Source organism: Thioalkalivibrio sp. ALJ21 (assembly GCF_000378605.1).
In the GTDB taxonomy this organism is placed as follows: Bacteria; Pseudomonadota; Gammaproteobacteria; order Ectothiorhodospirales; family Ectothiorhodospiraceae; genus Thioalkalivibrio.
This window is the reverse complement of the sequence record NZ_KB905156.1, coordinates 229,209-284,272: the sequence shown is the minus strand read 5'-3', so window position 1 is coordinate 284,272 and position 55,064 is coordinate 229,209. Positions and strand designations below refer to the sequence as shown.

Below are 55,064 nucleotides of genomic sequence, written 5' to 3'. Positions count from 1 at the left end.
TGCTGGCTGCTCAAGCCCATGAGCTTCATGAACAAGAGTGGTCTCCCGGTGCGCAAGTGCGCGGATTTCTATCGTATGGCGCCCGAAGAGATTCTCGTGGTGCATGACGAGCTCGACCTGGACCCCGGTGTCGCGCGCTTGAAGATGGGCGGCGGGCACGGCGGTCACAACGGTCTGCGCGACCTGCATCGCCATATGGGCGGACCAAACTATGCGCGTCTGCGTCTGGGTATCGGTCACCCCGGGCACCGCGACGAAGTCGTCCCGTTCGTGCTGGACCGTCCCGGTCGGGACGATGCGCGTGCGATCGAGGATGCCATCGATGCCGCGCTGGACCAGGTGCCGGCGCTGGTTGCCGGGCGCTGGGACGAGGCTGTACGCAATCTGCATGGCGGCGGGTCGAAGGCGACCCGCGCAACATCCGAGGAAACCCGATGAGTCTGAAGTGCGGGATCGTCGGCCTGCCGAACGTCGGCAAGTCGACCCTGTTCAACGCCCTGACCCGCGCCGAGATCGCCGCGGAGAACTACCCGTTCTGCACCATCGACCCGAACGTGGGAGTGGTGGAGGTGCCGGATCCGCGCCTGGCGCGGCTCACCGAGATCGTGAAGCCCGAGCGTACGCTGGCCACGACGGTGGAGTTCGTCGACATCGCCGGTCTGGTGGCCGGTGCCGCGCAGGGGGAGGGGCTGGGTAACCAGTTCCTGGCCCATATCCGCGAGACGGATGCGATCGCCCAGGTGGTGCGCTGTTTCGAGGACGACGACATCGTGCATGTGGCAGGCAAGGTTGATCCGCTGGCCGATATCGAGACCATCAGTACCGAATTGATGCTGGCGGATCTCGAGACTACCAACAAGGCGCTGACCCGCCTGGCGCGTGCGGCGAAGTCGCAGGACAAGACGGCCATTGCGCAGTTGAAGGCAGCCGAGAAAGTTGCGGCTGGCCTGGATCAGGGGATCCCCGCGCGGGCCCAGGATCTGGACGAGGACGAGCGGCGTCTGCTCTATGATCTGCACCTGCTGACGATCAAGCCCCTGATGTATATCGCCAATGTCGACGAGGCCTCGCTGGCCGGTGGCAACGCGATGGTCGAGGCTGTACAGGCCAGGGTGGCCGAGGAGGGCGCCGAGGTGGTTAGCGTCTGTGCGGCCATCGAGGCGGAGATCGCCGTGCTGGACCCGGAGGAACGGGCCGAATTCCTGGCGGATCTCGGGCTCGAGGAGCCAGGGCTGGATCGCGTGATCCGTACCGCCTACCGGCTGCTGGATCTGCAGACCTTCTTCACCGCCGGCGAGAAAGAGGTCCGCGCCTGGACCGTGCGTCGGGGTTCCACCGCGCCACAGGCCGCGGGCGTCATCCACACCGATTTCGAGCGCGGCTTCATCCGAGCCGAAGTGGTGGGCTATGACGACTTTGTCGCGAACAATGGCGAGCAGGGTGCGAAGGACGCCGGGAAATGGCGCCTGGAGGGCAAGGAATACCTAATGCACGAAGGTGACGTGGTACATTTCCGCTTCAATGTCTGAGCGTTACACTGCGAATTGACGATCGGGCGAGGCGCCGGTATCGCCTCGCCCTGTTTTGCACCGAATCTTTGGGAGTACTTCGATGGACGTAATGGACCGTATCCGCCAGCAGGTGGAAGACAATCCGGTGGTGATCTTCATGAAGGGCACCCCCCAGTTCCCGATGTGCGGGTTTTCCAGCCGCGCGGTCGAGGCGCTCAAGCGCTGCGAGCAGGAGTTCGCCTACGTGAACGTGATCGCCGATCAGGAGGTCATGCAGAACCTGCCGCGCTTCGCCGACTGGCCGACCTTCCCGCAGGTCTATGTGGATGGCGAGCTGATCGGGGGCTGTGATATCACCCTCGAGATGTTCGAAAGCGGCGAACTGAAAAAGGCGGTCGACGAGGCCCACGCCAAGCGCGCCGCGAGTTAGAGATACCGTGCCGCGGCCCTGCGGGCGGTGGCATACCCCAACTCCGTCATCGCGAGGTCCCGCCCGGGGCCGTGGCGATCTCCTGAGGTGACCACCTGATCGCCCTTCGCGCCTGGGCTGGGAGATTGCTTCACGCCTGCGGGGTTCGCAATGACGGGGTTGCGATTGTGTCATCGCGAGCCCCGCAGGGGCGTGGCGATCTGCGGGTGTTACCCCGGGTCGGGGTCAGCTCCCTGGCGGCAGCTCTTCCGGGTCGGGCAGGCGCAGGGCGTTCTGCGGGACCCCGACCCCGTCCTGCCAGCGGTTCGCGATCTGGCAGAAGATATCCGCCGTCTTTTCCGCATCGAAGGCCGCGCTGTGAGCGGCCTCCGTATCCCATCCCAGCCCCGCGGCATCGGCGGCCCGTGCCAGCACCGTCTGGCCGAACGCCAGTGCGGCCAGGGACACAGTATCCAGGCTGGAAAACGGGTGGAACGGGTTGCGCTTGATCCCGCAGCGCTCGGCGGCGGTATGCACGAAGCCGAGATCGAAGTGGGCGTTGTGCCCCACCAGGATCGCCCGCTTGCAGTGGTTGATCTTCACCTCCCGTCTGACCTCGCTGAACAGCCGGCCCATGGCCTGATCTTCGGGATAGGCCGCGCGCAGCGGGTGGTAGGGGTCGATTCCATTCACCTCCAGCGACTTCGGGTCCATCTCCGATCCTTCATAGGGGCGCACGTGCAGGCTGACGGTGCGGTCGCGCACCAGGTGGTCGTTTTCGTCGCGGCGCAGGAATACGGCCGCCACCTGCAACAGGGCATGGCGGCGGCAATCAAAGCCCCCGGTCTCGACATCCACGACGACCGGCAGAAAGCCGCGAAATCGGTTTGCCATGGGGCGGTGCTGCGGGTCCAGCTGGACGGGTTCGGCCATCGGTGTACTCGGTCCTGAATGGGGGCGGCGGGCGGTATTTGCGGGTGTTGGCGGCACGAGGGCGGGCTTTCGTGATGTTTGCGGCTTTTCCCGCAGATTTCCCCGAAGATCGGCGCCATAGGCGGCTTTCGCTTGACCTGTTGGCGGCACAGTCGGGATACTTGCGCCTTTTATGCCCGCCCAACACCGGCGCATGGTAGCAAATGCCCGCCCGCCCGGTGGCCTGGAGCCGTGATGGCATCCTGATTCCCAACCCGTTTTCAGGGGTAGACGCATGGACCCGAACGCGACCGAACACGATATCGACCCGCAGGAGACCCAGGAGTGGATTGACGCCCTGGCCTCCGTGCTGGAGACCGACGGCCCCGAACGGGCGCACGCCCTGCTGGAACGTCTGGTCGACAAGGCACGCCGCAGCGGGGCCTATCTCCCGTATTCGGCCAACACCGCCTACGTGAACACCATCCCCACGCACCTGGAGCCGGAGTATCCGGGCGACGGCGCGGTGGAGCATCGCATCCGTTCCTATATCCGCTGGAACGCGATGGCGATGGTGGTGAAGGCCAACCGCGTCTCCGCCGAGCTGGGCGGGCATATCGCCACCTTTGCATCCGCCGCGACGCTCTACGACGTCGGCTTCAACCACTTCTGGCATGCCCCGTCGCACGATCATGGCGGCGACCTGCTGTTTGCTCAGGGGCATTCCTCGCCGGGCATTTACGCCCGCGCGTTCATGGAAGGCCGCCTGACCGAGGAGCAGCTGGACCACTTCCGCCGCGAGGTCGACGGCAAGGGCCTGTCCTCCTACCCGCATCCGTGGCTGATGCCGGACTTCTGGCAGTTCCCGACCGTGTCCATGGGCCTGGGCCCGATCATGAGCATCTACCAGGCGCGCTTCATGCGTTATCTGCAGGATCGCGGCCTGGCCCAGACCGAGAACCGTCGCGTCTGGAGCTTTGTCGGTGACGGCGAGGTGGACGAGCCGGAGACCCTGGGCGCGATCACGCTGGCCTCGCGCGAGAAGCTGGACAACCTGACCTGGGTGGTGAACTGCAACCTGCAGCGCCTGGACGGCCCGGTGCGCGGCAATGGCAAGATCGTGCAGGAGCTGGAGGCGATCTTCCGCGGCGCCGGCTGGAATGTGGTCAAGGTGCTGTGGGGGCGCTACTGGGACCCGCTGCTGGCCAAGGATACCGACGGGTTGCTGCAGAAACGCATGATGGAGGCGGTCGACGGCGACTACCAGAACTACAAGTCGCGCGACGGTGCCTACGTGCGCGAGCACTTCTTCGGCAAGTACCCCGAGCTCAAGCGCATGGTGGCCAACATGTCCGACGAGGACATCTGGCGTCTGAATCGCGGCGGCCATGACCCTGTCAAGGTCTATGCGGCCTACAAGGCGGCGGCCGAGCACAAGGGCCAGCCGACCGTGATCCTCGCGCACACGGTGAAGGGCTACGGCATGGGGTCGGCGGGCGAGGCGCAGAACCGCACCCACAGCCAGAAGAAGATGGACGCGGACGACATGAAGCAGTTCCGCGACCGCTTCAACATCCCGCTGTCGGACGAGCAGGTGGAGAAGGCCGAGTACATCAAGCCGGACCCCGACTCCGAAGAGATGAAGTACATGCACGAGCGGCGCAAGGACCTCGGCGGCTACCTGCCGGTGCGCCGCCCGCTGGCCACCCCGCTGGAGATCCCGGGGCTGGATGCCTTCAACGGTCTGCTGGAGTCCTCCGGCGAGCGCGAGATGTCCACCACCATGGCCTTCGTGCGTCTGCTGACCCTGCTCGCGCGCGACAAGAAGATCGGCAAGAACATCGTCCCGATCGTGCCCGACGAGGCGCGTACCTTCGGCATGGAAGGGCTGTTCCGCCAGCTGGGGATCTACTCCTCGGTCGGCCAGCTCTACGAGCCGCAGGACAAGGACCAGGTGATGTATTACAAGGAGGACAAGAAGGGCCAGATCCTGGAAGAGGGGATCAACGAGGCCGGCTCCATGTCCTCCTGGATCGCTGCGGCCACGTCCTATTCCACGCATGGCGTGGCGATGGTGCCGTTCTACATCTTCTATTCGATGTTCGGCTTCCAGCGTATCGGCGACCTGATCTGGGCCGCCGGCGACATGCGTGCCCGCGGCTTCCTGATGGGGGCGACTGCCGGGCGCACCACGCTGGCCGGCGAGGGCCTGCAGCACGACGACGGCCACAGCCTGATGATGGCCGCCAACGTGCCCAACTGCATCGCCTACGACCCGACCTTCGCCTATGAGCTGGCGGTGATCGTGCAGGACGGCATGCGCCGCATGTACGCGGAGCAGCAGAGCGTCTTCTACTACATCACCGTGATGAACGAGAACTACCCGCAGCCGGCCATGCCGAAGGGTGCCGAGGAAGGCATCCGCCGCGGCCTGTACCGGCTGCAGGCGGGCGGGCGCAAGAAAAAGAAGGTGCGCCTGCTGGGTTCCGGCACCATCCTGCGCGAGGCCATTGCCGCCGCCGAACTGCTGGACAAGGACTTCGGCGTGGCCGCCGAGGTCTGGAGCGCGACCAGCTTCAACGAGCTGGCCCGCGACGGCCGCGATGCCGAGCGCCATGCGCGCCTGCACCCGGACGCCAAACCGCGCAAATCCTGGGTGGAGGAGTGCCTGGGTGGCTCGGAGGATCCGGTGATCGCCGCGACCGACTACGTGCAGGCCTATGCCGATCAGATCCGAGCCTTTGTGCCGGCCGAGTACCGCGTGCTGGGGACTGACGGCTTCGGTCGCTCGGATACCCGCGCCGCGCTGCGCCGGCACTTCGAGGTGGATCGCTACCACATCGCGGTCACGGCGCTGAAGGCCCTGGCTGATAACGGGACCGTCGAGGTCAAGACCGTCTCCGACGCGATCAAGAAGTACAAGATCGACGTTGAACGGCCCAACCCCTTGCAGGCCTGAGGCCGCCGGACCCGAGGCAGGAGCAGACATGAGCAACACGACTACTGTGCACGTCCCGGATATCGGCGACTTCAAGGACGTCGAGATCATCGAAGTGATCGTCAGCCCGGGGGATACCGTCTCCCCCGAGGACCCACTGATCACGCTGGAATCGGACAAGGCCTCCATCGAGATCCCGGCCCCGCAGGGCGGCACCGTGAAGGCCCTGAAGGTGAAGGCCGGCGACCGCGTCAACGAGGGCGACCCAATCCTGGAGCTGGAGCCCTCCGACGAGGGCGCGGTCGAGGACGCCTCTACCAAGGACGAGGCGCCGAAGCAGGAAGCGCCGTCTTCCGCGGATGCCCCGGCCGAGCCGGCTTCCGACGCCGAGAAGCCGAAGCAGACCACAGCACCGAAAGCCGCTGACCGGGCCGATCCGCGCCCGTCGCCGACCGAGCACATCCGTGACGAATCGGCCTTCCGCAAGGCCCATGCCTCGCCGGTGGTGCGCAAGTTCGCGCGCGAGCTGGGCGTGGACCTGAGCAAGGTCGAGGGTTCCGGGCGCAAGGGGCGCATCCTGCGCGAGGACGTGCAGGGCTTCGTCAAGCGCGCGCTGAGCCAGGGCGCCGGCGGCGGCCTGGGGGTCGAGCCGATGCCGGAGATCGACTTCTCCGAGTTCGGCCCGATCGAGACCCAGGCGCTGTCGAAGATCAACAAGCTCACCGGCAAGAACCTGCACCGCAACTGGGTCACCGTCCCGCACGTGACCCAGTTCGACGAGGCCGACATCACCGAGCTCGAGGACTTCCGCAAGTCGCTGAAGGCCGAGTACGAGAAGAAGGGCGTGAAGGTAACCTTCCTGCCGTTCCTGATGAAGGCGGTGGTCTCCGCGCTCAAGCAGTACCCGCGCTTCAATGCCTCGCTGGATGCGACCGGCGAGAACCTGATCCTGAAGCAGTACTACAACCTCGGCATCGCGGTGGACACGCCGGACGGCCTGGTCGTCCCGGTGGTGCGCGATGTGGATCGCAAGAGCCTGGTCGACATCGCCGCCGAGCTGATGGACCTGTCCCAGCGCGCCCGCGACAAGAAGCTCAAGCCCGCGGACATGCAGGGCGGCTGCCTGACCATCTCCAGCCTCGGCGGGATCGGTGGCACCCAGTTCACCCCGATCGTGAATGCGCCCGAGGTCGCGATCCTCGGCGTGTCGCGCTCCAGTATGAAGCCGGTCTGGAATGGCAAGGAGTTCGAGCCGCGCCTGATCCTGCCGCTGGCGCTGTCGTACGATCACCGGGTGATCGACGGTGCCCTGGGCGCCCGTTTCGCCACCACGCTGAGCGCATTGCTGTCCGACATGCGCCGCATGCTTCTGTAATCGCAACCGGAGTGACTGGATGAGCCAGACGAAGACCATCGAGGTCCCGGATATCGGGGATTTCAAGGACGTCGAGATCATCGAGGTCCTGGTGCAGCCGGGCAGCGAGATCGCACCGGAGGACCCGCTGATCACGCTGGAGTCCGACAAGGCGACCATCGATGTGCCCGCCCCCGAGGCCGGCACGGTGAAGAAGCTGCATGTGAAGGTCGGCGACAAGGTCTCCCAGGGCAGCAAGCTCCTGGATCTTGAAGCCAGCAGTGCGGCCGCGGGTAGCGATGACGCCTCTGCAGCCGGCGGCGACAAGGCCGAGTCCGCCAAGGCGGAATCCAGCGCCGCGAGCGAGTCGAAAAAGGCCGCGCCCCAGGCGGCCGCTGATCCGAACACCGACAGCCAGTGCCAGGTGCTGGTGCTGGGCTCCGGCCCGGGTGGCTACACCGCCGCCTTCCGTGCTGCGGATCTGGGGCTGGACGTGGTGATGGTCGAACGCTACCCGCAGATCGGCGGGGTCTGCCTGAACGTTGGCTGCATCCCGTCCAAGGCCCTGCTGCATGCCGGCGAGGTCCTGCACGAGGCCGAGCGCTTTGCCGCGCTGGGCATCAAGTTCGGCGAACCGGAGATCGATCTCGACGGCCTGCGTGGCTACAAGGACAAGACGGTCAAGAAGCTGACCGGCGGGCTCAAGCAGCTGTGCAAGCAGCGCAAGGTGCGTGTGGTGCAGGGCGTGGGCGAGTTTGTCGGCGCCAACAGCATCGCGGTCGCGGGCGATGACGGCCGCGAGGTGATCGGCTTCGAGCACGCGATCATCGCGGTCGGCTCGCAGGCGATCAAGCTGCCCGGCTTCCCCTGGGACGACGAACGGGTGATGGATTCCACCGGCGCCCTCGACCTGGCCGACATCCCCGAGCGCATGCTGGTGGTCGGCGGCGGCATCATCGGCCTGGAGATGGCCTGTGTGTACGAGTCGCTGGGTGCGAAGGTCACGGTGGTCGAGCTGTCCGACACCCTGATGCCGGGCGCAGACCGCGACATCGTGCGCCCGTTCGAGAAGCGCGCGAAGAAGCGCTTCGAGAACATCTTCCTCAAGAGCAAGGTGAACGGGGCCAAGGCCACCAAGGGCGGCATCGTCTGCCAGTTCGAGGGCGAGGCCAAGGGCCTGCCGGAAGAGGACACCTTCGACCGCGTGCTGGTCGCCGTGGGGCGCAGCCCGAACGGCGCGAAGATCAACGCCGAGGCGGCGGGCGTGCAGGTAACCGACCGCGGCTTCATCGAGGTCGACAGCCAGCAGCGCACCAACGTCGAGCACATCTTCGCCATCGGTGACGTGGTCGGCCAGCCGATGCTGGCGCACAAGGCCACCCACGAGGGCAAGGTGGCGGCCGAGGTGATCGCCGGGCACAAGGTGCACTTCGACGCCCGCGCGATCCCGTCGGTGGCCTATACCCACCCCGAGGTCGCCTGGATGGGCGTGACCGAGGAACAGGCCAAGGCCGACGGCATCGAGTACACCAAGGGCGTGTTCCCCTGGGCCGCCTCCGGCCGCGCGATCGCGCTGGGCGCCGAGGACGGCATGACCAAGCTGCTGTTCGACGCCGACGGCCGGGTGATCGGTGCGGGCTTGGTCGGGCCCTCCGCCGGCGACCTGATCGGCGAGGCGATGCTGGCGCTGGAGATGGGGGCGGAGATGGAAGACATCGGCCTGACCGTGCATCCGCACCCGACCCTCAGCGAGACGGTCGCCTTCGCCGCCGAGGTCGCGCACGGCTCGATCACCGATATCCTGCCTCCAAAGAAGCGCTAGTACCGCATGTCCGTGCTGCGCCATGTTCTTCCCCTGTTCGTCGGGGGGCTGTGGCTGACGCACGGAGTGGCCCAGGCGGGGGTGGTCCCCCACCGGGAATCGCTGGAGCGCAGCGACTGGCAGGTAATCGAGCTGGACGATGCCTGCCGCATCGAGCAGGGCGTTCGCCACGGCGGTACGCTGCGCTTCGAGACTCAGCCAGGCCTGGCCCTTCGCGCCTTCTGGCATGCACCCTACGCAATGCCCGAGGGCGCCACGGCGCGATTGCGCACCGGGGCCCCGGAGTGGCTTGGGGCGAGTCCGAAGTCGCCCCTGGATCTCGAGCTGCGGGCCGAACGGCCGGATCGCTTCCGGGTGCCGGACACGCATGTTCAGGCGTTCCAGGCCCGCCTTCTGGTGGGCCACGACGTGCGGATCGATTTCCCCGGTGCCGAGGACGCGGTGCATTTTCGCGGCATCCGTTTTGCCCAGCGCGCCGAGGCCTTCGAGGCCTGCTACACAGGGGCCGAGGGCCCGGATGTCGGGGCACTGGATCGCTGGTCGGTGTACTTCGCAACCGGGAGCCGCGAACTGGATTCCAGGGGGCGCGAGACGGTCGCCCGTGCGGCCGAGACCCTGCGCACCGTAGAACGCCCGCGGGTGCGCCTGGTCGGGCTGACCGACGCCGAGGGCCCGCGCGAGCTGAACGAGCGTCTGAGCCGCCAGCGCGCAGAGGCCGTGCGCGCGGCGCTGGTGGAGGCGGGTGTGCCGGACGATGGATTGACAGTCGAGGCCGGTGGCGTCGACTCGGAGGCAGATGGCGAGCGCGAGGGCTCGCGCCGGGTGGATATCTGGTGGCTGGGTGGGGCGGATGCCGCCGCCGAGCCGTCCTCCGGTTCTAAAGCCGCTGCCGAGACGGGCCACGAGTTGCCTCCGGCCGAGCCGCTGGCGGTGCCGGAGTCGGCCCCTGGCGTGCCAGGCTCCGCGGGCTGGTAGTGAAGCCCGTCACAAAACCGACTATAACTCTCAAGAAGAAAGAAGGATTGGTATTCCCATGAGTTCGAAGATTTCCCGTGTCGTGCTGGCCTATTCCGGTGGCCTGGATACCTCCGTGATTCTCAAATGGCTGGAGGATCAGTACGGCTGCGAGGTAATCACCTTCACCGCCGATCTGGGCCAGGGCGAGGAGGTCGAGCCGGCCCGCGCCAAGGCCGAGGCCCTGGGGGTCAAGCAGATCTACATCGAGGACCTGCGCGAGACCTTCGTGCGCGACTACGTGTTCCCGATGTTCCGCGCGAACACGATCTACGAGGGCGAATACCTGCTGGGTACCTCGATCGCGCGGCCGCTGATCGCGCGCCGGATGGTGGAGATCGCCGAGGAGACCGGCGCCGACGCCATTGCCCACGGCGCGACCGGCAAGGGCAACGACCAGGTGCGCTTCGAACTCGGCGCCTATGCGCTGAAGCCGGGGATCCGGGTGATCGCGCCCTGGCGCGAATGGGACCTGAACTCGCGCGAGCGCCTGATGGCCTACGCCGAGCAGCACAACATCCCGGTGGACTACAAGAAGCAGGGCACCAAGTCGCCGTACTCGATGGATGCCAACCTGCTGCACATCTCCTACGAGGGCGGCCCGCTGGAAGACCCGTGGACCGAGGCCGAGGAGGACATGTGGCGCTGGTCGGTCTCCCCGGAGGCCGCACCGGACGAGTCGGAGACGCTGACCATCGGTTTCGAGAAGGGCGACCCGGTCTCGATCAACGGCAAGCGCCTGAGCGCCGCGGAACTGCTCGCGAAGCTGAACGAGCGCGGCGGGGCCCACGGCGTCGGCCGTCTCGATATCGTCGAGAACCGCTATGTCGGCATGAAGTCGCGCGGCTGCTACGAGACCCCGGGCGGCACCATCCTGCTCAAGGCGCGCCGCGCGCTGGAGTCGATCACCCTGGACCGCGAGGCCGCGCACCTGAAGGACGAGCTGATGCCGCGCTACGCCAGTCTGATCTACAACGGCTACTGGTGGAGCCCGGAGCGGCGCATGCTGCAGGCCGCGATCGATGACACCCAGGGCGTGGTCAACGGCGAGGTGCGCCTGCGCCTGTACAAGGGGAACGTGATCGTCGCCGGCCGCCGCTCCGAGGACACCCTGTTCGACGACGCGATCGCCACCTTCGAGGACGATGCCGGCGCCTACGACCAGAAGGATGCCGAGGGCTTCATTCGCCTGAACGCACTGCGCCTGCGCATCGCCGCCAGCCGCAATCGGAAGCCGACATGAGATGAGCCCGCGTACGTACTTCCGGCGATCGCCTGGTTGCCTGTCCTGGTTCGGCAGGGGCGGTCTCGGGGGTGTCGTTCTGCTGTGGGGGCTGGTCCTTGGCGCGCTGCTGGCAACGCCTGCGGGTGCGAAGGCCGAGGCGGCCGAGCGCGAGTTGATCCTCGCGGTGCTCGCGCACCGGGGCGAGGATGCCGCGCGCGAGCAGTGGACGCCTTTCGCCGAGTACCTGGAACAGACGCTGGAGGGCATTCACGTCCGCCTGTTGCCGGTCGACAACGATGCCCTGCAGGCGGGGGCGGCCGAGGACCGCTTCGATCTGGTGCTGACCAACCCCGGTTCCTACGTGATGCTGGAGCAGCGTCATGGCATCTCCCGTATCGCGACCATGCTCCCGGCCGAAGTTGGACGCGAGGAAGACCGCTTTGGCGCCGTGATCGTCGCGCGCGAGGGCCGCACGGACCTGGTCGAGCTCGGCGACCTGGCCGGGCAGCGGATCTCCGCGGTCCACCCCGACGCCTTCGGCGGTTGGTGGATGGCCTGGCGCGAACTGCAGGCGGCCGGGCTGGATGTCGAGGACGATCTGGATCGCGTGGTATTCACGGGCTTCCCGGTCTCACGGGGACTGGATCTGCTGCTGGCGGGCGAGGTGGATGCCGCGACCTTTCGCACCGGGATCCTCGAAGACCTGCGTGAGCAGGGCGACCCACGGGTCGAGCAAGTGCGCCTGATCGGCGAGCGGGCCGTGCCCCGCTTCCCTTACCGAACCTCCACCCGCCTGTACCCGGAGTGGCCGCTGGCAATGCGCGGCGATCTCGATGCCGAGATCGCGCAGGCGGTGCTGCGCGCCATTCTGGCGCTGGATGCCGAGCACCCGGTGAGCCAGGCGGCCGGGATTGCGGGCTGGTCTGCGCCGCGTTCCTACGAGGACGTGCAGGGCCTGATGTACGACCTGGGCGTGGGGCTTTACGCCCCCGAGCCGTTCGCCGTGCTGCGATGGGCGCGCGACAACCTGGCGGTGCTGCTCGCTGTCCTGGCGGCAGGCATCGCGGCGATCCTCCTGTATGTGCTGCGGGTGCACGCCCGCATGCGCATCGCCGGGCACAACCTGCGCCGGGCGATGTGCGCGATCCCGAACGCGGTGATCACGCTGGACGCCCGTGGCGGGATCGTCTACATGAACCCCGCGGCCGAGCAGATGGCGGGGCTGGTCCGCCTGCAGGCACTGGGTTGTACCCTGGAGCAGGTCCTGGACCTGCGCGAGATGGGGACGGATCGGCCGCTGGGTGCAGACCGATCCGAGCCACTCGCCACAAATCTGGGGGAGCATACCGAGGCCCGTCTGGTAACCCCGAGCGGCCAGGAGCGGATCGTGCGTATCGACCGCACAGCGTTGGACCCGGTGGCGGGCAGTTCGGTGCGCACCCTGCTGGTGCTGGCCGATATCTCCGAGGAGCGCGAGCTGGTGGACCGGCTGGTGCATGAAGCGAGTCACGATCCGCTCACCGGTTTGTTGAACCGGCGCGCATTCGAGCGCGAGATGCAGCGCGCGATGGACAACGCGCGGGAATACTCGTCGGTGGCGAGCCTGCTGCTGGTGGATCTGGACTACTTCAAGGCCGTGAACGATCGCCATGGCCACCGGGTGGGCGACGAGCTTCTGCGCCGGGTGGCGACGATCCTGCGGCAGCTGACGCGATCGCGCGACGCCGTTTCCCGGATCGGGGGCGACGAGTTCGCGGTGATCGCGTACGAGACCGATGCCGAGCAGGCCCGGGTCCTGGGCCAGCGGATCTGCAGTGCCCTGGGCGACCGGCCGTTGCAGGTCGAGGCGCGGGACGTCACCATTGGGGCCTCGGTGGGTGTGGTGCAACTGGGCGAGACGCTGCCGAGCGTGGATGCGGCCTTTGTGGCTGCTGATCGCGCCTGTTACACCGCCAAGAGCGAGGGGCGGGGCCAGGTTGGTGTGGCCCGCAAGGCGGATATTCACCCGATTGCCGGATCCTGAGGGCGATCCGGTCCCGGGCTTCGCGTAACGGCTTCGTTCCGGCGCGGTCCCTGCGACGCCGGTGCGGCGCCGGTTCGAAAGAAAGGAATTACATGTCCATTGTCTCCCGCTTGCGACCGGGCCTGCTGGCCCTGATGTTTCTTGGCCTGACCGGCTGTGCGACCGTGCCCAGCGAAGATCGTCATCCGGACGACCCCTGGGAGTCTTACAATCGGGTGGTGTTCGAGATCAACGACGACTTCGACCAGGCGCTCTTGCGCCCGGCCGCGGTCCAGTACCGGCGGCTACCGCAGCCCGTTCAGACCGGGGTGGGCAATTTCTTCTCCAACCTCAATGATTTCACGGTCCTGTTCAACAACCTGTTGCAGGGCAACCTGGATAACGCCGCCTCGGATACCGGGCGCATCATGTTCAACACGACCTTCGGCCTGCTCGGCCTGATCGATGTCGCGACGCCCATGGGTCTTGAGAAGAATAACGAGGACTTCGGCCAGACGCTGGGGACCTGGGGCGTGGCGCGCGGCCCGTACCTGCAGCTGCCGCTGCTCGGACCCAGTACCGCCCGGGATGCCCCGGCGCGTCTGGTGGATGGCTACACCAGTCCCCTCTATCACACGAACCTGCGCACCGATCACACCGGCTGGTGGGTGGGCCTGATCGCGCTGGACGTGGTCGATATGCGCGCCGGGCTGATCCCGACCGAGCGCATGCTGGCGCAGATCTCCGATGATCGTTACATCGCCATGCGCGAGGCCTATCTGCAGCGACGTGATTTCATGGTGCGCGGGGCAACGGACGAGCGCGCAACCGAGATGCTGGACGAACTCGACGAGCTCGAGGCCCTGGAGGCGATGGAAGCCGAGGAGGGCATGGATTGAACAGCCTCTGGACGATGCTGGACATCCTGCGTCTGCGCAGTGGCCCGCAGGACCTGCCCCCCGATAACGCTACGCTGATCTTCTGGCTCGGGATTGCCCTGGTCACGGGTATGGCGGTCGGGATCCCGATGTACGGCACGGGTCAGGCCCTGGTCCTGAATGTGCTCGATCTGGTCGTGCTGTACATGTTTATCGTCGTGGTGCTGCGTATGGGGGGGGTGCCGGACCGCTGGTTGCAGACCTTTACCGCAATGGCCGGCACTGGGGCCCTGCTGGGCCTGCTGATGGCCCTGTTGATGCTGATCGATGCCCCCACCGACCCGGAGGAGGTCTCCACCGGGGCCCTGCTGGCCCTGCTGACGCTGGTCGGCTGGCTGCTGCTGGTCTTCGGACACATCCTGCAGCAGGCCCTGGAGCTGGGCAGCCGCTTCATCGGCATGCTCATCGCGCTGGGGTACGTGGTGGTCTCCAGCGTGATTACTCAGGTGGCCCTGGGGGCTATGTAGTGAACACGGGCCATCTGCACATCCTTGGTATTGGCGGGACCTTTATGGGCGGGCTGGCCCAGCTCGCCCGGGCGCGCGGCTACCAGGTCACCGGTTCCGATCAGAAGCTGTATCCGCCGATGAGCGAGCAGCTGGAGCAGGCCGGCATCCCCTATCACGAGGGGTATGACCCGGCGACGTTGCCGGATACGGGGCCGGTCGTGGTCGGCAACGTGATGACCCGTGGCATGCCGGTCATCGAGGCCCTGCTGGATCGCGGCCTGTCCTACACCTCCGGCCCGCAGTGGCTGGCCGAGCATGTGCTGCATGACCGCTGGGTGCTGGCGGTGGCCGGTACCCATGGCAAGACGACGACCGCCAGCCTGCTCGCCTGGATTCTGGAACATGCTGGGCTGAACCCGGGATTCCTGATTGGGGGCGTGCCCGGCAACTTCGGCGTCAGCGCGCGGATGGGCGAGGCCCCGTTCTTCGTGATCGAGGCGGACGAATACGACTCCGCCTTCTTCGACAAGCGTGCCAAGTTCGTCCACTACCGGCCGCGTACCCTGGTGCTGAATAACCTCGAGTTCGACCACGCGGACATCTATCCGGACCTGGCCGCGATCGAGCGTCAGTTCCATCACTTGGTCCGTACTGTTCCCGGGCAGGGTCTGATCCTTGCGCCCGCGGGCGATGCCGCGCTGGAGCGCGTGCTGGAAATGGGCTGCTGGACGCCGGTGGAGCGCATCACGACCGACCCGGACACCGGAGATACGGTGGCCCTGGCGGCACGGCCTTTGAATGAAGATGCCTCGGAGTTCGAGGTGTTGGTCAACGGGGTGGTCCAGGGCCGCGTGGCCTGGGAGATGACGGGGCAGCACAATCTTTCCAATGCACTGGCCGCGCTCGGGGCGGCCCGCCATGCCGGGGTACCGCTGGCCGCGGGGATCGCGGCCCTGCCGGCCTTCCGCGGTGTGCGCCGGCGCCAGGAGTTGCGCGCCGAGATCGACGGGATCCGCGTGATCGACGACTTCGCCCATCACCCGACCGCGATTCGCCTGACCCTGGAAGGCCTGCGGGGCCGCGTCACCCCTGGCGGACGCCTGATCGCGGTGCTGGAACCGCGTTCCAACACCATGCGCATGGGGGTGCATGCCGACGCACTGGGGGCCGCCCTGGAGCGCGCGGACGCAGTGCATCTTTATCATGCCCCGGAGATCGACTGGTCCACCGAGGTCCTGCAACGTCAGCTCGGCGGGCGGCTCTCGGTGGCGCGCGAGATCGAATCCCTGTTGCAGGGGATTCTTGCCACGGCACGCCCCGGCGATACGCTGGTCATCATGAGCAATGGTGGTTTCGATGGCTTGCATCAGCGCCTGATCGCCGGGCTGCAGCGCCGTGAATCCTCGGGGACCCCCGCATGAGTGGAAAGCCGCGTTCGATCGCCCTGGCCCTGACCGGTGCCTCCGGCGCGCCCTATGGGCTGCGCCTGCTGGAGTGCATGGTGCAGGCGGGGGTGCAGGTGCATCTGATGCTGTCGAAGCCCGCGCAGGTGGTGCTGGGGCTGGAGACCGATCTCGAGGTGCCCGGGCGTCCGGCCGAGATCGCGCGCTTTTTCGCCGAGCGTCACGGGGCCGCCGATGGACAGATCCGCTGTTACGGCCCGGAGCAGTGGACCGCACCGGTGGCCAGCGGCTCGGCCGTCCCGGAGGCGATGGTGGTCTGCCCCTGCACCACGGCGACCGTCTCGGCGATCGCGACCGGGGCCTCGCGCGGGCTGATCGAACGCGCGGCGGATGTGGTGCTCAAGGAGCGGCGCAGGCTGGTACTGGTGGTGCGCGAGACGCCGTTCTCCGAGATCCACCTGGAGAACATGCTGCGCCTGGCGCGCATGGGTGCGGTGGTCATGCCGGCCAACCCGGCCTTTTATCATCGGCCGCAATCCATCGACGATCTGGTTGATTTCATGGTAGCGCGAGTGCTGGACCATCTGGACATCGAGCATGCCCTGGGCCCTCGCTGGGGCGAGGCGTCGTTGCCGCCGGAGGACCCGGCATGACGACCCTGCCACTGTTCCCGCTGAATACGGTGCTGTTCCCGGAGGGGCTGCTGCCGCTGCGGATCTTCGAGACGCGCTATCTCGACATGGTGCGCCGCTGCCTGCGCGAGGATGGTCGCTTCGTGATCGTCGCCATCGAACCCGATACCGAGTCCGGGGCGCCCCGCCCGGACGCCGAGACGGACCCTTCGGTCGGCTTCCACCCGATCGGGACCGAGGTCGCGATCGTCGACTGGGACCAGCGGCCGGACGGCCTGCTCGGGATCCTGGTCAAGGGCGAGCGCCGCCACCAGCTCCACAATCCGCGCCGGGCCGAGGACGGGCTCTGGCTGGCGGAGGTCGAGCCGTTGCAGGAGCGCCCCGATGTCAGCCTGCCGGTGGATTATGCATCGCTGGCGGATCTGCTCGAGCGGCTGCTGGACCAGCTCGGCACGCCCTGGTCACACCTGGAGCGGCGGTTCGACGATTCCTCCTGGGTGGTCGGGCGGCTGACGGAGCTGCTACCGATCGATCTCGAGGTCAAGCAGCAGTTGCTGGAGGCGGACGACCCGATCGAGCGCCTGGAGCGCCTGCGAGCGGCCATGCTCGCGGCATCGAAATCCTGAAACCCTGCGGCGGGGCTGTTAAGGTTTCGCCACACACTTTGACTGGAGCTCGCCATCATGGCCGTTCAGGAACTCACGCAGGATACGTTCGAATCCACGATCACCGGCAACAACATCGTCATTCTGGACTTCTGGGCCCCCTGGTGCGGCCCGTGCCAGCAGTTCGCCCCGACCTTCGAGGCGGCCTCCGAGCAGCATGCCGACGTCGTCTTCGCCAAGGTGAACACCGACGAGGAGCAGGGGATCGCCGGGGCGTTCCAGATCCGTTCCATCCCGACGCTGATGATCTTCCGCGAGCAAATCATCGTCTTCTCCCAGCCGGGCGTGCTGTCCGCCGGGCAACTGGACGAGGTGCTGGGCAAGGTGCGCGAGCTGGACATGGACCAGGTGCGTGCCGACATCGAACGCCAGCAGCAGGAGCAGCAGGCTGGCCAGGCCTGATTACTTTCTGACGCGAAACCTATAGTCCTAAACGAGCGCCCCCATGCTGACGGTCATGACCCAGATGGGGGCGCTCATCGTTGCGGGCGTCGTCTGGCGCCTGCTGCGCCCCGGCGGGCTGGACGCCGACACCGCCCGCCGGGTGCTCACCACCCTGGTCTACTACCTGCTGCTGCCCGCGCTGGTGTTGCAGGTGCTGTGGACCGCCCCCCTGGGGCTCGATTCGCTGCGCATCGCCCTGGTGGCCGGCACGACCGTGCTGGCGATGGTGGCCGTGACCCTGCTCGCCTGCCGGCTCTGCCTGGCGGAACGCGCGGCGGTCGGCGCGATGCTGCTGGCGGCGGCCTGGCCGAATGCCACCTACCTGGGGCTCCCTGTCCTCGATAGCCTGTTCGGTGATGCCGGCCGGGCGGTGGCGATCCAGTACGACCTGTTCGCCTGCCTGCCCCTGGTGCTGACGCTGGGTATCCTGCTGGCCAGGCGTTACGGGGACCCGGAGGCGGTCCGGCTGCATGGCGGCGGCGGGGCCATTCGCGGGCTGGTCGCCGTCCCCTCAATCTGGGCGGCGGTCCTGGGCGTGGCGCTGAACCTGGCTGGCCTGCCGCTGGTGACCTGGCTGGATACCTGGCTCGGCTTCCTGGCCGACTCGGTCGCCCCACTGATGCTGTTCTCGCTGGGGCTGGCGCTGGTGTTCGACCGTTTCCGCGGCCGCGATCTGCGCCCCCTGGTGATGGTGTCCGTCATCCAGTTGCTGATCGCACCGTTGTTCGCGCTGGGTCTGGTCTGGTGGGTCGGGCTGGAGGGTGTGCCCGGGGTTGGTTCGGTGCTCGAGGCGGCGATGCCGGCGATGGTCCTGGGGCTCGTGTTCTGTGATCGCTTCCGGCTCGATACCGGCCTGTATGCGGCCGCGGTCACGCTGACGACGGCGCTGTCGCTGGTGACACTCCCGCTGTGGTTCGCCATCGCCGGGTATCTGATCCCTGGGGGGTGACGGTGCGCGCGGGTCGGGCTCGGCGATCGGTTACAGCGATCGGCTACAATTGGCGGGTGAAGAGACACCCCGCTCTACCCACCTCCGGTCCTGGCACTCGCTGATGGTCCTTCCCGTTATTGCGGTCATCGCCGGTCTGGTACTGCTGACCTGGAGTGCCGACCGCTTCGTGTTCGGTGCCTCGGCGTTCGCGCGCAGCGTGGGCGTGAGTGCGCTTCTGGTCGGGCTGACCATTGTCGCCTTCGGGACCTCGGCACCGGAGATCGTCGTGTCCGTTCTGGCGACGCTGCAGGGCAACCCGGGGCTCGCGGTGGGCAACGCGATCGGCTCGAATATCGCGAACATCGGACTGGTGCTGGCGATGGCGGCGCTGGTAGCGCCGCTCGTGATCGGGCACGGCCTGGTGCGCCGCGAGCTGCCAATCCTGATGGTGGTCAGCCTGGCGGTCCTGTTTCTGCTGCTGGACGGCGAGCTGGGCCGCCTAGAAGGCGGGCTTCTGATTGCGGGGTTGCTGCTGGTGACCGCCTGGGTGATCCATATCGCGCGGCGTGCGCAGGCGCTGGACCCGGCCGAGGCGCCTGAAGAGGTGCGCGGCATGGTCGAGGCTATCCCGGCGACCACCTCTACCGGTCGCGCCCTGGCCTGGCTGGGCCTTGGTCTGGCGCTGCTGATTGCCAGCAGCCAGCTGGTGGTCTGGGGCGCGGTGGGGATTGCGGAGCAGCTGGGCATCAGTGACCTGGTGATCGGCCTGACCATCGTGGCGATCGGGACCAGCCTGCCGGAACTGGCGACCTCCCTGGTGGCGGCCTTTCGCCGCGAGGCGGGATTGGCGATCGGCAACGTGATCGGTTCCAATCTGTTCAACCTGCTGGCCGTGCTGGCAGTCCCCGCGCTGATTGCACCGCTGGCGATCGAGCCCGAGGTGCTGGTACGCGACTACCCGATCATGCTCGGCATGACCGCCGCGCTGTTCATCTTTGCCCTGGCGCGTGGCAGCCGGCTGCGGCGCTGGCAGGGGGGGCTTCTGCTCGCGGTGTTCGCGGGCTACCTTGTCCATCTCGCAATGACGGCAACCGCATGAATTTCAATCCTGATACCACCCGCAAGCTGGCCCTGGCGGTCCTCAACAACGAGGCCGAGGCCGTGCGCCGGCTGGCCGACCGCGTGGACGATGCGTTCCTGGAGGCCTGTCGCCACATCCTCGAGTGCCGCGGCCGGGTCGTGGTGACCGGTATGGGCAAGTCCGGCCATATCGGCTCCAAGCTGGCGGCCACCCTGGCCTCCACCGGGACCCCGGCGTTTTTCGTCCACCCCGGCGAGGCCAGCCACGGCGACCTTGGCATGATCACCCGTGACGACGTGGTGATCGCCCTGTCCAATTCCGGCGAGACCGACGAGCTGCTGACCATCCTGCCGCTGATCCGGCGGCTGGACGTACCGCTGATCGCGCTGACCGGCAACCCCGGGTCGCGGCTGGGGCAGGATGCCACTGTGCACCTGGATGTCTCGGTCGAGCGCGAGGCCTGCCCGCTGGGCCTGGCCCCGACCTCCAGCACCACGGCCGCGCTGGCGATGAGCGATGCCCTGGCGGTCGCGGTGCTGGATGCGCGCGGCTTTACCGCGGACGATTTTGCCCGCTCGCATCCCGGCGGCCGACTGGGGCGGCGGTTGCTGGTCCATGTCGCGGACATCATGCATACCGGTGACGCGATCCCGCGCGTGGGTCCCGAGGCCCCGCTGAAGGACGCCCTGTTCGAGATTACGCGCAAGGGGCTGGGGCTGGTGATCGTCGCCGATCCCGAGGCGCATATCCTCGGTGTGTTTACCGATGGCGACCTCCGGCGCACGCTGGATCGTGGCGAAAGCCTGGAGGCGCTGACCATCGGCCAGGTGATGACGCGGGGCGGGCATGCCGCCCGTCCGCAGTGGCTGGCCGTAGAGGCGCTGGAGACCATGGAGAGCAAGCGCATCAATGCCCTGCCGGTGGTGGATGACGACCAGCGGCTGGTCGGGGTGCTGAACATGCACGACCTGCTGCGCGCGGGGGTGGCCTGATGGACCGTCACGACGAGGCCCTGCACAGCCGCCAGGCGGCGGTGCGTCTGCTGATCCTGGATGTCGACGGCGTGCTGACCGATGGCAGCCTGTTCATGGGAGATGCCGGCGAGCAGTACAAGGCCTTTCATTCGCGCGACGGGCACGGCATCCGCCTGGCGCTGGACGGGGGGCTGGAGGTCGCGATCCTGACCGGGCGCACCTCCGGAGTCGTCGAGCACCGCATGCGGGATCTGGGTGTGCAGCATCTGGTGCAGGGGCGGCGCGACAAGGGGGCCGCGCTGGGCGAGTTGCTGGAGCAGACCGGGCATGCGCCCGAGGACGCCGCTTTTATGGGCGACGACATCGTCGATCTGCCGGCGATGCGCCGTGTGGGGCTGGGCATCGCCGTGGCGGATTCCCACCCGCTGGTATTGCAGCATGCCCACTGGGTCACGCAGGCCCCTGGCGGGCGCGGCGCGGTGCGCGAGGTCTGCGAGGGCCTGCTGGCGGCCCAGGGGCGCCTGGAGGCCCTGTTCGCGGAGTATGTCGACGGATGAAGTGGGTGGCCGGACTGACGGCGCTGCTCCTGGTGCCAATGGCGGCGCTGGTGGCCGGCGCTGTGGCCAGCGAGCACGAGCCGGAGGGCGAGGTGACGCTGGAGATCGAGGGCTTCACGCTGCACGCGACCGGCGAGGACGGCGAACTGAGCCACCGCCTGCGCGGGACACGGCTGCGCGAGTTTGGTCGCGACGGGCCGCAGCTGATCGACGACCCCGACCTGGATATCTTTGACGCCGGCGGTATCGAATGGCACTGGACCGCGCCCGAGGCGCTGCACCGGCCGATGGACGAGATCCTGGACCTGATCGGCCCCACGCGGGGGGTGCAGCCCGAGCGTGACGAGCGCGTACGCACGGTGATTGAATCCGCCGATGTGACGGTGGCGACCGACACCATGATCGCCACCTCCGATGCCCTGTCGACGCTGGAGCAGCCCGGCCTTTTCCAGCGGGGTACGGGTCTGCGCGTCGACTCGCGAGGGGATACCATAGAGCTGTTCCATGACGTGTACACGCTCTACAGCGAGTCGGGCGAGGAGGAAGCCGCAAATGACTGAACGTGGTGGGTCGTCGCTCGCCCGGGCCGGATGGCCCGTGCTGCTGGGCAGTGCCTTGTTGCTGCTGGCCGCGCCGGTCATTGCCCAGCAGCAGCCCCTGCCGGTGGAGATTACCGCCGATCGTGCGGAGATGGACGACCGGCGGGGCGTAAGCACTTATACCGGTGATGTGGTGGTGATTCGCGGGGACATGACACTGGAGGCCGACAAGGTCTATGTGCGCAGCCGCGATCGACGCCCTTACGAGATGGAGGCCCACGGCGAGCCCGCGCGGCTGGAGTCCCCGGACCCGGAGACGGGCGAGATGCGCATCGCCACCGCGCTGCGCATCGACTACCTGCTGAACGAGGACCGGGTGATCCTGACCGACCAGGCGCATGTGGTCACGGCAGCCGAGGAGGCGCGCGGCAAGCGCATCGTCTACGACCTGGAGACGGATGTGATCGAGGCCGAGCGTGGCGAGACGGATGACGAGCGTGTACGTATCACGATACAGCCCCGCGAAGACGACGAATGACCGAGCTTGACACCAGCGCGCCCGCAGCGGCCGGTGGCGAATCTGCGCTGATGGCCGGATATCTGACCGGACGCGAGCTGACCAAGCGCTATGGCAAGCGTACGGTGCTGGATCGTGTCGACGTCGATCTGGCACCGGGCGAGGTCGTGGGCCTGCTGGGCCCGAACGGGGCGGGCAAGACCACCTGCTTCTACAGCCTGGTCGGCCTGATCCGGCCCAACCGCGGCCGCATCACGCTGGGTGACCGGGACATCACCCGGGCCCCGATTCATTCACGCGCCCGGGCCGGGCTGGGCTACCTGCCACAGGAGGCCTCGATCTTCCGGCGGCTGAGTGTGTGGGACAACCTGCAGGCGGTGCTGGAGTTGCGGCGGGAGCTCGATCGCCACGAGCGTCGCCGCATCGGCGATGCCCTGATTGAAGAGTTCCAGCTGGAGACCGTGCGCCACAGCCCGGGGATTGCCCTGTCCGGGGGCGAGCGCCGCCGTGCCGAGATCGCGCGGGCGCTGGCCGGTGACCCGCGCTTTATCTGCCTGGACGAGCCGTTCGCCGGCGTGGACCCGATTTCCGTGGGCGATATCCAGGCGGTGATTGGGCATCTGGCCCAGCGCGGGATCGGTGTGCTGATTTCCGACCACAACGTGCGCGAGACTCTCGGAATCTGCGACAGGGCCTATATTCTTAGTGAGGGCCGCATCCTGAGCGCGGGTACTCCCCAGGAGCTGCTGGACGACCCCCAGGTACGCCGCGTGTATCTCGGCGAAAACTTTCGGCTGTGAGTACTTCCTTTGGGCATGTCTCGACGAGTCCTTTTAAGATGATCTTAATGGTCACGATGGACCTCAAACCGCGATGCTGAAGCCCGGGCTCAATCTGCAGCTGGGGCAGACGCTGACGATGACCCCGCAGCTGCAGCAGGCGATCCGTCTGCTGCAGCTTTCCACGCTGGAGTTGCAGGCGGAGATCCAGCAGGCGCTGGAAAGCAACCCCATGCTCGAGCAGGTGGAGGACGAGGGCGAGGAGGCCCCGCTCGAGCGTCCGGAGGAAGGGGGTGAACGGGTCGACGGGGATCGCATGCAATCCGACACGGCTGGCGATGACGTGATCCCCGAGGAGTTGAGTACCGATAGCCGCTGGGACGACATCTACGAGCCCGCCCCGAGCCCGCGCGGCCTGGATGATCGCGATCCGCTCGAGAATACCTCCGACGGCGAGGACGAGGGCCTGCAGGACCACCTGCTCTGGCAGCTGCATCTGAGCCACCTGACTCCACGCGACCAGCGCATCGGCGCGGCGCTGATCGACGCGATCAGCCCGGACGGCTACCTGGACGGCGACCTCGAGGCGCTGGCAGAGATGATCAGCCAGGGCGAGGACGAGCCTGTGGGGGTCGACGAGGTCGAGGCGGTGCTGCACTGGATTCAGCAGTGCGACCCGCTGGGCGTCGGTGCGCGGGACCTGCGCGAGTGCCTGGAGATCCAGCTGCGCCATCTGGCGCCGGATGCCCCGGCGCGCGATGCGGCCCGAGCCATCCTGGAGAACGGCATGGAGAGCCTGGCCAAGCGGGACTACCGGGCCCTGCAGCGCCAGACCGGGGTGCGCGACCCGGACGAGCTGGCGCGGGCGCTGGACCTGATCCGCACCCTGAACCCGCGGCCCGGTGCCCAGATCAGCGAGTCCACTTCGGAATACGTCGTGCCGGATGTCTATGTCCGCCATGACCGCGATGGCTGGCGCGTGGACCTGAATCCGGAGATTGCCCCGCGCATTCGCATCAACGATCTCTATGCGGGCATGGTGCGGCAGGTCTCCGATGCGCGCGACAGCGCGTTCATGCGCGATCAGCTGCAGGAGGCGCGCTGGTTTCTGAAGAGCCTGCACAGCCGGAACGACACCCTCCTGCGGGTGGCCCAGGCCATCGTCGAACGCCAGCAGGGGTTTCTGGAACATGGCGAGGTCGCGATGCAGCCGTTGATCCTGCGCGATATCGCCGAGGCCCTGGAGATGCACGAATCGACCATCTCGCGGGTGACTACTCAGAAATACATGCACACCCCGCGTGGGGTATTCGAGTTCAAGTACTTCTTTTCCAGTCATGTAGGGACGGCCGACGGCGGCGAATGCTCGGCGACCGCGATCCGTGCCATGATTCGGGAATTGATTGGTGGCGAGACCCCGAACAAGCCACTGAGTGATGCAAAACTGGCCCAGATCCTGTCGGATCGGGGCATTAATGTGGCCCGACGCACCGTGGCCAAGTACCGCGAGGCCATGCACATACCGTCTTCCAGCGAACGCCGGCAGATGGCGAGCATGCCCAGCGGAACCAAGCAGAAAGGAGCCTGACCATGCAGATCAACCTGACCGGCCATCACGTCGATATCACCGATGCCCTGCGCGACTACGTGAACGAAAAGTTCGCCAAGCTGGAGCGCCACTTTGACAAAGTGATCGACGTGCATGTGGTGCTGACCCACGAGAAAAACCAGAACCTGAACAACAAGGCGGAGGCCAATCTCCAGGTCAGCGGCAATCACATCCACGCTGAAGCCAGTCATGAGGATATGTATGCGGCGATCGATGGGCTGATCGACAAGGTGGATCGCCAGCTGATCAAGCACAAGGAAAAGGTCAAGGACCATCACCGCGCCGAGGGTGCCCAGCGCAACCGCGAACAGGCCCTGTAACGCAATGACCATTGCCGAGCTGATCACCCGCGACCGTATCCGGCTGGAGCCCGAGTGTTCCAGCCAGAAACGGGCGCTCGAGACCCTGGCCGAGTTGCTGGCCGTCGGCGGCGAGGAGTCCGCCGGCCCGGCCAGCGGGGCCATCTTCGAGGCCCTGTCTGCCCGCGAGAAGCTTGGCTCCACCGGTCTGGGGCATGGCGTGGCCATCCCGCATGGGCGTCTGGCCGAGCTCGATTTCCCCCGGGTCGCGGTCCTGCGGCTGGACCAGGGCGTCGACTTCGATGCCATGGACCACGAACCCGTGGATATCCTGATCGCACTGCTGGTGCCCGAAGCGGCCACCAGTGCGCACCTGGACCTGCTGGCGCAGCTGGCTCGCGGTCTCTCGCAGCCCGACAACATTGCCTCGCTGCGCCGTGCCGACGACGCGGATGCCCTGGAACGCGAACTGACCCGGGCTTTCGGCGACGCCTGAACATGGCTCTTCCGGCAGTGCTTTCTCTAATCCGACACCCCGCGCCAGCGCTGGCGGAGATTCGTGCATGAACGAGGCACTGGGGGAGGGCGGCATCGCTCGCGACATCACTGTCGAGGCCCTGATCCAGGCGATGGGCAACCGCCTGGATCTGCGCTACGTCCACGGCGAGCAGGTCGCACCGGATCGCAACCTGGTCGGCGGTGACGGCGACGACCTGCCCCTGGCCGGGCACCTCAACCTGATCCGGCCGAACCGCATCCAGGTCATCGGCGATTTCGAGGCGCGCTATATCGCGCGGCTGAGCGATGACCAGCGCGAGCAGCTGATCCTGGAGATGGCCCGCACCGGGACCACCGCGGTGATCTTCGCCGAGGACACCTGTCCCTTCTCGGAGATGCCGGATGTCCCCGAGGAGCAGCTGCCGCTGATCCTGTGCTCCTCGACCAGCAGCCACGAGATCATCTCCCTGCTGCGCTACTTCCTGCAGCAGCGGCTGGCCCATTTCGAGGTGCGCCATGGCGTGTTCATGGAGATCCTCGGCATTGGCGTGCTGATCAGCGGGGCGTCCAGCGTGGGCAAGAGCGAGGTGGCGCTGGAGCTGATCTCGCGCGGTCACCGGCTGATCGCCGACGACGCACCGGAGTTTGCCCGCATCGCCCCGGATATCGTGCGCGGACACTGCCCGGCCCTGTTGCAGGATCTGCTCGAGGTTCGCGGGCTGGGGGTGCTGAACGTCCGCGCCATGTACGGGGACTCCGCGATCAAGGGTGGCAAGTATCTGCGGCTGATCATTGACCTGCGCGATCACAACGAGCCCTCGCCGGTGCCGGACGATCGTCTGACCGGCCGCCGCGGGGAAATCGACATCCTCGGGCTGCGCATCCCGCTGATCAGCCTGCCGGTCGCGCCGGGGCGCAACATCGCGGTGATGATCGAGGCGGCGGTGCGTAACCACATGCTGCATATGCAGGGCTATGTCGCCGGTGACGACCTGCGCGCGCGCCAGCGCCGACAGATGAGCGGCGAGCCCGAGGAGCCGCCGTACCACCGTGCGATCCCCGCAACCACCGTCCCCAACCCGGACCCGGAGGGCTGAATGCGACTCCTGCTGGTCAGTGGTCTGTCGGGTTCCGGCAAGACGGTCGCCCTGCATACGCTGGAGGACGCCGGCTATTTCTGTGTCGATAACCTGCCGCTGCCGTTGCTGCCCGGGCTGATCGAACAGGTCCGAAGCGGCGATTACGACGCGGACGAAGACCGCCACCTGGCGGTCGGGGTGGATGTCCGCAGCGGGCTGACGGCGCTCGAGGGCTTCGCCGACCTGCTGCGCGAGCTCAGGGGCAAGGGGATGCAGGTCGAGGTGATGTTCCTGCAGGCCTCCAGCGAGGTCCTGCTGCGCCGCTATCACCTGACGCGGCGCCGACACCCACTGGCGCGCGACGGCGTGCCACTGGTGGACGCGATCGAGCGCGAACGTGACTGGCTCGGCCATGTTGCGGCCGAGGCGGATCTGACCGTGGACACCTCCCGGTTGTCGATGCATGACCTCGCGCGCACCCTGCGCGACCGTGTCGGGCTGCTGGGCGAAGAGCGCCTGTCCCTCCTTTTTCAGTCGTTCGGGTTCAAGCACGGGGCGCCGCTGGACTCCGACTTCGTGTTCGATGTGCGCTGCCTGCCCAACCCGCACTACGAGCGTGATCTGGCGCCGCTGACTGGGCGCGACGCGCCCGTTTGCGAGTTTCTTGCACGTCATGGCGAGGTCGAGGAGATGTATGACGGGATCCAGGGCTTTCTCGAACAGTGGGTCCCGCGCATCCGGCAGGATCACCGCAGCTATGTGACCGTTTCGATCGGATGCACCGGCGGCCGTCACCGCTCGGTTTATCTCGTGGAGCGGCTGGCGGCTGCCTGGCGGGGGCGCGAACATGTTACTGTTAGCACCCGTCACCGCGAGCTATCCCTGCCCCTCGAATCGGAGTGAGTCCATGGGCGTTGGTCTGATCCTGATCACGCATCAAAACCTCGGCGACACCCTGCTGCAGACGGCCAGCAGCATGCTGGGCGACCTGCCCGAGGATTGCGAGTCCATGGCGATGTCGCAGAATGACGACCCCGACGAGGTGCTGGCGCGCGCGAGGGCACGTCTGGGCGAGCTGGATTCCGGCTCCGGTGTGCTGATCCTGACCGACATGTTCGGCTCCACCCCCTCCAATGTGGCCAGCCGCGTGGCCCGGGGTGCGAACGCCCGCGTCATTGCCGGGATCAACCTGCCGATGCTCATCCGTGTGCTGAACTACCGCCATCTGCCGCTGACGGAGCTGGTCAACAAGGCCCTGTCGGGCGGCCACGATGGCATCCTTCTTTGTGACCAGGAGTGTTCGGATGCCGCAGCGCGAAGTCCCCATCGTTAATCGTCTGGGGATGCATGCGCGTGCGGCGGCCAAGTTCGTGAGCCTGGCCAGCCAGTACGCGTCCGATGTGACCGTCTCCCGGAACGCCCAGGAGGTGAACGGCAAGAGCATCATGGGGGTGATGATGCTGGCGGCGGCGCAGGGCTCCGAGGTCACCATCACCACCGACGGCGAGGACGCCGAAGAGGCCCTCGACGCCCTCACCGAACTCGTCGCCAACCGCTTCGGCGAGGACGCCTAGCCCCCTCCAGCCGCCATGCCTTTACGAGGCTGTGTCTAGTTTGACCTCGGGTGTTTACGGTGGTTTCGGCCAGCCGCCTGCCAAGCGCTGTCTCGCCAGCGCATGGCAGGCGGCTGGCCGAAACCACCGTAAACTCAAGAGGACGAACTAGGCCCAGCCTCGGGAGTCAGGGTTCAGCCGGCGAGGGCGTCGCGCAGGGCCACGAGGAACGCGTCGTTCTCGTCGGGGCGGCCGACGGTGACGCGCAGGCAGTCCGCCAGTAGCGGATGCGCGCGGCCAACATCCTTGATCAGGATGCCGGCGTCGCGCAGGGCCGCGAAGCTCGCATGCCCCTGTCCTTCGCGCACCCGAAAGAGGATGAAGTTCGCCTGACTCGGGAACACGTGTTCGACGCCGTCGATCGCCGCGAGTGCATCGGACAGCCGGCCGCGTTCCTCGATGATGCCGTGCGCCTGCTCATCCAGGGCCTCGCGGTGATCCAGGGCGAAGGCGACCGAGCGCTGGGTCAGGGTATTGATGTTGTACGGCAGGCGCAGCCGGTCCAGGGCATCGATCCAGCCCGCGGAGGCGGCCAGATAGCCCAGCCGCGCACCGGCCAGCCCCAGCTTCGAGACCGTACGCATCACCATCAGCCCGTCGTACTGGCCGACCTCCGGCAGGAAGCTGTGGGAGGCGAACGGGGCATAGGCCTCGTCGACCACCGTGACGCCGGGGTTGGCCTCGATGATCGCCTGCACGGCGGCCGGGTCGTCCAGGGTCCCGGTCGGGTTGTTCGGGTAGGCCAGGAACACGACCGCGGGGTTGTGCTCGGCCAGAGCGGCGTGCATCGCGTCGAGGTCGAGGCTGAAATCTCGGTTCAGCGGGACGCCGACGAACGGCACGCCCATCGCCCGGGCCAGGACACCGTACATCACGAAGGTCGGTTCCGGCGCCAGGATCGGGCGGCCGGAGGCGGCGACCGCCATGATCAGGATCTGGATCAGTTCGTCGGAGCCGTTGCCGAACAGCAATCCGGCCGCTTCGGGCACGCCGTGGGCGGCGCGCACCTTTTTCTCCAGCGCACGTGCCCCGGCATCAGGATAGCGATTCAGTCGCGGGTTACGCAGGGCCTCCAGCCAGGCGTCTTCCAGTGCGCCGGGCCAGGGGTGCGGGTTCTCCATCGCGTCCAGCTTGATCAGGCCGGTCGCGTCCGCCACCTGATAGGCCGGCTGCGCCAGCACCTCCGGACGCATCAGGGCATCCGGGCTGCGGCTTTCGTGCGGCAGGCTCATTGCCCGCCGCGCAGTTCGGCGGAGCGGGCGTGGGCGGTCAGGCCCTCGCCGTGCGCGAGGGCGGCGGCGGTCTTGCCGAGCTTCGCGGCGCCCGCGGCCGAGCAGTGGATGATGCTCGAGCGCTTCTGGAAGTCGTATACGCCCAGCGGCGAGGAGAAGCGCGCGGTGCGCGAGGTGGGCAGCACGTGGTTGGGCCCGGCGCAGTAGTCGCCCAGGGCCTCGGAGGTGTAGCGCCCCATGAAGATCGCGCCGGCGTGGCGCAGCCCGGCGTCCAGCATCGCTTGCGGGTCGGCCACCGACAGCTCCAGGTGTTCCGGGGCGATGCGGTTGGCGACCGCAACGGCCTCGGCGGAGTCGCGTACCTTCACCAGCGCCCCGCGCTTGTCGAGGCTGGTGCGGATGATCTCGGCACGCGGCATTTCGGCCAGCAGGCGGTCCATGGCCTCGGCCACGCGGTCGAGAAAGGCCTCGTCCCAGGACAGCAGGATGGACTGGGCCTGTTCGTCATGTTCGGCCTGCGAGAACAAATCGGCCGCGATCCAGTCCGGGTCCGTTTCGCCGTCGCAGACCACTAGGATCTCCGACGGGCCGGCGATCATGTCAATGCCGACCGTGCCGAACACCTCGCGCTTGGCTGCGGCCACAAAGATGTTGCCGGGACCGACAATCTTGTCCACCGCCGGGATGGTCTGGGTGCCGTAGGCCAGCGCGGCCACCGCCTGGGCGCCGCCGATGGTATAGACGCGATCGACCCCCGCCACCGCGGCGGCGGCCAGCACCAGATCGTTTAGTTCGCCGCCCGGGGCGGGCACGACCATTACCAGCAGTTCCACGCCGGCGACCTTTGCCGGTACCGCGTTCATCAGCACGGAGGAGGGGTAGGCCGCTTTGCCTCCGGGCACATACAGGCCAACGGAATCCAGCGCGGTAACGCGCTGGCCGAGCACCGTTCCGTCTTCGTCGGTGAAGTCCCAGTCCTGCATCTTCTGGTGTTCGGCGTACTGGCGGATGCGCGTGGCGGCGGTCTCCAGCGCCTGGCGCTGCTCCGCCGGGATGGATTCCAGTGCGGCCTGCAGGCGCTCCCGCGCGATCTCCAGGTCGGCGACCGCGCTGCGATCGAGGCGATCGAACTTGGCGGTGTAGCGCAGCACGGCCGCGTCCCCCTCCGTACGCACCGCGGCGAGGATCTCGTCCACCGCATCACGTACGCCGGTGTCGGCGACGGACTCCCAGGACAGCAGGTGCTCCAGGGCCTGATCGAAGTCGGGCTGCTGGGTATCGAGTCGGGCAATGGAGGGCATGGTCGGGGTCCTCTCTAGGCAGGCACGGCAGCTTTACGGCGCGCACGCACGGCGTCCGCCAGCAGTTTCAGGCTGGTCTCGGTCTCGTCCCAGCCCATGCAGGCATCGGTGATGCTCTGGCCGTAGGTCAGCGGCTTGCCGGGCAGGATGTCCTGGCGACCGCCGACCAGGTGGCTCTCGAGCATCGCGCCCATGATGCGGCGATCCCCGCCAGCGATCTGTTCGGCCAGCGAGCGGGCCACGTCCACCTGACGCTTCGGATCCTTGCGACTGTTGGCATGGCTGCAGTCGACCATCACCAGTTCCGGCAGCTCGGCCATGCGCAGCTCCTTGCAGGCCTGTTCGATGCTCTCGGCATCGTAGTTCGGCTGCTTGCCGCCGCGCAGGATGATGTGGCAGTCGTCGTTGCCGGTGGTCGAGAAGATCGCCGAGCGCCCAGCCTTGGTCACCGAGAGGAAGTGGTGCGGTCGCGAGGCGGAGCGGATTGCGTCGATCGCCACCCGCAGGCTGCCATCGGTGGAGTTCTTGAAGCCCACTGGGCACGACAGGCCGGAGGCCAGTTCGCGGTGCACCTGGCTCTCGGTGGTGCGCGCGCCGATGGCCCCCCAGGCGACCAGGTCCGCGATGTACTGCGGGCTGATCAGGTCGAGGTATTCGGTGGCGGCCGGCATGCCCTTGATCGCCAGATCACGCAGCAGCCCGCGCGCGACGCGCAGGCCCTTGTTGATATGGAAGCTGCCGTCCAGGTCCGGGTCGTTGATCAGGCCCTTCCAGCCGACCGTGGTGCGCGGCTTTTCGAAGTACACCCGCATCACGATATGCAGGGCGTCGGATAGCTCCTCGCGCAGGTCCTTCAGGCGCTCGGCGTACTCCAGCGCGGCGTCCACGTCGTGAATCGAGCAGGGCCCGACGATCACCTGCATGCGGTCGTCCTCGCCGTGCAGGATGCGGTGGCAGGCCTGGCGTGCCGCGAACACGGTCTCGGAGGCCGCGTCGGTGATGGGCAGTTCTTCGCGCAGGGTGTCCGGGGCGGACACCTCCTGGATATCGCGGATTCTCAGGTCGTCGGTATCGGCGGTCATGATGCTCTCGTTACGTCGTCGCGGGCGTGACGGCCTCGCGCAGGCCCTCGATCAAATTTTGAATGGTTCTATGTCGCATCTTCATGGCTGCCTGGTTCACGATCAACCGGGAACTGATGGGGGTAATCAGTTCCAGCGGCTCCAGGCCGTTGGCCTTGAGCGTGTTGCCGGTGTCGACCAGGTCCACGATGTAGTCGGCCAGATCGACCAGCGGCGCCAGTTCCATCGAACCGTAGAGCTTGATGATCTCCACCTGGCGGCCCTGCTGGGCGAAGTAGTTCTGGGTGATGTTCACGAACTTCGTGGCGATGCGCAGGCGCTGCTGCGGGTCCGGCTGCTGGCCCGGGCGTCCGGCCAGCATCAGCCGGCATGCGGCGATACGCAGATCCAGCGGTTCGTAGAGTCCCGCCGCGCCGTGCTCCATCAGCACGTCCTTGCCGGCCACACCAATGGATGCCGCGCCATGCTGCACATAGGTGGGGACGTCGGTCGCCCGCACCACCACGATCTTCACGTCCTCGCGGTTGGTGTCGAGGATCAGCTTGCGCGTCTTGTCCGGGTCCTCCAGGAGTTCGATCCCGGCGCTGGCCAGCAGCGGCAGGGTGTCCTTGAGGATGCGTCCCTTGGACAGGGCGATGGTCAGGGCGTTGGGATCCATCATGTCGAGTGTCAGTCCGTCTGTTTCGAGTCAGGCCGGCTCGCGGCGGATGCCCGCGCCGATCTGGCTCAGTTTTTCCTCGATGCATTCGTAGCCGCGGTCGATGTGGTAGATGCGGTCGACCGCGGTCTCGCCCTCGGCCACCAGGCCGGCGATGATCAGGCTGGCCGAGGCGCGCAGGTCGGTCGCCATCACCGGGGCACCCACCAGCTGTTCCACGCCCTTGACGATGGCCGTGTTGCCCTCGATGGTGATGTCCGCCCCCATGCGCTGCAGTTCCAGCGCATGCATGAAGCGGTTCTCGAAGACCGTTTCGACAACCGACCCGGTGCCCTCGGCCACCGTGTTCAGGGTCATCATCTGGGCCTGCATGTCGGTGGGGAAGGCAGGGAAGGGTGCGGTCCGCAGGTTGACTGCCTTCGGACGGCGTCCTTCCATGTCCAGTTCGATCCAGTCCGGGCCGGTCTCGATGCGCGCGCCGGCCTCGACCAGCTTGGCCAGCACCGCATCCAGCAGCTCCGGGCGGGTATTGCGGCAGCGCACGCGCCCGCGGGTCACCGCCGCCGCGACCAGGAAGGTGCCCGTCTCGATGCGATCCGGCATTACATCGTATTCGCAGGCCTGCAGGTTTTCGACGCCCTGCACGCGGATGGTGTCGGTCCCGGCACCCTGGATCTTTGCGCCCATCGCCGTAAGGCAGTCCGCCAGGTCGACCACTTCCGGCTCGCGCGCGGCGTTCTCGATCAGGGTCTCGCCCTCGGCCAGGGTGGCGGCCATTAGCAGGTTCTCGGTGCCGGTAACCGTGACCTGGTCGAACACGACGCGCGCGCCCTTCAGGCGCTTGGCGCGGGCGTGGATGTAGCCTCCCTCGACGTCGATCTCCGCGCCCAGTGCCTCCAGCCCCCGCAGGTGCAGGTTGACCGGGCGCGAACCGATAGCGCAGCCACCCGGCAGCGAGACCTCGGCCTCGCCAAAGCGGGCGAGCAGGGGGCCCAGCACCAGGATGGAGGCGCGCATGGTTTTGACCAGGTCATACGGGGCAACACACTGGGTCAGGGTGGTGGGGTCGACCTCGATGCGCATGCGCTCGTTGACCGTGAGGCTTACGCCCATGCGGCCGAGGAGTTCCATGGTGGTGGTCACGTCCTGCAGGTGCGGGACGTTGCCAATGGTCATCGGTCCGTCCGCCAGCAAGGTGGCGGACAGGATCGGGAGCACCGCGTTCTTGGCCCCGGAGATCCAGACCTGCCCCTCCAGGCGGCGGCCTCCGGTGATGATCAGCTTGTCCATGGAAAGCCCGGGTCGGTCGCGGGGTCCAGCATGGCCCAGCGAAACACGCCATGATAACGAATCTGCCAGCTGCGCGCGCGTTTCCGGTCGCGGGGCGGGCGTCAGGCCGCGTCGGTCTGCCCCGCGGGAACCGAATCGGCGATCACCGATTGCAGGTCGTAGAGTTCAATGAGGGGTACCAGGCCCTGCGGGATGGAGTGGAAACCCAGCTCTCCACCCTGTTCGTGCACCCGGCGCCAGAGGGTGACCAGCAACGCCACGCCCGCCGAGTCGATGCGGGTCACTTCGCCGAGATCCACCCGCGTGCGAGCGGGCAGTCCCGCAAGCAGCGCGCTAATGCGGGACTCGAGACCCGGAACCGTGGCAAACGTCAGCGTGCCGGAGAGAGCGAGCCCCTCCGGTGTTGCGTGCAGGCGGGCGTCAGCCATCGCCGTTGTCGACCTCGTCGGCGATGCCTTCCATCGCGTCATCGACGAGTTCGCGGTCGCCGTCCTCGAGGCGTTCGATCAGCGCGTCGAGGCCGTTGCGGTTGATCTCCTCGTTGAAGCGGTTGCGGAAGTTGCCGACAAAGCTGAGGCCTTCGGCCTCGACGTCGAAGACCTTCCACTCCCCGTTCACCGGCCGCAGGCGGTAGTTCACCTGCAGGTTCGATTGTCCCGAGCCCATGACGATCTCGGTCGCAACGACGGCCATGCGGTCATCCTGGCGCGAACGGCGCTCGATCACGCGGATGTCCTTGTCCAGATGGTCCGCCAATTGCACACCGTAGGCCTGCAGCAGCGTGTTCTTGAAGGCCTCGGTGAAGCGTTCGCGCTGCTCGCTGGAGGCGTCGCGCCAGTGCCGCGCCAGCACCAGCCGGGACATGCCCTCGACATCCACGCCGGGCAGGATCTTGTCTTCGATCACGCCGATCACGAAATCCGGGTCTTCCTGGGCACGGTCCTCGTTCGACCGCAGTTTTTCGTACACCTCGTCGATGGACTGCTTGATGATCTCGGTGGGGTTGTCCGCCTGCGCGGCACCCGGGAGGGCCAGCAGCAGGAGCAGCCAGAGCGGCGCCGGCAGCGCCCAGAATCGCAATGTCTTCATCGTGTCGTCCCCGGTTCGGGTTTAGTCGCTACCCATATTGGTCATGAAACGGCCAATCAGGTTCTCCAGGACCAGCGCCGATTGCGTGAACATCACCTCGTCGCCGTCCTGCAGGGTGTCGTAGTCGCCGCCAGGCTCCAGGGCGATGTACTGCTCGCCCAGCAGCCCTGCCGTATGGATCGCGGCCTGCGTGTCCATGGGCAGGTAGTCATGCTCGGCGCGGATGGCCAGCGTGACCTCGGCGCGGAACTGCTCCGGATCATAGCGAATCTCCGCGACGCGCCCGATGCGCACGCCCGAGACCGTGACCGGGGCGCGTGTCTTGAGCCCGCCAATGTTGTCGAAATAGGCCGTCACCGTGTAGGTGTCGCGGTCGTGGTAGTCGGTCACGTTGCTTACCTGGATCGCCAGGTAGAACAGGGCCGCCACACCCAGCAGCACAAACACGCCGACCGCCAGTTCGAAGAAACGTACCTTCATTGTTGCCACCTGCCTAGGAAAACACTGGTTGGTCAGCCCGTGCCGAACATCAGCCCGGTCAGGATGAAATCGAGGCCCAGCACCGCCAGCGAGGAGACCACCACCGTCTGGGTCGTCGCGCGCGAGATGCCCTCGGAGGTCGGCATCGCGTTGAAGCCCTGGAATACCGCAATCCAGGTCACCACGAAGCCGAACACAATGCTCTTGATCACGCCGGAGAGTACGTCCTCGTTCCAGTCGGTCACCGACTGCATCTGCGAGAAGTACGCGCCGCTGTCCACGCCCAGCATGCCCACGCCGACGATATAGCCGCCGATCACGCCCACCGCACTGAAGATCGCGGCCAGCAGCGGCATGGATACGAACCCGGCCACGAAGCGCGGAGCGAAGATGCGACGATAGGGGTTCACCGCCATCATCTCCATCGCCGAGAGTTGCTCGGTCGTCTTCATCAGGCCCAGCTCGGCCGTCAGCGCCGAGCCTGCGCGGCCGGCGAACAGCAGTGCGGTCACCACCGGACCCAGCTCGCGTACCAGCGACAGGGCGACCACGCCGCCCAGGGCCTCTGCGGCACCGAAGTTCACCAGGGTGATGTACCCCTGATAGCCCAGCACCATGCCGACGAACAGCCCGGAGACGATGATGATCAGCAGCGAACGCACGCCCACCGAATAGATCTGCACCACCGTCAGCCCGAACCGCCGGATCACGATATCGAGGCTGGCGAGCACCTGGAGCAGAAAGAGGAACGCGCGGCCGAAGACCACCAGGGCATTCAGCGAGCTGCGGCCGAGCGAAGCAATCGCGTCAATCATCGCGCCGCTCCCGTACCCCGAGCAGATCCTCGCGGTAGCTGTCGCCGGGATAATGAAACGGAACCGGGCCATCGGGGCGGCCCTCGAGGAACTGGGCGCTCCAGTCGGAGGCGCGGGCACGCAGGTCGTCCGGTGCCCCGGCATCCACCGCCCGGCCATCGGCGATAAGCACCACGTGATCGGAGATGGTCATGGCCTCGGTAACGTCGTGCGAGACCAGTACGCTGGTCAGCCCCAGGCTCTGGTTGGTGCGCCGGATCAGGGTCACGATCTGGCCCATGGTGATCGGGTCCAGGCCGGTAAAGGGTTCGTCGTACATGATCAGGTCCGGATCCAGCGCGATCGCGCGCGCCAGCGCCACGCGCCGCGCCATGCCTCCGGACAGCGAGGCCGGGTCCAGGTCGCGCGCGGAGCGCAGACCCACCGCCTCGAGCTTGAGCAGCACCAGGGTGCGCAGCACGTCCTCGGGGAGGTCGGTGTGCTCGCGCAGCGGGAAGGCGACATTCTCGAACACCGAGAGATCGGTCAGCAGGGCCCCGCTCTGGAACAGCATGCCCATGCGTTTGCGCAGCGCGTACAGGCGCCGGGTCGAGAGCCGTGCGACCTCCTGGCCGTCGACCCAGATGCGGCCGCCGTCCGGGCGCAACTGACCACCGATCAGGCGCAGCAGAGTGGTCTTGCCGCTGCCGCTGGGGCCCATGACCGTGGTCACCTGCCCGCGCGGGATGCGCATGGACAGGTCCTCGAAGATCACCTTGCGCCCGCGCCGGAAGCGCAGGTTCTCGATGACGATATGCGGACTTTCTTCGGCGACCGGCTCAGCCACGGGCACCTCTTGCCGTACGGCCTATGGGACTCGGGAGTCTGGCGCGGGACCGATGCCCGGTCAAACCGGTTTGGGGGTAGTTCATCCCACCCCCAGCAACTGGGAGATGGTGCGAAACTCGGAAAGTCGATCCGGTCTCGCTCTCAGGAACACGGGCGTCGGGCCCTGGCCGCCGGCCGCGGTCAGGGCCTCCACCAGGGCGCGCCATCCCATCGGGTCCAGGTCCGTCTCCGGTTCGATCTGCCACAGGCCGGCGCCGTCTCGGCCCGGATACCACAGGGCCTCGCGGGTGCCCGGCAGTTTGTGAGCCTCGGCGGGTCCGGCCAGCAAGGCGGTTTTCACGTGGCTGCCCTTGAGCGCCGCCTCCACGGCGGCGGCATTCTCGGCACCCATGACGCCGAGGGCGACACCCTGCAGCGTGCCGCCCAGCTCGTTCTCGATTCGGGCCAGGGCGGCCACGCCTGCTTCCGGCGCCAAGTCCCCGGGCCACTCCAGTGTCAGCTGCAGCTTGGCGGGGACTGCCTCGGCCCATGGCCCGAACGGGCCTTCACCCGGTGCCGCCCAGGCAGTGGCGGGCAGCAACAGACGGCTGTGGTAGTGGGTGTAGTACTCCAGCTGCCAGTCGGTTGGGAGGTCGTCCGGGAAGAAGGCCTCCCACCAGGGCTCTCCGGGGGCCGCGACCCCGGCAGCCAGAAGCTCCAGCGCTTGTTGATCCTTCGGCATCCGCGTCTCCCTCGTTCAACCGCAGCCTGACGGGTTTGCTTGTATCCCCAACGCGCGCGCGGCACAGTTGGCGCCATGCGCTTCGACCTCTTTCATGAACTCTCGGTGCCGGAGTTTCTGCAGACCTCCGAGACCGAGGTGATCGACCGGACCCTGGCCCTGTGGGAGCGGGCCGATCGTCTCGGCTACGGCACCGCCTGGCTGGTGGAACACCACCTGATGCCGGAATTCTCCCACAGCACCGCCCCAGATCTGGTCCTGGCCGCGGCCAGCCAGCGCACCGAACGCCTGCGTCTGGGCCTCGGCGTGGTCCCGCTGCCCTACCACCACCCGCTGCGGGTCGCACAGCGGGTCGGCATGCTCGACCAGCTCTCGGGCGGGCGTCTGGACCTGGGCATCGGGCGCGGCTTCTCGCCGCGCGAATATGCCACATTCGGCGCCGAGATGAGCGAGTCCCGCGCGCGGGTCGATGCCGGACTGGATGCGCTGCGCCAGGCCTTCGCCACTGGCCGGATCTCCCAGGACGGCCCGTTCCATCACCTGGACGACGTGCCCGTGATGCCGCGCCCGGTGCAGGCCCCGCACCCGCCGATCTGGACCGCCGCAGTCAGCCCGGAGTCCTTCACCTGGGCGGCCGAGCAGGGCATTGGCGCGCTAGCGGGCCCGTTCAAGCCCTGGCAGATGATCCGCGAGGACATCCGTCTGTACCACGAAGCCTGGGACGCATCGCGTACCGATATCGCCCACCCGCCGCGCGTCGGGATGACCCTCGGGGTGCTGTGCCTGCCGGATGGCAAGCGCGCCCGCCGCGAGGCCAAGCCGGCGTTCGAGTGGTTCTACCGTCACATGTTCCAGCAGACCCTGCCGGTGCTGGAGCGGCTGATCGAGGGCTACGACTACTATCGTTCGCTCGGCCGCTTCCGCCACCTGGTCAAGGCCGGGATCAACCTGAAGATCCTCGACATGCTGGGCATGACGCTGGTTGGCACGCCCGCCGAGTGTCGCGAGCGCATCGAGGGGCTGCGCGAGGCCGGGGTCGACCAGGTCCTGCTGGCCTTCGGGGCCGGGGCCGTGCCCCACGAACTCGCGCTGGAGTCCATGGACTGCTTTGCCGAGGAGGTCATGCCGGCCTTTGCCGAACGCGCCCCGGGCGCCACCGGCACGGCTGGATAGCCGTCCATGCGGGTCGCCGTGACCGGCGCCGCCGGGCGCCTGGGCCAGGTGCTTGTTCCGGCCCTGGCCGCCACCGAGGGTATCCGGTCTGTTACCGCGATCGACCGCCGCCCGGTTGTGGCGAACGCGCATACGCCCCCTCTACAAGCCGATCTCGCGGATCTCGGCGCGGAACACCTGGCCGGGCATGACAGCCTGATACACCTCGCCTTCCAGTTGATGGGCGGGCAGGGCGGGCGCCGGCGCTGCGACCGCGACTGGGTGCGTGCGCAGAATGTCGAGCTGAGCCGCCACGTCTTTCAGGCAGCCGCCGCGGCCGGTGTGCGCCAGATCGTCTTTCTCTCCAGCGCCGCGGTCTATGGTCCGTGGCCGGATTCGCCGCGCCCGTTGACCGAGCGCAGCCCGGCGCGGCCACGATTTCCGTACGCCGAGGACAAGGTCGCCACCGAGCAGGTCCTGCTGGCGGTCGCCGCGCAGTATCCCGATCTGACTACCTGCATCCTCCGGCCCCCGGCGCTCGTGGGGCCGCATGCCCACCCGCTGCTGCGCCGGGTTGCGCGCAGCCGCGTGTATCCGGGTGGCGCCGAGGTGCCGGTGCAGATCCTGTGGGAGGACGACGCCGCGGACGCGGTGGTGCGAGCGGTCGCACGTCAGGCGGGGGGTATCTTCAACCTCGGTGCCGAGCCCGTCTGGTCCATGCGCCGGATGGCGCTTCACGGACGCCGCTGGGGTATCCCGGTGCCCCCGGGCCTGATCCGGGCGCTGCACCCGCTGGCCTGGCGACTCACCCGTCACGCCGGCGATCCCGGATGGGTCCAGGGCCTTGACGGCGCCCTCCAGATGGACTGCTCACGCGCCCGCGAGCAGCTCGGCTGGACACCCCGTGTCTCCACCCCCGAGTGCCTGGAGCGTCTTCGTCGGTAGCTCCGTCTTTTCAGGCTGGCCCCGGTTCGTCCTCTGGTGTTTACGTGCCTTCGTCCGGCCGCCTGCCAAGCGCTCACTCGCGAGCGCGCCGCGAGGCACTTTCTTGCTTGCCCAAGAAAGTACCCAAAGAAGGGCACCCGGATTCCGCCCGGGAACCTTGCTCCAGGGCCCTCGGGCCGGCGGCGCTGAAACTCGCTGCGCTACGCTCCGCTCAGACAGTCAGCGCCTCTCTTCCGTCCCGAGGACCCTTCCGCAAGGGGCTTCATACGGGGGGATGAAGGTCAAGACAACGGCGATCCAGACGTTCGTGGCAATGGTTGAAGGCTAGGTGTTCCGACATCCTGGGCACGCGCGGCCTTCGGCCCTGGCGTGCCGCGCCCGCCAGCGGGCGCCAGATCCCATCGTAGGATGCGGATGAGCGAAGCGAATCGCATCAGGGTTACCACGGCGTTGGAACGGTGCGTTTCGCGGCGTTCAACGCACCCTACGGCGTACGGAGTAGCCAGAAGTGCTGGAATACCACCGGTTTTGACTTTCCCTCCCGATATGAGCCCCTTGTGGAGGGCGTGGCAGGACGGAGAAAAGGCGCTGACTGTCTGAGCGAAGCGAGTTTCAGCGCCGCCGGCCTGGCGCGCCCGGAGCAAGGTTCCTGGGCGAATCCCGGGCGTGTTTCTTGGTTACTTCTTTGCACGAGCAAAGAAGTAACTCGCGGCGCGCTCGCGAGTGAGCGCTTGGCAGGCGGCCGGACGAGGGCACGTAAACACCGGATGCCGAGCTAAGGCCAGCCTCAACAAGGCAGGCGGAGGCACAGGGCCGCGTGGTCGCGCATGGGGGCGCTGCGATGAGCTGGACTAGCGCAGGAGCATCAGGATACCGGCGAGGATCAGGACGCCGGCGAAGCCGCGGCGGAGGATGGCGATGGGCAGGTGATGCGTGAGCCAGACGCCCGCGCGCACGCTGATGGCTGTGCCGATGACCACGCCGAGGATGGCCGGCAGGTAGAGATACCCCAGCGCCCATTCTGGCGCCTGGTAGGCCGGATCGGTCCACTGCGGCAGGGCGAACACCAGGCTCGCGCCGATGGAGATCGGCACGCCGAGGGCCGCGGCCGAGCCGATCGCCCGGCGCAGTTCCAGTCCCTGGCTGACCAGGAACGGCGTGGTCAGCGTGCCGCCGCCGATGCCGATTAGCGAGGAGACGGCCCCGATTACGGTGCCGCCGCCCAGCCAGACGCTGCGCCTCGGCACGGGCGCTTTCGGCGGCTGAACGTTGAGCAGCATCCAGATTCCGATCGCGACCTCGAAGGCGCCGAAGATGCGCCCCAGGTGGTCTGAGTCGATGCGCGTGGCCAGCCAGGCCCCGAGCAGGGCCCCGACGATGATCCCCGGCAGCAGGCGCCGCACGGCCGTGCCGTCTACTCCGCCGCGGCGGTGGTGGGCGCGGGCGGAGAGGATCGCGGTGGGGATGATCGCGCCCAGCGAGGAGCCGACCGCGAGCTGCACCAGGCTGGCCGAGTCGAAGGCCAACAGGCTGAAGATGGCGACAAATACCGGCACCAGGATCAGCCCGCCGCCGATGCCGAACATCCCGGCCGGGATACCGGCGACCAGCCCCAGGGCCACGAACAGCAGGCCCAGACCAAGCGGCGACTGGGTCAGGGTCTCGAGCATGAGAGGGTGGATGCGTCAGGCAGGGATCGGGCCGGCGGGCATGGAGCCGGCCGGCCCGGCGAGACGGGGCAGGCGCTCAGAGCGCCTTGAAGCACTTGCGGGCGGCCTCTATGGTGGCATCGAGGTCCGCGTCCGAGTGGGCGTTGGACATGAAGCCGGCCTCGAAGGCGCTAGGGGCCAGGTAGATGCCCTCGCCCAGCATCGCGTGGAAGAAGCGGCCGAAGGCGGCGGTGTCGCAGGCGGTGGCCCCGGCGAAGTCGGTGATCTTCCGGTCCGAGAAAAATAGCCCGAACATGCCCGGCACCTGGTTGGTGGTCAGGGCGACCCCGGCCTCGCGCGCGGCGTCCTCGAAGCCCGCGACGACCTTCTTGGTGCGCTGCTCCAGTTCGTCGTGGAAGCCCGGACGGGACAGGATCTCCAGGGTCTTGAGCCCGGCGGTCATCGCGATCGGGTTCCCGGACAGGGTGCCGGCCTGGTAGACCGGGCCCAGCGGCGAGAGGTGTTCCATGATCGCGCGCTTGCCGCCGAAGGCCCCCACCGGCATGCCGCCGCCGATGATCTTGCCCAGCGTGGTCAGGTCCGGGGTGACGCCAAGATAGCCCTGTGCACAGTTCTTCGAGACGCGGAAGCCGGTCATCACCTCGTCGAAGATCAGCACCGCGCCGTGCTGGTCGCAGACCTCGCGCAGGGTCTCCAGGAAGCCCGGTTCCGGCGGGATGCAGTTCATGTTGCCGGCGATCGGCTCGACGATGATGCAGGCGACCTCGTCGCCCTTCTCCGCAAAGAAGGCACGCACGCCGTCCGGGTCGTTGTAGGTGAGGGTGCTGGTCAGGGCGGCCAGTTCCTTCGGCACGCCGGGGGAGCTCGGCTGGCCGAGGGTCAGGGCACCGGAGCCGGCCTTCACCAGCAGCGAGTCGCCATGGCCGTGGTAGTTGCCCTCGAACTTCACGATGCGGTCGCGCCCGGTGTAGCCGCGTGCCAGCCGGATCGCGCTCATGGTCGCCTCGGAGCCCGAGTTGGTCATGCGCACCAGGTCCATCGACGGCACCAGTTCGCAGACCTTCGCGGCCATGTCGTTTTCCAGCCGCGTCGGGCAGCCGAAGGACAGGCCGTTGTTGCAGGCCTCGCGCACCGCCTCGATCACCTCGGGGTGGGCGTGGCCGGCGACCATCGGGCCCCAGGAGCCGATGTAGTCGATGTAGCGCTGGCCGTCGGCGTCCCACATGTAGGCGCCGTTGGCGCGGTCCATGAAGATCGGGGTGCCGCCCACGCCCTTGAATGCGCGGACCGGGGAGTTCACGCCCCCGGGGATGTGCTGCTTGGCGGCCTCGAACAGACGCTCGGTTTCCTGCATGACGGTGTCCCTGTAGTTCAATGGAATCGGTAGGCCTGGCAACCATAGCGGCGGCCGCCGGGCGGTGCAAAGTGGTCAGTCGAACAGTGTGCTGATGCGCCGTGCGGCGGCCTCCGGGTCGGGCGCGGCGCTGATGCCCTGGATCACGGCGACCAGATCCGCCCCGGCCGCGACCACCTCCGCCGCGTTGTCCGGGGTGATGCCGCCGATGCCGCAGATCGGCAGGTCCAGGGCCGCGCGTGCCTGGCGGATCAGCTCCGGCCCGGCATAGGCGGCCAGCGGCTTGGTCGGGGAGGCGAACATGGTGCCGAAGGCGACATAGCTGGCGCCGGCCCGGGCGGCGGCTTCGGCGCGCGCCAGTTCGTTGTAACAGGAGACCCCGATGACCGCGTCCGGCCCCAGGAGCGCGCGGGCTGCGGCCGGGTCCGGGTCGTCGCGACCCAGATGCACGCCATCGGCCTGGGTGCGCGCGGCCAGCTCGGTATCGTCGTTGATGATGCAGCGCGCACCGTGCGTGTGGGCAAGGGCGACCAGCTCGCGGGCGATCGCCTCGCGCGCGTCGCCTGCGAGTTGCTTGTCGCGGAACTGGATCAGGCTGGCGCCGCCGCGCAGCGCGGCCTCGGCATGGGCGAGGTTGGTCGCGCGCGGGTCCGCGCCCTCCGGTACCGCAGGGGTGATGAAGTAAAGCCCGCGCAGGGGCGCTCGGCTGTCAGTCGTCATGCGGGCACAGGCGGTTGGGGATGTGCTGGCCGTGACCGGGGGCGTAGCCACGGGCGATGGCATCGTTCATGAGGGCCTGGGCCTCGATTACGGCTGGCTCGATATCGCGGCCACGGGCGAGGAAGGCGGCGATCGCCGCGGCCAGGGTGCAGCCGGAGCCGTGGAAGCCGGCCGGGTGGCGTGGCAGCTCGAACGGGCGCACGTGGTCGTCCTCGCGGTAGAGGCGATTGATGATCGGGTCTTGTTCGGTGCCCTCGTGCCCGCCGGTGACCAGCACGTTGCGCGCGCCCAGTTGGCGCAGCTGGTGGCCCCACTGCGCGGGGTCCTCGCGGCGGGCCAGGCGGGCGGCCTCGGGTCCGTTCGGGGTGATCAGCGTGGCCCGCGGCAGCAGGGCCTCGCGCGTGGCGTCGACGACCGCCTCGGTCGCCAGCGCGCCGCCGCCGCCGGCGACCATTACCGGGTCCAGTACCACCGGGATGTGCGGGTGTGCGCCGAGCAGTGCGGAGACGACGGTGACGTTCTCCACCGAGCCGAGCATGCCGATCTTGATCGCCGCGACCTCGAGATCGGCCAGGGTGACCTCGATTTGGGCGCGCAGCTGCTCCGGCGGCAGCACGGTGAAATCCACCACGTTGCGGGTGTCCTGCACGGTGATCGCGGTCACCGCCGTGGCCCCGTGTACGCCGAGGCGGGTGAAGGTGGTCAGGTCGGCCTGCAGACCCGCACCGCCGCCGGGGTCGGAGCCGGCAATGGTCAGCGCGATCGGGGGATGATTCATGAATGGGGGCTCCCGTGCTAAGGTTGCGCGCGCCCCGGCACCCCCCGGGGCGTTCCTGTTCCGAATCCCGGGAGTGTACGCAGCATGAGCCACGAGTTCGAAGTCGAGTCCATCCGTCCCCTGGTCGCCGCCGCCAAGGCCGGCGGTACGCTGAATGCGGAGGTCGATCAGGCCCTGGCCGCGCTGGAGCAGGAGATCAACCGGATCGCCGCCGAGCTGCAGGTGGAGCACGTGGGCCCCGGGGTGGGCATGGCGGATATGAATGCCCAGCATGTCTATCGCCTGGTGATCCGCCAGCACGAGATCGACGTGACGCGGCACGAGTGGAGCCTGTGGGTCTGCGATGCGCTGGATAACTGCGACTTCCGCGCGACCTGGCCGGTCACCGGCGCCGGGCGTCTGCGCCGCAAGCAGGTGACGGCCGTGGTGCCGGAGCTGGTGACGGGCTACCGCGATGCGGTCGTGGCCGCCGGCAAGGGGGATACCCCGGCCGGTCAGCGGCTGGAGCAGATGGCCGGTCTGTTCAGCTGACCGAGCCTTCGGGCTCGCGCAGCGAGATCACCGGCCAGCCACGCTCCCGGGCGTGCGCGGCCAGGGTCGGGTCGGGATCCACGGCCACCGGGCGGCCGACCTGCTCCAGCAGCGGGATGTCGTTGCGTGAGTCGCTGTAGAAGCTGGCCTGCGTGATGGTGCCCTCGGGGTCCGGGTGATCTGCGAGGTGCTGACGCAGGCGCTCGATCTTGCCTTCCTGAAAGCAGGGCACGCCCGTCAGTTCACCGGTGAACTCCCCGTCCTCGCGTTCTTCCGCCAGGGTGGCGATCAGGTGATCCACGCCGAGGATGTCGGCAATCGGCTGGGTCACGAACTGGTTGGTCGCGGTGATGATCACCAGCTTGTCACCAGCCTCGCGATGCCGGGCCAGCAGACGCTGGGCGCCCGGAGCGATCATCGGCCGGATCAGCGTCTCGATGAACTGCTCCCGCCATTGTTCCAGTTGCGCGCGCGGGTGCTCGGCCAGCGGGCTGAACGCGAAGCGGCAGAACTCGTGGATGTCGAGGGTCCCTGCGACATACTCCTGATAGAAGCGGTCATTGGTCTCGGCGTGACAGGTGGGGTGCACGGCGCCCACCTCGGCCAGGAACTGATTCCAGGCGTGATCGCTGTCGCCGGCGAGCAGGGTATTGTCGAGGTCGAACAGGGCCAGGTTCATGGATCGCTCCGCGTATTAGGGGTCGCGCTGGGAAGACGGCGGGAGTTTACCGGGGCATGACTCCGCACGCAGCCATGCCTCGGAAAACCTGGGGTACCAACGCGAGTGTGTACATTCATCAGCGTTTCCCAAGGTCTTTGCCGCGGGGCCTCGGGCTGTGGAACAATGCAATCAGTGAAGAAAGCGTCTGGTTGATGCAAGTGATTGATTGTGAGGGGTATAGAGCCAACGTAGGCATCATCCTGTGCAATCGGGAGCGCCAGCTGTTCTGGGGCAAACGCGTGGGCCAGGATGCCTGGCAGTTTCCCCAGGGCGGTATCCGCGCGGAAGAGACGCCGGAGCAGGCGATGTACCGCGAGCTGCGCGAGGAGACGGGCCTGCTGCCCGAGCATGTCGAGGTGCTCGGCAATACCCAGCACTGGCTGCGCTACCGCCTGCCGGAGCGCATGGTGCGGCGTCATCGCCGCCCGGTCTGCATCGGCCAGAAACAGCGCTGGTTTCTGTTACGGATGATGGGCAACGAGACCGACGTGATCCTGGATGCGATGGGCACCCCCGAATTCGACGACTGGCGCTGGATTGACTACTGGCGCCCGGCGCGCGAGGTCGTGCATTTCAAGCGCCAGGTCTATCGCCGTGCGCTGTGCGAGCTGGTGCCGCTGATGTTCCCAGAACTGGAAGCCCGGCGCCCGCGCAATGCCCACGGACGTGACACCAGCGATCAGGCCCCGTCACAGGTCTCCCCGGTGTCTCCACGTTGACGAACCCGAATCCCCCCTCGATGCTGGAGGTCCTGCGCCGCGTGGTGCAGGAGGTGAATGGCGCTGCCGATTTCTTCGAAGCGCTGCACATCATCGTGACCCGCGTGAAGGCCGCGCTGGATATCGATGTCTGCTCGATCTACCTGAAGTCGCCGCAGTCAGGCCGCCTGGTGTTGATGGCATCGGAGGGTCTGCGCGAGGAATCCATCGGGCATGTGGAGATGGACCCCTCCGAGGGCCTGGTCGGTCTGGTTGCCTCGCGCGCCGAGCCGGTCAACCTGGACAGTGCCCAGGATCATCCGCGCTTTCGCTATTTCCCGGAGACCGGCGAGGAGCACTTCCTGGCCTTTCTCGGGGTGCCGATCATCCACCAGCGCAACCTGCTGGGGGTGCTGGTCGTGCAGCAGCACCAGGCGCGCAAGTTCGATGACGAACACGTCTCTTTTCTGATTACCCTGGCCGCGCAGCTGGCCGGTGCGATCGCCTACGCGGAATTCAACGACGAGATCTCCTCCGAGACCCCGCTGATCGGGCACGTCAATGTCGAGGCGACCGGCATCGCCGGTTCCCCCGGGGTCGCGATCGGCCGGGCTGTGGTCGCCTATCGGCTGGCGGATCTCGACTCCATCCCGGATCGCGAGGGGGGCGGGGTCGACGAGGAACTCGAACGCCTTGCCAAGGCGGTGGCCGAGACGCGCACCGAAATCGAGGATCTCAAGCAGCGCATGGGCGAGGCCCTTGGCGCGGACGAGCAGGTGCTGTTCGACGCCTATCTGATGCTGCTGGGCTCGGACTCGCTGGTGCAAAAGACCGAGGCGCGCATTCGCAACGGCCAGTGGGCCCCCGCCGCCCTGCGTGACACCGTGCGTGAGAGCGTTCGCGTGTTTAACGACATGGAGGACCCGTACCTGCGCGAGCGCGCGTCCGATGTGCGGGACCTGGGTCGGCGGGTGCTGTCGCACCTGTTGCCGGCCGAGCGCAGCCAGGAGGAGTTCCCGGATGGCGGCATCCTGGTGGGTGATGACCTGACCGCGTCACACCTGGCCGAGGTGCCGATCGAACGCCTGGGCGCAATGGTTTCGGCCAAGGGTACGGGTTCCTCGCACATCGCGATCCTGGCGCGGGCGCTCAACATCCCGGCGGTGATGGGGGTCTCGGAACTGCCGGTGGGCCGCCTGGAGAACCGCGAGATCCTGGTTGATGGCTATCGTGGCCGGTTGTTCGTGAACCCCAATGCGGAGCTGCGCACCGAGTTCGAGCGCCTGGTGCGCGAGGAACGCGAGCTGGCCGAAGACCTGCGGGCCCTGGCCAAGGACCCGGCGGCCACCCGTGACGGTGTGGCGGTCCCGGTGCTGGCGAACTCCGGGTTGCTGGCCGATATCAAGCCATCGCTGGAATCCGGGGCCGAAGGCGTGGGGCTTTATCGCACCGAGGTCCCGTTCATGATTCGCGACCGCTTCCCCGGGGAGGAGGAGCAGGTCCAGCTCTACGAACAGGTGCTGGCGTCATTCGACCCGATGCCGGTCACGTTGCGCACGCTGGATATCGGCGGCGACAAGGCGCTGCCGTATTTCCCGGTCAAGGAGGACAACCCGTTTCTGGGCTGGCGTGGCATCCGCATCTCGCTGGATCACCCGGAGATCTTCCTGACCCAGCTGCGGGCGATGCTCAAGGCGAGTTGTGCGCACGACAACCTGCAGATCCTGTTCCCGATGATCTCGGCGCTGGACGAACTGAAGGGGGCGATGACGCTGCTCAACCGGGCTCGCGAGGAGCTGCTGGACGAGGGGTTCATGATCCCGATGCCCAAGGTCGGGGTGATGGTCGAGGTTCCGGCCGCCGTCTATCTCTCGGAGACGCTGGCGCGGCGCGTGGACTTCCTGTCAGTGGGGACCAATGACCTCGTGCAGTATCTGCTGGCGGTGGATCGCAACAACGCGCGCGTGGCCAACCTCTACGACACTCTGCACCCGGCCTGCATCCGGGCGCTGGAGACCATCACCGACGGGGCGCACCGGGCGGGCAAGCCGGTCAGTGTTTGCGGCGAGATGGCGGCCGATCCGGCTGCGGTGATCCTGCTGCTGGGCATGGGGATCGACAGCCTCAGTGTCAGCGTGTCCGCGATCCCGCGGGTGAAGTGGGTGATCCGCAGCTTCTCCACGGATCGCGCCGAGGCGCTGCTGGCCCAGTGCCGCATGCTGGAGAACGCAGAGCAGATTCGTTCGCTGCTGAACAATGCCCTGGTGCAGGCCGGGCTCGGCGGGCTGGTGCGCGCGGGGAAGAACTGATTCGGCCTGCGTCAGGCGGCCTCGCGCCGGCGTTTCCACCAGCCGATCAGTGCGGCCAGCACAAAGATCGCCAGCACGACCCCGATTGCAATCAATGCATCCTCGATGGAGCGGTTGATCACCAGCACCACCACCCCGACCAGGATCGGCACCGGAAACTCGTTGAACCAGCGAAACCAGGTGTGTTCGCGACGGTTCAGATCATCCCGGAAGTCGCGCACGATCCAGCCGCACCAGATGTGGTAAATCACCAGGAGCGCCACCAGCGTCAGCTTGAAGTGCATCCAGGGCTCGTTCAGATACCCCGGGATCAGGGCCAGCATGGCCCCGCCAAATGCGATGGTCAGCACCCCGCCGGGGGTCATGATCCCGTAGAACAGTTTGCGCTCCATGATCTTGAAGCGCTCGTGACCCAGGGCGTCGTCGGTCATCGCGTGATAGACGAACAGCCGCGGCAGATAGAACAGCCCGGCGAACCAGGTGACCATGAAGATCACATGCAGGCTGACCAGCCAGTTGTAGGCTTCCATGCTTCAGGTCTCCCAGGGGCGCCGGTGGTGGTTGCTCAGGACAGCCAGCGCTGCAGGTGGCGTTCGATCTGCTCGAAGTCCGGGTCGCCCAGCTTCTGGTAGACGATGCGGCCACCGGGCGAGATCACGAAGGTGGTCGGGGTCAGGCGCACGCCGCCGAAGGCCTGCGACATACCGTCCTCAGCGTCGTGGATCACCTTGTAAGGCATCTCGCGGTCTTCGCGCATCGACTCCACCCGGTTGATCGGGTCATAGGAGACGGCGACCGCCAGCAGCTCGAAGCCCTTCTCGGCGTAGGTCTCGTGCAGGTGAATCAGCTTCGGGATCTCGCGCACGCAGGACGGGCAGTTGGTGGCCCAGAAGGAGATCATCACCGGGCGCCCCTCGTAATCCGACAACGAGACCTCCTCGCCATCGAGGGTTGTGGCGGTAAAGTCGGGCGCCGGACGCATGCCGTCATCGGCCAGCCAGATCGCCAGGGCAACCCCGATCAGGGCCAGGATGAAGATGCCGCCAATGATGGCCTTGCGGTCGATACGAAAGCTGCTCATGGATACAGAGGTTCCCGTTGGGTTCGAATTGTTCGCCGGATTCGACTGGCCTGGGTGGGCCTTCGTTCCGTGCCATGTGGTAAGCCGGTATCATGCCGCAGCATGACAGCAACAACCAATAGCAAACCTATCCGCATCGGGGTTGTCGGTGCGACCGGGTACACCGGCGTGGAGTTGCTGCGCCTGCTGGCCCGGCACCCTTCGGCGGAACTGGCGGTGGTGACCTCGCGCGGCGAGGCGGGGACCGCGGTCGCCGATTTGTTCCCCAGTCTGCGCGGGGCCGTGGACGCGGTCTTTCGCGAGCCGGACCCGGACGTGCTGGGCGAGTGCGATGTGGTGTTCTTTGCCACCCCGCATGGTGTGGCGCATGCAATGGCCGGCGCGTTGCTGGAGCGCGGGGTGCGGGTCATCGACCTCTCGGCCGATTTCCGTATACGCGACCCGGAGCTGTGGGCGCGCTGGTATGGGCAGGCGCACGGGGCCCCGGAATACCTGGACGAGGCCGTGTACGGCCTGCCGGAGATTCATCGTGACCGGATCCGGCCGGCGCGGCTGATCGCTGTTCCCGGCTGCTATCCGACGGCGGTGACGCTTGGTGTCCTGCCGCTGCTGGAGCAGGGGCTGGTCGACCCGGCCGACGTGATTGCGGATGCCAAGAGTGGGGTCAGCGGTGCGGGGCGCAAGGCCCAGATCGGCGGCCTTTTCGCCGAGGTGCAGGAGAACTTCCGTGCCTACGCGGCCGGCGGGCACCGGCACTGGCCGGAGATTCACCAGACCCTGAGCGGCGTGGCCGGCGGCGAGGTCGGGCTGATCTTCCAGCCGCATCTGGTGCCGATGACGCGCGGCATCCATGCAACTCTCTATCTTCGGCCGCGACGGGCCGAGACCGACTGGCAGGCCTGCTTCGAGCAACGCTACGCCGACGAGCCGTTCGTCGACGTCCTGCCGCCCGGCTCGCATCCCGAGACGGCCAGCGTGCGGGGCACCAACCGCTGCCGGATCGCGGTGGCGCGGCCGCCGCACTCCGATCGACTGGTGGTGCTGTCGGTGATCGACAACCTGGTCAAGGGGGCGGCCGGGCAGGCCGTGCAGAACATGAACCTCATGTTCGGCTGCCCGGAGGACGAGGGGTTGCGCGAGCTGGCGGTCTTCCCCTAACTCGGTTGCTTCATGTCCAGGCTCCCGACACCGGTGCCACGGCGCCGTCCCCGGATCCCGCCGCCCCGGCCGGTGCGGCAGCGTCGGCGGCGCTGGGGGCTGGGCGTATTGTTGCTGGCGCCTTTTCTGCTGGTGGCCGGTATCGGTGTTTGGCTGTGGATGCATTGGCCGGACGAGGGCGTGATTGACCCCCAGGTACGCATTGATGCCCTGACGGACGAACTGCAGCGCGAGGTCGAGGCGCGCCAGCAGGCAGAGGCCGAGCAGCAGCGTGCGCTGCGGCGCCTGTCGCTGTTGGAGACCGAGGTCGATGCCTATCGCGACGATGTCGAGCGCCAGGAGACCGAACTCGCACGGTTGCGCGACGAAGTGGCGTTCTACAAGCGACTGGCGGAAAACAATGATGACTCGAGTCTGGGTTTGCGTGACCTGGCGCTGCAGGCGACAGGCCAGTCCGGGGTCTGGGATGTCGTGTTTCAGATCTACCGGCCGGGCCTGAACCGGTCGCTGGATGTGCGCTGGTCGGTAGAGATTACCGGGCGTTTCGAGGGGGACGACGAGGATACAACCCTCGATCACGATGACCTGGGCGTGGAGCAGGAACGTACAATCGAGGGTTTCCGGTTGCTGCGCAACGCGCGCGTGCGGGTCGTATTGCCGGAGGGTTTCACCCCGGAAGCGGTAGCCGTTAGGGTGGAGCCCGATGAAGACGATGGCCCCGATGCAGTCATGAAGCGCGGAGAGTGGGGCCGCATGGCGGGAGAAGGGACATGATCGGACGCAAGAAGGGGCGCGGCAGCAAGCGGACGCGCCGGGTCGACACCATGATTGGGGAGAACGCCGTGGTGCGCGGCGAGCTGGAGTTCAGCGGGGGCTTGTATGTCGAGGGCCGCGTGGTCGGCAGTATCCGTGCGCCAAGCGATCCCTCCGCCGTGCTGATGGTCGCCCCTCAGGGTGTCGTCGAAGGGCAGGTGATGGTGCCGCACCTGGTTGTGAATGGCGAAGTGCGCGGTGATATGCATATGAGTGAGTACGTCGAACTCGGCGCGACCGCACGGCTGCACGGTCATCTGTACTACAAGAGCCTGCAGATCACCGAGGGCGCGAGTATCGACGGCCAGCTCGAGCGCATGGAAGAGCCGCTGCAGGGCGAACTCGAGGAGCTCCCCGTGGAGGAGGGAGAGCCGCAGACCGCGGTCTCCTGAGGGCGGCGTTATTCCCGGGGTGCCCAGCATCATTCGTGGGGTATTCTTGACGCTGACGGTCAGTATTCCGTAGCGTGAATGAAAATGATTCTTACAGGAGGCACCCAATGTCCGAAGCCATGACGTCCAACACCGAGGCAGAAATGGACATGGAGATCCCGAACCCGCTGATCTTCACCGATGCCGCTGCGAGCAAGGTGAAGGGGCTGATCGAGGAGGAGAACAACGAGAACCTCAAACTGAGGGTGTTCGTCAGTGGCGGTGGCTGCTCCGGCTTCCAGTACGGGTTCACCTTCGACGAGACCGTTGGCGATGGCGATACCGTGGTCGAGAACGGCGGGGTGACTCTCCTGATCGATCCGATGAGCTTCCAGTATCTCGTGGGTGCCGAGATCGACTACACCGAGGGCCTGGAAGGCGCGCAGTTCGTGATTCGCAATCCGAACGCCACGACCACCTGCGGTTGCGGGTCCAGCTTCTCGGTCTGACGTCCAGGACTGTTATCGCATTGTCAGGGCCCGGCCGTTTCGGTCGGGCCTTTTTTGTGCGTATTTCTATGTGGATTCAGGCGCGCATCCGGGGATCCGACAGCCGAGGATGCGCGGCCCGCGGGCACCCGTGACCTCCGGCAGGTTGCCGGCCTCGTGTTGCAGATGGCGATACGCCAGCCAGGCAAAGGCGGCCCCCTCCACCTGTTGAGGGGGTATCCCGTGGCGTTCGGAGGTCTCGACCGTGCTGCCGGCCAGCTGGCTTTGCAGTCGTTCCATCAGGTAGCCGTTGTGGGCGCCGCCGCCGCAGACGATGACCCGATCGGGTGCGGTTGTGCGCAGGGATTCAAGCGTCAGCCGCACCCCCTCCACCGTAAGTTCGACCAGGGTGGCCTGAACGTCCTCTGTGTTCAGGCGATCGATCCGTTCGCCACCAACCTGGCGCAGCCAGTGGGGCGAGAAATGCTCGGGCCCCGTGCTCTTGGGGGCGGGGCGCTGAAAGTACGGGTCCGCGAGGAGTTGTTCGAGCAGTGACCGGTCGACGTGTCCCGTGCGTGCCCAGGAGCCATCGGCATCATAGGGCTGGCCCAGGTGCCGTCGGGCCCAGCCGTCCAGCAGGGTGTTGGCAGGTCCGCTGTCGCATCCGCGTACCGGCTGGCCCGGCTCCAGCCAGGTCAGATTGGCGATCCCCCCGAGGTTCAGGATCGCGCGTGTCTCGGACGGGTGGCCCAGCCAGGCGGCATGGAATGCGCAGGCCAGCGGAGCCCCCTCGCCACCCGCCGCGAGGTCGCGTTGGCGAAAGTGCGCGATTACGTCGATGCCGGTGGCTTCGGCGATTCGAAATGGGTCGCCAATCTGCCAGGTGAATGCAGGGTCGGCGCCGGGCGCATGGTGGACCGTTTGTCCGTGCGAGCCGATGGCCAGGATGTCCTGGGCCTTCAGGCCGGAGGATCCCAGTAGCTGCTGGACCGCGCGCGACAGGAACAGCCCGACCCGGGCGTCCAGTGTGCCCAGATGCTCGAAGCGCAGTGCCTCGGCGGTCGCGGCGGCTGCGAGATCCTCCTCGAGTGCATCCGGGTAAGGCAGGTGGCAATGCCCTGCGGTATGCAGCGAGCCGTCTCCTTCAATCTCGACCAGGACGGCGTCGACGCCGTCCCGGCTGGTGCCGGACATCAATCCAATCAACCGCTGAGTCATCCGCGTGCGTCCCTTGTCGGTGGCGTAGCCATCTCGCTTCGTTGCAGGGCGCAAGGTATCCTTGCGCCCTTTGCGCGCGCCCTCCGGGCGCTCGTCATTCACGAACGCAAGCATTCTAGAGCGGAACGGTATCGGTCGCAGGCGTGGTCTCCCGGTGCCCGGTTCGCCAAAGGCGAGATGATGATGATGGAACTGGACGATCAGCTGGCGGTGTTTCGCCGCGGGGCGGACGAGATCCTGCTGGAAGACGATCTGCGCGAACGTCTGAAAGAGGGGCGGCCGCTGCGGATCAAGGCGGGTTTTGATCCCACGGCCCCCGATCTGCATCTCGGGCACACCGTGCTTATCAACAAGCTGCGACAGCTGCAGGACCTCGGGCACCACATCATTTTTCTGATCGGTGACTTCACCGGGCGGATAGGCGATCCGTCTGGCAAGAATGCTACTCGTCCGCCGCTCTCCTCCGAGGATATCGAGCGTAACGCCGCGACCTATCGGGATCAGGTCTTTCGCATCCTGGACCCGGAGCGCACCGAGGTGGTCTTCAACTCGACCTGGATGGAGCCGCTGGGCGCGGCGGGCATGGTGCAGCTGGCCTCCCGCCACACGGTGGCCCGGATGCTCGAGCGCGATGACTTTCACAAGCGCTACCGCGATCATCAGCCGATCGCCATCCACGAGTTTCTGTACCCGCTGATCCAGGGCTATGACTCGGTTGCGCTCAAGGCCGACGTCGAGCTCGGCGGGACCGACCAGAAGTTCAACCTTCTGGTCGGGCGCGAGCTGCAGAAGCAGGAGGGCATGCCACCCCAGGTCATCCTGACCATGCCCATCCTCGAGGGCCTGGATGGCGTGCAGAAGATGAGCAAGTCGCTGGGTAATTACATCGCGGTACAGGATGCCCCGGACGACATGTTCGGAAAGCTCATGTCGATCTCCGACGAGCTCATGTGGCGTTACTACGAATTGCTCAGCCTGCGCCCCATGGACGAGGTGCGCGCTGCGCGCCGCGATGCCGAGGCGGGTGAACGCAACCCGCGCGACATCAAATTCGAGCTTGGCCGAGAATTGGTGGACCGCTTCCACGGGCCGGGCAAGGGCGAACAGGCCCAGGCCGCGTTCGTGGCGCGATTCCAGAAGCACACCCTGCCGGACGAACTCCCCGAAGTTACGGTTCCTGTCCCCGCTGACGGGTTACTGCTCCCAAATGTGCTCAAGTCCGCCGGCCTGGTGGCGTCGACATCCGAAGGCCGCAGCATGATCCGCCAGGGTGCGGTGCGATTGGGCGGCGAGCGCGTCGAGGATCCTGGCACCGTTGTCGAGCCGGGCGAGCCAGTGGTGATTCAGGTTGGCAAGCGCCGTGTAGC

Annotated in this window: 59 protein-coding genes (2 of these 59 cut by a window edge); 39 read left to right on the top strand and 20 right to left on the bottom strand. The window is 67.2% G+C overall.

Features of this window, described 5'->3' with window-relative positions:
* The 3 genes from pth to grxD form a co-directional block, all read left to right on the top strand.
* Window positions 1-438 carry the 3' portion of an aminoacyl-tRNA hydrolase gene (gene pth, locus F579_RS0107395; protein ID WP_019023763.1) on the top strand. The gene continues 174 nt to the left of window position 1, outside the view, so 438 of the gene's 612 nt are visible here — the last part of the coding sequence; its start codon lies beyond the left edge, outside the window; the stop codon is at window positions 436-438.
* Entirely contained in the window at window positions 435-1,529 is a 1,095-nt protein-coding gene (ychF, locus tag F579_RS0107390) for a redox-regulated ATPase YchF (protein ID WP_019023764.1), read from the top strand. Before pth ends, ychF begins: the two co-directional genes overlap by 4 nt.
* An 82-nt stretch (window positions 1,530-1,611) precedes the next feature.
* Window positions 1,612-1,941 carry a Grx4 family monothiol glutaredoxin gene (gene grxD, locus F579_RS0107385; protein WP_012981762.1) on the top strand — a complete coding sequence of 110 codons (330 nt, stop codon included), beginning with the start codon at window positions 1,612-1,614 and terminating at the stop codon, window positions 1,939-1,941.
* 225 nt (window positions 1,942-2,166) lie between these two features.
* Here grxD and rnt read toward each other — a convergent pair whose 3' ends face one another.
* The gene (gene rnt, locus F579_RS0107380) at window positions 2,167-2,853 is read right to left on the bottom strand and encodes a ribonuclease T (protein ID WP_018137626.1); all 687 of its coding nucleotides are present in this window, start codon (window positions 2,851-2,853) and stop codon (window positions 2,167-2,169) included.
* 274 nt (window positions 2,854-3,127) lie between these two features.
* Between rnt and aceE the strand changes: the two genes are divergently transcribed.
* The 26 genes from aceE (at window position 3,128) to F579_RS0107250 (ending at window position 28,155) form a co-directional block, all read left to right on the top strand.
* On the top strand, window positions 3,128-5,791 hold the full coding sequence (gene aceE, locus F579_RS0107375) for a pyruvate dehydrogenase (acetyl-transferring), homodimeric type (RefSeq protein WP_019023765.1): 2,664 nt from the start codon (window positions 3,128-3,130) through the stop codon (window positions 5,789-5,791).
* Complete coding sequence (gene aceF / locus F579_RS0107370; RefSeq protein WP_231365764.1) at window positions 5,763-7,145, top strand: dihydrolipoyllysine-residue acetyltransferase; 1,383 nt, start codon at window positions 5,763-5,765, stop codon at window positions 7,143-7,145. Before aceE ends, aceF begins: the two co-directional genes overlap by 29 nt.
* Before the next feature lie 19 nt (window positions 7,146-7,164).
* A complete protein-coding gene (gene lpdA, locus F579_RS0107365; RefSeq protein ID WP_019023767.1) occupies window positions 7,165-8,946 on the top strand; it encodes a dihydrolipoyl dehydrogenase in 1,782 nt (593 codons plus the stop codon).
* Window positions 8,947-8,952: 6 nt separating this feature from the next.
* Window positions 8,953-9,921 (top strand): OmpA family protein, encoded by a 969-nt coding sequence (locus F579_RS0107360; protein WP_019023768.1) that lies wholly within the window; start codon window positions 8,953-8,955, stop codon window positions 9,919-9,921.
* Window positions 9,922-9,979: 58 nt separating this feature from the next.
* Window positions 9,980-11,203 carry an argininosuccinate synthase gene (locus F579_RS0107355; protein WP_019023769.1) on the top strand — a complete coding sequence of 408 codons (1,224 nt, stop codon included), beginning with the start codon at window positions 9,980-9,982 and terminating at the stop codon, window positions 11,201-11,203.
* A 1-nt stretch (window position 11,204) separates the two neighbouring features.
* On the top strand, window positions 11,205-13,208 hold the full coding sequence (locus F579_RS0107350; RefSeq protein ID WP_019023770.1) for a diguanylate cyclase: 2,004 nt from the start codon (window positions 11,205-11,207) through the stop codon (window positions 13,206-13,208).
* Window positions 13,209-13,300: 92 nt separating this feature from the next.
* A complete protein-coding gene (locus F579_RS0107345; RefSeq protein ID WP_019023771.1) occupies window positions 13,301-14,086 on the top strand; it encodes a VacJ family lipoprotein in 786 nt (261 codons plus the stop codon).
* Entirely contained in the window at window positions 14,083-14,592 is a 510-nt protein-coding gene (locus F579_RS0107340; protein ID WP_019023772.1) for a hypothetical protein, read from the top strand. The genes F579_RS0107345 and F579_RS0107340 overlap by 4 nt, the downstream gene beginning before the upstream one ends.
* Window positions 14,592-15,995: a UDP-N-acetylmuramate:L-alanyl-gamma-D-glutamyl-meso-diaminopimelate ligase gene (gene mpl / locus F579_RS0107335; protein ID WP_019023773.1), complete on the top strand. Its 1,404-nt coding sequence runs from the start codon at window positions 14,592-14,594 to the stop codon at window positions 15,993-15,995. The genes F579_RS0107340 and mpl overlap by 1 nt, the downstream gene beginning before the upstream one ends.
* On the top strand, window positions 15,992-16,630 hold the full coding sequence (locus F579_RS0107330) for a flavin prenyltransferase UbiX (protein ID WP_019023774.1): 639 nt from the start codon (window positions 15,992-15,994) through the stop codon (window positions 16,628-16,630). Before mpl ends, F579_RS0107330 begins: the two co-directional genes overlap by 4 nt.
* On the top strand, window positions 16,627-17,235 hold the full coding sequence (locus F579_RS0107325) for an LON peptidase substrate-binding domain-containing protein (protein ID WP_019023775.1): 609 nt from the start codon (window positions 16,627-16,629) through the stop codon (window positions 17,233-17,235). The genes F579_RS0107330 and F579_RS0107325 overlap by 4 nt, the downstream gene beginning before the upstream one ends.
* 57 nt (window positions 17,236-17,292) lie before the next feature.
* Window positions 17,293-17,676, top strand: coding sequence for a thioredoxin (trxA, locus tag F579_RS0107320; RefSeq protein WP_019023776.1), 384 nt, complete (start codon window positions 17,293-17,295; stop codon window positions 17,674-17,676).
* Between the two features lie 43 nt (window positions 17,677-17,719).
* Window positions 17,720-18,667 (top strand): AEC family transporter, encoded by a 948-nt coding sequence (locus F579_RS0107315; protein ID WP_019023777.1) that lies wholly within the window; start codon window positions 17,720-17,722, stop codon window positions 18,665-18,667.
* Window positions 18,668-18,770: 103 nt separating this feature from the next.
* Window positions 18,771-19,748 carry a calcium/sodium antiporter gene (locus F579_RS0107310; RefSeq protein ID WP_019023778.1) on the top strand — a complete coding sequence of 326 codons (978 nt, stop codon included), beginning with the start codon at window positions 18,771-18,773 and terminating at the stop codon, window positions 19,746-19,748.
* Window positions 19,745-20,722 (top strand): KpsF/GutQ family sugar-phosphate isomerase, encoded by a 978-nt coding sequence (locus tag F579_RS0107305; RefSeq protein WP_019023779.1) that lies wholly within the window; start codon window positions 19,745-19,747, stop codon window positions 20,720-20,722. Before F579_RS0107310 ends, F579_RS0107305 begins: the two co-directional genes overlap by 4 nt.
* Window positions 20,722-21,261 (top strand): 3-deoxy-manno-octulosonate-8-phosphatase KdsC, encoded by a 540-nt coding sequence (kdsC, locus tag F579_RS0107300; RefSeq protein WP_019023780.1) that lies wholly within the window; start codon window positions 20,722-20,724, stop codon window positions 21,259-21,261. The genes F579_RS0107305 and kdsC overlap by 1 nt, the downstream gene beginning before the upstream one ends.
* Window positions 21,258-21,821, top strand: a complete 564-nt coding sequence (gene lptC, locus F579_RS0107295; RefSeq protein WP_019023781.1) for an LPS export ABC transporter periplasmic protein LptC — start codon at window positions 21,258-21,260, stop codon at window positions 21,819-21,821. The genes kdsC and lptC overlap by 4 nt, the downstream gene beginning before the upstream one ends.
* Window positions 21,814-22,338, top strand: coding sequence for a lipopolysaccharide transport periplasmic protein LptA (lptA, locus tag F579_RS0107290; protein ID WP_038029745.1), 525 nt, complete (start codon window positions 21,814-21,816; stop codon window positions 22,336-22,338). Before lptC ends, lptA begins: the two co-directional genes overlap by 8 nt.
* Before the next feature lie 50 nt (window positions 22,339-22,388).
* The gene (gene lptB / locus F579_RS0107285; protein ID WP_155984986.1) at window positions 22,389-23,117 is read left to right on the top strand and encodes an LPS export ABC transporter ATP-binding protein; all 729 of its coding nucleotides are present in this window, start codon (window positions 22,389-22,391) and stop codon (window positions 23,115-23,117) included.
* 73 nt (window positions 23,118-23,190) lie between these two features.
* Window positions 23,191-24,684: an RNA polymerase factor sigma-54 gene (locus F579_RS0107280; RefSeq protein ID WP_019023784.1), complete on the top strand. Its 1,494-nt coding sequence runs from the start codon at window positions 23,191-23,193 to the stop codon at window positions 24,682-24,684.
* A 2-nt stretch (window positions 24,685-24,686) separates the two neighbouring features.
* Entirely contained in the window at window positions 24,687-25,025 is a 339-nt protein-coding gene (gene hpf / locus F579_RS0107275) for a ribosome hibernation-promoting factor, HPF/YfiA family (protein WP_012981784.1), read from the top strand.
* Window positions 25,026-25,029: 4 nt separating this feature from the next.
* Window positions 25,030-25,500 carry a PTS sugar transporter subunit IIA gene (locus tag F579_RS0107270; RefSeq protein ID WP_019023785.1) on the top strand — a complete coding sequence of 157 codons (471 nt, stop codon included), beginning with the start codon at window positions 25,030-25,032 and terminating at the stop codon, window positions 25,498-25,500.
* 67 nt (window positions 25,501-25,567) lie between these two features.
* On the top strand, window positions 25,568-26,599 hold the full coding sequence (gene hprK / locus F579_RS0107265) for an HPr(Ser) kinase/phosphatase (protein ID WP_019023786.1): 1,032 nt from the start codon (window positions 25,568-25,570) through the stop codon (window positions 26,597-26,599).
* A complete protein-coding gene (rapZ, locus tag F579_RS0107260; protein WP_019023787.1) occupies window positions 26,600-27,484 on the top strand; it encodes an RNase adapter RapZ in 885 nt (294 codons plus the stop codon).
* Between the two features lie 4 nt (window positions 27,485-27,488).
* Window positions 27,489-27,914 carry a PTS sugar transporter subunit IIA gene (locus F579_RS0107255; RefSeq protein WP_019023788.1) on the top strand — a complete coding sequence of 142 codons (426 nt, stop codon included), beginning with the start codon at window positions 27,489-27,491 and terminating at the stop codon, window positions 27,912-27,914.
* Window positions 27,886-28,155 (top strand): HPr family phosphocarrier protein, encoded by a 270-nt coding sequence (locus F579_RS0107250; RefSeq protein ID WP_012981789.1) that lies wholly within the window; start codon window positions 27,886-27,888, stop codon window positions 28,153-28,155. Before F579_RS0107255 ends, F579_RS0107250 begins: the two co-directional genes overlap by 29 nt.
* Window positions 28,156-28,328: 173 nt before the next feature.
* Here the strand turns inward: F579_RS0107250 and hisC are convergent, their stop codons facing one another.
* The 11 genes from hisC to F579_RS0107195 all read right to left on the bottom strand — a co-directional run bounded on the left by hisC (window position 28,329) and on the right by F579_RS0107195 (window position 37,690).
* A complete protein-coding gene (gene hisC, locus F579_RS0107245) occupies window positions 28,329-29,426 on the bottom strand; it encodes a histidinol-phosphate transaminase (RefSeq protein WP_019023789.1) in 1,098 nt (365 codons plus the stop codon).
* Window positions 29,423-30,727 carry a histidinol dehydrogenase gene (hisD, locus tag F579_RS0107240; protein WP_019023790.1) on the bottom strand — a complete coding sequence of 435 codons (1,305 nt, stop codon included), beginning with the start codon at window positions 30,725-30,727 and terminating at the stop codon, window positions 29,423-29,425. The genes hisC and hisD overlap by 4 nt, the downstream gene beginning before the upstream one ends.
* A 14-nt stretch (window positions 30,728-30,741) precedes the next feature.
* Window positions 30,742-31,809, bottom strand: a complete 1,068-nt coding sequence (locus F579_RS0107235) for a 3-deoxy-7-phosphoheptulonate synthase (RefSeq protein WP_019023791.1) — start codon at window positions 31,807-31,809, stop codon at window positions 30,742-30,744.
* A gap of 10 nt (window positions 31,810-31,819) precedes the next feature.
* The gene (gene hisG / locus F579_RS0107230; protein ID WP_019023792.1) at window positions 31,820-32,470 is read right to left on the bottom strand and encodes an ATP phosphoribosyltransferase; all 651 of its coding nucleotides are present in this window, start codon (window positions 32,468-32,470) and stop codon (window positions 31,820-31,822) included.
* Window positions 32,471-32,497: 27 nt separating this feature from the next.
* Complete coding sequence (murA, locus tag F579_RS0107225) at window positions 32,498-33,757, bottom strand: UDP-N-acetylglucosamine 1-carboxyvinyltransferase (protein WP_019023793.1); 1,260 nt, start codon at window positions 33,755-33,757, stop codon at window positions 32,498-32,500.
* A gap of 101 nt (window positions 33,758-33,858) precedes the next feature.
* On the bottom strand, window positions 33,859-34,185 hold the full coding sequence (locus F579_RS0107220; RefSeq protein WP_019023794.1) for a lipid asymmetry maintenance protein MlaB: 327 nt from the start codon (window positions 34,183-34,185) through the stop codon (window positions 33,859-33,861).
* Window positions 34,178-34,846 carry a phospholipid-binding protein MlaC gene (locus F579_RS0107215; protein ID WP_019023795.1) on the bottom strand — a complete coding sequence of 223 codons (669 nt, stop codon included), beginning with the start codon at window positions 34,844-34,846 and terminating at the stop codon, window positions 34,178-34,180. Before F579_RS0107215 ends, F579_RS0107220 begins: the two co-directional genes overlap by 8 nt.
* 21 nt (window positions 34,847-34,867) lie before the next feature.
* Window positions 34,868-35,326: an outer membrane lipid asymmetry maintenance protein MlaD gene (gene mlaD / locus F579_RS0107210; protein ID WP_012981797.1), complete on the bottom strand. Its 459-nt coding sequence runs from the start codon at window positions 35,324-35,326 to the stop codon at window positions 34,868-34,870.
* Between the two features lie 32 nt (window positions 35,327-35,358).
* Complete coding sequence (gene mlaE, locus F579_RS0107205) at window positions 35,359-36,141, bottom strand: lipid asymmetry maintenance ABC transporter permease subunit MlaE (protein WP_019023796.1); 783 nt, start codon at window positions 36,139-36,141, stop codon at window positions 35,359-35,361.
* Window positions 36,134-36,967: an ABC transporter ATP-binding protein gene (locus F579_RS0107200; protein WP_019023797.1), complete on the bottom strand. Its 834-nt coding sequence runs from the start codon at window positions 36,965-36,967 to the stop codon at window positions 36,134-36,136. Before F579_RS0107200 ends, mlaE begins: the two co-directional genes overlap by 8 nt.
* Window positions 36,968-37,048: 81 nt before the next feature.
* The gene (locus F579_RS0107195; protein ID WP_019023798.1) at window positions 37,049-37,690 is read right to left on the bottom strand and encodes a hypothetical protein; all 642 of its coding nucleotides are present in this window, start codon (window positions 37,688-37,690) and stop codon (window positions 37,049-37,051) included.
* Between the two features lie 75 nt (window positions 37,691-37,765).
* On the opposite strand from F579_RS0107195, the gene F579_RS0107190 reads away from it, so the two are divergent.
* Entirely contained in the window at window positions 37,766-38,863 is a 1,098-nt protein-coding gene (locus F579_RS0107190) for an LLM class flavin-dependent oxidoreductase (RefSeq protein ID WP_019023799.1), read from the top strand.
* A 6-nt stretch (window positions 38,864-38,869) separates the two neighbouring features.
* A complete protein-coding gene (locus tag F579_RS0107185; protein ID WP_019023800.1) occupies window positions 38,870-39,787 on the top strand; it encodes an NAD-dependent epimerase/dehydratase family protein in 918 nt (305 codons plus the stop codon).
* Between the two features lie 851 nt (window positions 39,788-40,638).
* Here the strand turns inward: F579_RS0107185 and F579_RS0107180 are convergent.
* The 4 genes from F579_RS0107180 to thiD all read right to left on the bottom strand — a co-directional run bounded on the left by F579_RS0107180 (window position 40,639) and on the right by thiD (window position 44,309).
* A complete protein-coding gene (locus tag F579_RS0107180) occupies window positions 40,639-41,457 on the bottom strand; it encodes a sulfite exporter TauE/SafE family protein (protein ID WP_019023801.1) in 819 nt (272 codons plus the stop codon).
* A 76-nt stretch (window positions 41,458-41,533) separates the two neighbouring features.
* Complete coding sequence (gene hemL / locus F579_RS0107175; protein ID WP_019023802.1) at window positions 41,534-42,811, bottom strand: glutamate-1-semialdehyde 2,1-aminomutase; 1,278 nt, start codon at window positions 42,809-42,811, stop codon at window positions 41,534-41,536.
* Between the two features lie 75 nt (window positions 42,812-42,886).
* Entirely contained in the window at window positions 42,887-43,531 is a 645-nt protein-coding gene (gene thiE, locus F579_RS0107170) for a thiamine phosphate synthase (RefSeq protein WP_019023803.1), read from the bottom strand.
* A complete protein-coding gene (gene thiD, locus F579_RS0107165) occupies window positions 43,521-44,309 on the bottom strand; it encodes a bifunctional hydroxymethylpyrimidine kinase/phosphomethylpyrimidine kinase (protein ID WP_019023804.1) in 789 nt (262 codons plus the stop codon). The genes thiE and thiD overlap by 11 nt, the downstream gene beginning before the upstream one ends.
* Window positions 44,310-44,393: 84 nt before the next feature.
* On the opposite strand from thiD, the gene F579_RS0107160 reads away from it, so the two are divergent.
* Window positions 44,394-44,840 (top strand): hypothetical protein, encoded by a 447-nt coding sequence (locus F579_RS0107160; protein ID WP_019023805.1) that lies wholly within the window; start codon window positions 44,394-44,396, stop codon window positions 44,838-44,840.
* Here F579_RS0107160 and F579_RS0107155 read toward each other — a convergent pair.
* On the bottom strand, window positions 44,833-45,519 hold the full coding sequence (locus tag F579_RS0107155; protein ID WP_019023806.1) for an HAD family phosphatase: 687 nt from the start codon (window positions 45,517-45,519) through the stop codon (window positions 44,833-44,835). The genes F579_RS0107160 and F579_RS0107155 overlap by 8 nt on opposite strands.
* A 194-nt stretch (window positions 45,520-45,713) precedes the next feature.
* On the opposite strand from F579_RS0107155, the gene F579_RS0107150 reads away from it, so the two are divergent.
* Both F579_RS0107150 and ptsP read left to right on the top strand, forming a co-directional pair.
* On the top strand, window positions 45,714-46,280 hold the full coding sequence (locus tag F579_RS0107150) for an RNA pyrophosphohydrolase (RefSeq protein WP_019023807.1): 567 nt from the start codon (window positions 45,714-45,716) through the stop codon (window positions 46,278-46,280).
* A gap of 20 nt (window positions 46,281-46,300) precedes the next feature.
* Complete coding sequence (gene ptsP, locus F579_RS0107145; protein ID WP_019023808.1) at window positions 46,301-48,568, top strand: phosphoenolpyruvate--protein phosphotransferase; 2,268 nt, start codon at window positions 46,301-46,303, stop codon at window positions 48,566-48,568.
* Between the two features lie 11 nt (window positions 48,569-48,579).
* Here the strand turns inward: ptsP and F579_RS0107140 are convergent, their stop codons facing one another.
* On the bottom strand, window positions 48,580-49,098 hold the full coding sequence (locus F579_RS0107140; protein ID WP_018137836.1) for a CopD family protein: 519 nt from the start codon (window positions 49,096-49,098) through the stop codon (window positions 48,580-48,582).
* Window positions 49,099-49,133: 35 nt separating this feature from the next.
* On the bottom strand, window positions 49,134-49,649 hold the full coding sequence (locus tag F579_RS0107135) for a peroxiredoxin (RefSeq protein WP_019023809.1): 516 nt from the start codon (window positions 49,647-49,649) through the stop codon (window positions 49,134-49,136).
* 102 nt (window positions 49,650-49,751) lie between these two features.
* Between F579_RS0107135 and argC the strand changes: the two genes are divergently transcribed.
* The 4 genes from argC (at window position 49,752) to erpA (ending at window position 52,500) form a co-directional block, all read left to right on the top strand.
* Complete coding sequence (gene argC / locus F579_RS0107130; protein ID WP_038029751.1) at window positions 49,752-50,807, top strand: N-acetyl-gamma-glutamyl-phosphate reductase; 1,056 nt, start codon at window positions 49,752-49,754, stop codon at window positions 50,805-50,807.
* A gap of 12 nt (window positions 50,808-50,819) precedes the next feature.
* Window positions 50,820-51,581, top strand: a complete 762-nt coding sequence (locus tag F579_RS0107125; protein WP_051076686.1) for a DUF6776 family protein — start codon at window positions 50,820-50,822, stop codon at window positions 51,579-51,581.
* Window positions 51,578-52,012: a polymer-forming cytoskeletal protein gene (locus tag F579_RS0107120; RefSeq protein WP_019023812.1), complete on the top strand. Its 435-nt coding sequence runs from the start codon at window positions 51,578-51,580 to the stop codon at window positions 52,010-52,012. Before F579_RS0107125 ends, F579_RS0107120 begins: the two co-directional genes overlap by 4 nt.
* Window positions 52,013-52,119: 107 nt before the next feature.
* A complete protein-coding gene (gene erpA / locus F579_RS0107115; protein ID WP_012981816.1) occupies window positions 52,120-52,500 on the top strand; it encodes an iron-sulfur cluster insertion protein ErpA in 381 nt (126 codons plus the stop codon).
* A gap of 66 nt (window positions 52,501-52,566) precedes the next feature.
* On the opposite strand, the gene F579_RS0107110 is transcribed toward erpA, so the two are convergent.
* Window positions 52,567-53,697 carry an anhydro-N-acetylmuramic acid kinase gene (locus F579_RS0107110; RefSeq protein WP_026301001.1) on the bottom strand — a complete coding sequence of 377 codons (1,131 nt, stop codon included), beginning with the start codon at window positions 53,695-53,697 and terminating at the stop codon, window positions 52,567-52,569.
* A gap of 183 nt (window positions 53,698-53,880) precedes the next feature.
* Between F579_RS0107110 and tyrS the strand changes: the two genes are divergently transcribed.
* Window positions 53,881-55,064 carry the 5' portion of a tyrosine--tRNA ligase gene (gene tyrS / locus F579_RS0107105; protein ID WP_026301002.1) on the top strand. 25 nt of this gene lie beyond the right edge of the window, so the window shows 1,184 of its 1,209 coding nt (coding positions 1-1,184); its start codon is at window positions 53,881-53,883; the stop codon falls past the right edge of the window.

Coding starts and splice junctions, on each gene's coding strand:
- ychF (WP_019023764.1), top strand. CDS start 435: ATGAGTCTGAAGTGCGGGATCGTCGGCCTGCCGAACGTCGGCAAGTCG.
- grxD (WP_012981762.1), top strand. CDS start 1,612: ATGGACGTAATGGACCGTATCCGCCAGCAGGTGGAAGACAATCCGGTG.
- rnt (WP_018137626.1), bottom strand. CDS start 2,853: ATGGCCGAACCCGTCCAGCTGGACCCGCAGCACCGCCCCATGGCAAAC.
- aceE (WP_019023765.1), top strand. CDS start 3,128: ATGGACCCGAACGCGACCGAACACGATATCGACCCGCAGGAGACCCAG.
- lpdA (WP_019023767.1), top strand. CDS start 7,165: ATGAGCCAGACGAAGACCATCGAGGTCCCGGATATCGGGGATTTCAAG.
- F579_RS0107360 (WP_019023768.1), top strand. CDS start 8,953: ATGTCCGTGCTGCGCCATGTTCTTCCCCTGTTCGTCGGGGGGCTGTGG.
- F579_RS0107355 (WP_019023769.1), top strand. CDS start 9,980: ATGAGTTCGAAGATTTCCCGTGTCGTGCTGGCCTATTCCGGTGGCCTG.
- F579_RS0107350 (WP_019023770.1), top strand. CDS start 11,205: ATGAGCCCGCGTACGTACTTCCGGCGATCGCCTGGTTGCCTGTCCTGG.
- F579_RS0107345 (WP_019023771.1), top strand. CDS start 13,301: ATGTCCATTGTCTCCCGCTTGCGACCGGGCCTGCTGGCCCTGATGTTT.
- F579_RS0107330 (WP_019023774.1), top strand. CDS start 15,992: ATGAGTGGAAAGCCGCGTTCGATCGCCCTGGCCCTGACCGGTGCCTCC.
- F579_RS0107325 (WP_019023775.1), top strand. CDS start 16,627: ATGACGACCCTGCCACTGTTCCCGCTGAATACGGTGCTGTTCCCGGAG.
- trxA (WP_019023776.1), top strand. CDS start 17,293: ATGGCCGTTCAGGAACTCACGCAGGATACGTTCGAATCCACGATCACC.
- F579_RS0107315 (WP_019023777.1), top strand. CDS start 17,720: ATGCTGACGGTCATGACCCAGATGGGGGCGCTCATCGTTGCGGGCGTC.
- F579_RS0107310 (WP_019023778.1), top strand. CDS start 18,771: ATGGTCCTTCCCGTTATTGCGGTCATCGCCGGTCTGGTACTGCTGACC.
- F579_RS0107305 (WP_019023779.1), top strand. CDS start 19,745: ATGAATTTCAATCCTGATACCACCCGCAAGCTGGCCCTGGCGGTCCTC.
- kdsC (WP_019023780.1), top strand. CDS start 20,722: ATGGACCGTCACGACGAGGCCCTGCACAGCCGCCAGGCGGCGGTGCGT.
- lptC (WP_019023781.1), top strand. CDS start 21,258: ATGAAGTGGGTGGCCGGACTGACGGCGCTGCTCCTGGTGCCAATGGCG.
- lptA (WP_038029745.1), top strand. CDS start 21,814: ATGACTGAACGTGGTGGGTCGTCGCTCGCCCGGGCCGGATGGCCCGTG.
- lptB (WP_155984986.1), top strand. CDS start 22,389: ATGGCCGGATATCTGACCGGACGCGAGCTGACCAAGCGCTATGGCAAG.
- F579_RS0107280 (WP_019023784.1), top strand. CDS start 23,191: ATGCTGAAGCCCGGGCTCAATCTGCAGCTGGGGCAGACGCTGACGATG.
- hpf (WP_012981784.1), top strand. CDS start 24,687: ATGCAGATCAACCTGACCGGCCATCACGTCGATATCACCGATGCCCTG.
- F579_RS0107270 (WP_019023785.1), top strand. CDS start 25,030: ATGACCATTGCCGAGCTGATCACCCGCGACCGTATCCGGCTGGAGCCC.
- hprK (WP_019023786.1), top strand. CDS start 25,568: ATGAACGAGGCACTGGGGGAGGGCGGCATCGCTCGCGACATCACTGTC.
- rapZ (WP_019023787.1), top strand. CDS start 26,600: ATGCGACTCCTGCTGGTCAGTGGTCTGTCGGGTTCCGGCAAGACGGTC.
- F579_RS0107255 (WP_019023788.1), top strand. CDS start 27,489: ATGGGCGTTGGTCTGATCCTGATCACGCATCAAAACCTCGGCGACACC.
- F579_RS0107250 (WP_012981789.1), top strand. CDS start 27,886: ATGCCGCAGCGCGAAGTCCCCATCGTTAATCGTCTGGGGATGCATGCG.
- hisC (WP_019023789.1), bottom strand. CDS start 29,426: ATGAGCCTGCCGCACGAAAGCCGCAGCCCGGATGCCCTGATGCGTCCG.
- hisD (WP_019023790.1), bottom strand. CDS start 30,727: ATGCCCTCCATTGCCCGACTCGATACCCAGCAGCCCGACTTCGATCAG.
- F579_RS0107235 (WP_019023791.1), bottom strand. CDS start 31,809: ATGACCGCCGATACCGACGACCTGAGAATCCGCGATATCCAGGAGGTG.
- hisG (WP_019023792.1), bottom strand. CDS start 32,470: ATGATGGATCCCAACGCCCTGACCATCGCCCTGTCCAAGGGACGCATC.
- murA (WP_019023793.1), bottom strand. CDS start 33,757: ATGGACAAGCTGATCATCACCGGAGGCCGCCGCCTGGAGGGGCAGGTC.
- F579_RS0107220 (WP_019023794.1), bottom strand. CDS start 34,185: ATGGCTGACGCCCGCCTGCACGCAACACCGGAGGGGCTCGCTCTCTCC.
- F579_RS0107215 (WP_019023795.1), bottom strand. CDS start 34,846: ATGAAGACATTGCGATTCTGGGCGCTGCCGGCGCCGCTCTGGCTGCTC.
- mlaD (WP_012981797.1), bottom strand. CDS start 35,326: ATGAAGGTACGTTTCTTCGAACTGGCGGTCGGCGTGTTTGTGCTGCTG.
- mlaE (WP_019023796.1), bottom strand. CDS start 36,141: ATGATTGACGCGATTGCTTCGCTCGGCCGCAGCTCGCTGAATGCCCTG.
- F579_RS0107195 (WP_019023798.1), bottom strand. CDS start 37,690: ATGCCGAAGGATCAACAAGCGCTGGAGCTTCTGGCTGCCGGGGTCGCG.
- F579_RS0107190 (WP_019023799.1), top strand. CDS start 37,766: ATGCGCTTCGACCTCTTTCATGAACTCTCGGTGCCGGAGTTTCTGCAG.
- F579_RS0107185 (WP_019023800.1), top strand. CDS start 38,870: ATGCGGGTCGCCGTGACCGGCGCCGCCGGGCGCCTGGGCCAGGTGCTT.
- F579_RS0107180 (WP_019023801.1), bottom strand. CDS start 41,457: ATGCTCGAGACCCTGACCCAGTCGCCGCTTGGTCTGGGCCTGCTGTTC.
- hemL (WP_019023802.1), bottom strand. CDS start 42,811: ATGCAGGAAACCGAGCGTCTGTTCGAGGCCGCCAAGCAGCACATCCCC.
- thiE (WP_019023803.1), bottom strand. CDS start 43,531: ATGACGACTGACAGCCGAGCGCCCCTGCGCGGGCTTTACTTCATCACC.
- thiD (WP_019023804.1), bottom strand. CDS start 44,309: ATGAATCATCCCCCGATCGCGCTGACCATTGCCGGCTCCGACCCCGGC.
- F579_RS0107160 (WP_019023805.1), top strand. CDS start 44,394: ATGAGCCACGAGTTCGAAGTCGAGTCCATCCGTCCCCTGGTCGCCGCC.
- F579_RS0107155 (WP_019023806.1), bottom strand. CDS start 45,519: ATGAACCTGGCCCTGTTCGACCTCGACAATACCCTGCTCGCCGGCGAC.
- F579_RS0107150 (WP_019023807.1), top strand. CDS start 45,714: ATGCAAGTGATTGATTGTGAGGGGTATAGAGCCAACGTAGGCATCATC.
- ptsP (WP_019023808.1), top strand. CDS start 46,301: ATGCTGGAGGTCCTGCGCCGCGTGGTGCAGGAGGTGAATGGCGCTGCC.
- F579_RS0107140 (WP_018137836.1), bottom strand. CDS start 49,098: ATGGAAGCCTACAACTGGCTGGTCAGCCTGCATGTGATCTTCATGGTC.
- F579_RS0107135 (WP_019023809.1), bottom strand. CDS start 49,649: ATGAGCAGCTTTCGTATCGACCGCAAGGCCATCATTGGCGGCATCTTC.
- argC (WP_038029751.1), top strand. CDS start 49,752: ATGACAGCAACAACCAATAGCAAACCTATCCGCATCGGGGTTGTCGGT.
- F579_RS0107125 (WP_051076686.1), top strand. CDS start 50,820: ATGTCCAGGCTCCCGACACCGGTGCCACGGCGCCGTCCCCGGATCCCG.
- F579_RS0107120 (WP_019023812.1), top strand. CDS start 51,578: ATGATCGGACGCAAGAAGGGGCGCGGCAGCAAGCGGACGCGCCGGGTC.
- erpA (WP_012981816.1), top strand. CDS start 52,120: ATGTCCGAAGCCATGACGTCCAACACCGAGGCAGAAATGGACATGGAG.
- F579_RS0107110 (WP_026301001.1), bottom strand. CDS start 53,697: ATGACTCAGCGGTTGATTGGATTGATGTCCGGCACCAGCCGGGACGGC.